Consider the following 57,671-nt stretch of genomic DNA (forward strand, 5'->3'; position numbering starts at 1 on the left):
TGTTGTCGGGATAATGGCAGGTGCGCACGGCGTTCAAGTTGAACTGCTTCATCACCTGGATGTCCTGCAGCATACGTTCGCGAGAGATGACATAACCGCCGTCCGGGTCCATCTCATGACGGTTGGCGCCCTTGAAGAGGATGGGTTGGCCGTTGACAAGTATCTGTTCTCCCTTCAGTTCTATCTTGCGGAAACCTACCTTTACGGGAATCACTTCACTGCTGCCTTGCAGGGTGGCACGCAGGGTATACAAGTAGGGTGTTTCTGCCGTCCATTTATGAGGATTCTCCACATTTATCAGGGCAGTGCCACTGCCTTTGGCAGCAGCTGTAGCCACCTGCTTTCCGGCAGCGTCCAGCAGTTCAAGGCTGACGTTACCGCCACCCTTCACATCGAGCTGCACTCTCAAGGAACCGTTGCGGTAGTCGGCATCCAGGTCGGGAGTGACGCGGATATCCTGGATGCGTTTCTTGTCGCGGGCATAGAGATAGCAATCACGCCCTACACCGCTGTAGCGGAAGAAGTCCTGGTCTTCGAGATAGGTACCGTCGCACCAGCGGAATACCTGGAAGGCAATCAGATTCTTCTGGCCGGGCTTCAAGTAAGGGGTCAAGTCGAATTCGGCTTCGAGCTTGCTGTCTTCACTATAACCTACATAACGGCCGTTCACCCACAGATACATATTGGAGGTGACAGAGCCGAAATGGGCGATGATGTCCTTATTCTTCCAGTCGGCGGGCACGGTAATCTCACGGCGGTAAGAACCTACATGATTGTTCTCGACGGGCACCTGCGGCGGGTTGTTCTGGAACTGGTTGCGCCAGGCGTAGCCAATATTCACATAGATAGGATCGCCAAAGCCGTTCAGTTCCCACACGCCGGGGACGGGGATGTCGTTCCAACCTTTGTCATTGTAGCCCACACGCCAGAAGTCGGTAGGGCGAGCATCGGCATCCTTCACCCAGAAGAACTTCCAGATGCCGTTCAGTGTCATGAAACGGGACGATTGTTCTTTCAAGCCCCGGGTGGCGACATCGGCCGACTCGTAGGCGAAGTAGTTGGTGTGCATGGGGGCACGGTTCACGGCGTTGACCTCAGGGTCGAGCCATTCTTTGAAAGACTGTGCGCTGGCAGACAAGGCCAAGGCTGCAAACAGTCCGGTAATAAGATGTTTCTTCATGATGATTAGTTTAAAAATAGTAATAACAGCATAGGGAATGCTCCGAATGCTGTTACAAAAATAAGGCGAATCGGGCTATTTCAAGAGGAGAATCGGCCCAAAAAGGATGAATATTTGCTCACGGAAGCAATTTTCCACGGCTCATGCCCCGGAAAGGGGAGGGAAAACTAACTGTATGCCATCTCCCTCCACCTTTCGGAAAGGGATGTCAATGCAGGCGGTAGACGCTGAATGAACGGGGCTGCAGCTCCAAGTCGAGGGATTGCGCGCCGACTTGCACCGGGCGGATACGGGGAACGAGAGTTTCTTGTTCCAAGGTATTCACCGTACGCCAGTCACAGTTCTGCAGATACGTGCACGAACCGCCGATGAGTTGGCGTTTCCTCAAACCGTTGAAGTTAACTTGCACTTGGGCCGGGGTACTGCCTGCGTTGACCAGCTTCAGGATAATTTCTCCCGTAGGGGTATCGAGGGAGGCCGTAGCATAGAGGCTGTCTTGCCCAGCCACCGGCTTGCCGTCCATCTGCAGACGGAGAACGTCGGTACCGGCATTCATTCCATACATCTGCTGGACGTAATAGTTCGGGGTGCGCATCATGCGGAGGTTGTCGAACCAGATAAGGTCCGGATTCCACTGCCAGGCATCCACATGGGCAAAGAGCGGGGCGTAGGTGGCAAGGTGCACCACGTCGGCGTTGCGCTCCAGCCCGGTCATGAAGGCTGCTTCGGAGAGGGCGGCAAGGAAATTGTTGGCCTTGCCCGTGGGGTGGTCGTGGGAGGCATACTCGCCGGCAAAGACTTTGGGGCCGCGGCGGTCGTAACTGTCATAGCGGGCGGCATTGGCAAAGAACCAGTCGGGGGCCATGTAGTAGTGCTCGTCCACCAGGTCCACACCGATGCGTTTCATCTCGGACCAGAGGTAGTCGAACTTGTCACCATCGGCGTTGGGGCCGGAGGAGCCAACAATCTTGATGTCGGGATAGTGGGCGCGGATGGCTTTGGTAAAGACTTCCAGACGCTCGGTATAGACCTTATCCCACTGTTCGTTACCGATGCCAATCATTTTGAGGTGGAACGGCTCCGGATGTCCCATCTCGGCACGCAGCTTTCCCCAGGTGGAAGTAGCGGGGCCATTGGCGAATTCGATAAGGTCGAGGGCATCCTGCACGTAGAGGTCGAGCTCGTCGAGGGGCACCACTTCGTTGCTCTCGTACTGGCAGGAGAGGCCGCAACTGAGAACGGGAAGCGGTTCGGCTCCGAGATCCTCACTCAGCAGGAAGTATTCGTAGTAGCCCAGGCCCAGACTTTGGAAATAGTCGGGGAAGGCCTTGTGCTTGAAGGTGTAGTTCCAGCGGTTCTCATTCAGCGGACGGTTCTCCACCGGGCCCACGGAGTTCTTCCACTGGTAGCGGGTGGCAAGGGTGTTGCCCTCGATGATGCAGCCGCCGGGGAAGCGGAAGACGCCGGGGTTGAGGTCATAGAGCGCTTGGGCGAGGTCGGCACGCAGACCGTTCTCTCGGTTCTTCCAGGTCTTGACGGGGAAGAGCGAGATGTGGTCCATGTCCACCGTACCCTCCGTCAGCAACACCACACGCAGACGCGAGTGGGCATCGGTGAAGGGGGAGCGGAGGAGGACGGTCTGCTTCTGCCAGCTGTTGCCGCTGATTTCGATTTCCTTGGTCAACAGATTCTCGCCGCGGGAGTTCAGCAACTCAACGGAGAGCTTCATGGGGCGGGCATCGGGAGTGCGGGCATAGGCAGTGAAACGGTATTCCTCGCCTTGCTTGAGGCCGATGCCACGGAAACCTTCGTTGTCGAGCCCGGCACGCAGCCGACGGCCGTCGTTGACGATGCGCACGTAGTGGGGATTGCGGTCGAAGCAGGGCTCGGCGTCCTGCACCGTGACGTTACCAAAGGGTACCCAGCCAACGAAGGGCTGCGGGAACTCGAAGGAGCAGTTCTTCACCAGTTCAGCGTAGAGTCCGCCGTCGGCACCGAAGTTGATGTCTTCGAAGAAGATGCCGTACATCGTGGGTTGTATCTTGGCTGTCGGCCGGGATACGTCAACGGTCATTACATGTTGTGCCTGCGCACCCAAGGCGCAAGACAATAAAAGGGTGGTAATCAGTTGTTTCATATAAGTAATGTCAAATGTTATAGTAATACGGAAACAGTTTACAAAAATAATAAAATCTTTAGATACAGATACATAGTTTATTCCTGCAGTTCTGCCGAAGCGGCTCCCACTTCTATCGGCAGCCACACTTCCATCCGGCCTTCACCACGATGCGCCCAAGCATAATAAGGAATCAACGTCAACTTCACATCCTTCGCGGCAAGGCGGCCCGTGGCGTCATAGCTCAAGGCTTGCGCACGGGTGGTAATTTCGTTGATACCGCCCAGCAGGTCGGGGTGCTCCACCACTTGGAATTTCGGATGCCGGTTCAGCAGCAGGGTGGAGATATCGAAATCATTGTCCGGCCACTCGGCGCAATACACCAGCGGACCATGCTCTATGGCCACACGGCCACGGTTGGCGGCAACCTTGTCATTGGCCTTCACCACACGCGGCTGCATATCAAAATGAATTTCCACTACATCCCCTTTCTTCCAGTGGCGGTCGATGCTGAGGTAACCCTTCTGCAGTGCTCCCTTCACCTCCTGACCGTTGACAGACACGCGGTAGGCAAGCTCCTCTCCGTCGGCATACGAATACAAGCCACCCGGTAGCACACTGCCGCGTACCCAGCCCGGAATACGGACATTCATGACGAACGGCTGGTTGCCCTTTGCCACTGTCAAGCGGATATCACCGTTCCAGGGATAAGAGGTTTCCTGCTCCAGCACCACATTCTTCCCGTTCACCTTCAGCTTGGCCCGGTTGGAGAGGAACAGATTGACATACACCTTGTCATCCTTCACCGCATAGACATAGCCCGGCAGCGAAGGGATGAAGCGGCTGATGTTGCTGGGGCAGCAGGCGCAACCGAACCACGGCTGGCGCGTAATCGTGTGGTCGGCATTGAAACGGTACTTCCCGTCGCAAGCCAGCGGATTGGGATAGAAGAACCGTCCGCCGTCCAGCGAAACACCGGAAATCAGACCGTTGTAGAGCGTACGTTCCAGCACGTCGAAGTATTTGGCATCACCGTGCAGCAGGAACAGACGGTAGTTGGTATAAACATTGCCGATGGCGGCGCACGTCTCGTTATAGGCCGTCAGGTTGGGCAGTTCATAGTTGTCGCCGAAGGCTTCACCCTCATGGCGCGCACCGATGCCACCGGTAATGTATATCTTCTTGCCCACAATGTTCTCCCAAATGCGATCAATGGCACGGACATAAGAGCTGTCGCCCGTGATGGCGGCCACGTCAGCCATGCCCGAGTACATGTAGCCTGCGCGCACGGCATGTCCCACAGCCTCATCCTGCTCCAGCACGGGCTTGTGCGACTGCAAATAGATATCCTTGCGCGCCGTAGTACCGCGTGCATCGAGGAAGAACTTGGCCTGGTCGAGGTATTTCTTATCGCCCGTCACCATATAGAGGCGCACCAATGCCATTTCAGCAATCTGGTGTCCGGGAATCACACGCTTCTGTCCGGGACCTTCGCCGATATTCTTGCATACACAATCGGCATAACGGATGGCTATATCCAGAAAATTCCGCTTGCCAGTAGCTTGGTAATAGGCCACAGCCCCTTCCACCATGTGTCCCAGATTATAGAACTCGTGGCTCAGATTCTCCACCTCCGACCAGCGCTCCGGCCCCGACCAGTTGTGCGGATGTTTCGGGTTCATCGTGCGGGCCGTATAGAGGTATCCGTCCGGCTCTTGGGCAGCGGCAACGATGACGAGCACGCTGTCGATATATTTTTCCAGTTTCTTGTCCGGGTAAGTCTGCAAGGAATAGCTTGCCCCTTCAATCGTCTTATAGACATCCGTATCATCGAAGGAGAAGCCCTCCACTTTATATTCGTCACTGGGATGAGCCGCTTTCACAAAGTTCTCATAGCGTCCCGTCTCCTCGCATTTGCCGAAAGCCAGCGGAATGGTTACCTCACGGTTTGCCTTCAAGCGTTGTCCCCAGAAACTGTCGGTCACCTTGACCGAAGTGAAAGGCACCGGGTCGATGGGATAACCCGAATGCAAAGACTGCTGCTTTTGTGCCGATGCATTGCCGGCTATGGCTGCAACAAATGCCAATGTCAATAATTGCTTCATATCTTTTAAGGTATTGAGTTATTATGTTTTCAAGCACGGAATTACACGGATTTTTAATTTCAACACAGAGCCACAAAAGCACAGAGTTTCTAATCTCTAATCCTTAATCCCTAATCCTTTATCCTTACTTTCCCTAATAGTCCTGGTTGTGAATCATCCAACCCGAGTCCACGTAATAGTGTTCGTCTACCATGGGCACACCCAGTTCCTCCTCCCCACACGGTGCGGCGCGCATCGCCATTGGCATACTCTATCAGATCCAGCCCCCAGGGACCGAAGTCGGAGTTGACAAAGGAGTTGCCGTCTGCCACACTGAACCATCGGTTGCCATCGGGACTCCAGGCTAGTTTCAAACCGCCACTGCCGTCGGCATGGGAGTAGGAAAAGAGGTAGACTGAATCGGGTTCATTCGCCACTCCGTTCATCACAGCCCACAAAGGAACGGTCAGTGTCAAGAACAGACACAAGGACAATAATTTCAAGAATCTATTCATGGTATTAAGTCGGTATTAATCATTTACATTTAGTTCGATAGTCACAATCAGCCGTATTCTGAATGCCATTCAGTCGTATAGTGAATAGGGTTCAGTCGTATAGTGAATGCCATTCAGTATACGGCTGAATTAGGCCAATTATAGACACTTGATAATCAAATATTTAAAAAATAAGTAATCCGTCGTAATATATCATTACAAAACAAGGGTTGCTCCATGCCTTCTTTATTTCACGATTACCGCCCCTCCCTGCGGCCGAACCGTGAGTTGCAGAGAACCATCAGTCTTTATCTTCTGCAGCTTTAATTGAGGCTGCATCTTCTTGTCATCACTATACAGAGATACCTCTTGTCCTGCCAGCATAAGAAGGTCAAGTTTCAGTTTCAGAGGTTCCGTCGTTGCATTGACAGCGGCTATGTACCACGTGTTGCCATGACAACGGGCAAGAACAATATGTCTCCCTGGATAGCCGTCAATGAAACGGGTCTCGTCCCAAGTAGTGGGCACTTGTTTCATAAAGTCGAGGCAGATTTGCGGAGCATCCGTCAGGTTATTGGGCGCCAAAGCAAAGTTCTGAATGGGGTTTTGTATAGAAAGTCTTGCCATCCTCGCAACGGAAGATATGCGGGTCGCGGACTCCCCCGGTGGAGCTGATGACTTTCGAATCGATTACCGGTTCATTATCATTTAATGCCCAGTAGGTATAACCGTCCATGCTTACAGCATAGCGGACAGCTTCTTCATCGCCACTATTCCCAGTGAAATAAGCTACATAATCTTTTTGGGGAAAGGATTTTTGCCAGGAATATCCCGGAAGTGCAAACAACGACAATAGCATTGCCGCCAAAAGCATCCGGAAAGTGTTTTTCATCCGTACAATCATAATCTTTTTATATTAAACCTTTTAACGGGTGTAAAATTAACACTATATACATTATAATACAAAGAAAGTGTATATGTTGTGTAACATATACACTTATTTACTCTCTCAAATCAGTCGGCATTCAAAAAACGCACCATCTCACAAGCTGCCAGCAGAAATACCCCTACCCCAAAGTTAGCAGTAGAGTGGGCATCAACCACTTGTCCGTGAATGGCTTTCTCGCCAATCGGCTGTACATACCCTATGCGACCATCGGGCTGCAAGGCTACAGTAGTCAGATAATTCCACGCCTTTTTCTAGGTCCATGCCTGCGGAGCATCTGTCCAGAACGGATGGTCAGCGGACAAGCCCAGGGGCAAGGCACCTACATACCACTCTTCCACCTTGCGCAGAGCGGAGACAATACGGTAAGCCTCACTCTTAGCCCCAGCCTTGCGCAGGAAGCATTCTACCGTAGACGAGAACAGCAGCCAGTTGGTATAAGGAGGGTTCACACGGCGCAACCGGGTGAACTCTTCAATGTAACGCCGTTTAGTCAAACTATCCAGAGGCACCCACAAAGCATCGTATCCTCGCAGGAAGCTTTCAGCAATATAAGCGGCATCGACCAGCAGCTGCCCCTCTTTCCACCAAAGCAGGTAATCCTGGCTTTCAGGGTCTACCGCCTGCGCATAACTTTTCAATGCCCACTCGCGAAGTTGCCTGCGCTGTTTGCCTTCGGCAGTGTCATCGTCCGGCAAAGAGAACCAAGGCGCCAACCCCGCCATCAAACGGCCGAAGCATTCCATATAGGTCACCCGTTTGTCGCGTCCATCCCAAGTGGGGCTAAGCTCCACCTGCATATTTTCCTAGAGCTTCCCTTCACTCATATTGCTCAGTCCGGAGCAGCCATTTGATACAACACCCCGACCCAAAGTTCGCGGTCTGTCACTTCCTTCTCTTTTTTCTTCTTGGCAGCCATTTCCTGAACGGGCAGCAATAAAACTGCCACCAGCAGCAGCCATAAGTAGTTACTTTTTCTCATGATATTATTTAAGTTTGTTTTTCAATACTGCAAATTACCCCATCCCCGGTAATTTCGGGGGCACTATTGTTTCAAAAAGGGGTAAATATCGGTCATTAGTGCCCCAGAAACTCAGAAATCACAAGAAAAAAGCCCAAGATTAAATCATTCCACGACGGAAATGACTAAAGTATTTACCGTTATATTTGTTTCTGCATGAACTGCACCAGTACAAAGGCAATACAATAAGCTATAATCTGTTCAAACCAAAAGTCAAGTCCTTCAAACATATTACCCATTATTTTAATAGACACCTATTCCTTTTTCTGATAACAAAGAAAAGGAATTTATTCGGAATAATGAATTTCCATACGACTCAAAAAATGTTCTATTTTTCCGGATTACAGACAAAACTGAGAATACACACCAAGACACTGACTCCTTCCATATTACATTAAATGTCCCGAAAACCGATATATTCTCCTGCCAAAAGACTATTTTTGCAATAAATATCCATAAGCATACCATGGCAGGCATCTATATTCATATACCTTTTTGCAAGACACGCTGTATCTATTGCGATTTCTATTCCACCACTCGCAGCGAATTGAAGCTGCAGTACATCCATGCCTTGTGCACTGAACTGAAAACCCGCAAGGGTTATCTGAAGGAAGAACCGATAGAGACCATCTACTTTGGCGGAGGAACTCCCTCACAGCTCGCCCACGAAGATTTCGAGCAGATATTCCGGACTATCAAAGAGGTGTATGGAACAGAACATGCCGAAGAAATTACCCTCGAGGCCAATCCCGACGACCTGACGGAAGAATATGTGTCCATGCTGCGTACCCTCCCCTTCAACCGCATAAGCATGGGAATACAGACATTCGACGACCCCACCCTGAAACTGTTGAACCGCCGGCATAATGCCACGCAAGCCATCGCAGCCGTACACCGCCTCCGCCAAGCCGGCTTCCGGAATATCAGCATCGACCTTATCTATGGACTGCCGGATGAAACAGACCAACGGTGGGAATGCGACCTGCAACAAGCCGTCGGCCTTGATGTGGAGCATATCTCCGCTTATCATCTGACTTACGAAAAAGGTACCCGCATCTACGAAATGCTGCAAAGCCACCGCATCAGCGAAGTAGATGAAGAGAGTAGCCTGCGCTTCTTCTCGGCGCTCATGGACACCCTGGGAGCCGCGGGGTATGAGCATTATGAAATATCCAACTTCTGCAAGCCCGGCATGTACTCACGCCACAACACCGCTTACTGGAAAGGCATTCCGTATTTGGGCTGCGGCCCTTCCGCCCACTCCTTCAATGCGGAGACAAGGGAATGGAACACAGCTTCTCTGGAAAGATACATAAAGTCCATTGAAGAGGGACAGCGTTCCTCCGAAACAGAAATCCTGGATAAAGTGACCCGTTACAATGAATACATCATGACTTCCCTGCGTACCATGTGGGGAGCCTCCCTGACATATACGGAAGAAGCCTTCGGCACGGAATTATGCCAATATTGCATGAAAATAGCGGCTCCATACCTCCAAAGCCACAAACTGGAGATGCAGGCAGACCGCCTGCGCCTGACCCGGGAAGGCATCTTTGTTTCGGACGGCATAATAAGCGACCTGATGTTCATTGATTAACAGCAAAACCGGGAGACTGCATGACCGAACAAGAAGTCAGACGCTACTTGCGCCAAATGAAGGAAGAAGACTCGGAACGGGCTTTTCACAGTTTCTACAATCTGTGCTACGACCGTTTGTTCCGTATTGCCTGCTATTTCGTGAAGTACGAAGAGTGGGCGCAAGAAATTGTGCTCGACGTCTTCATGAAGCTTTGGGAACAACGCGCCCGGTTGCCGGAAGTGAACAACATAGAGGATTACTGCTTTATCCTTACCAAAAACGCCTCCCTCAATTACCTGGAAAAAGAGAACCGGCACCCTACACTTTCGTCCGAACAGCTTCCCGAACTTTCAGACCAAGCCGATTCCCCCGAAGACACTCTTATCAGCGAAGAACTGTTTGCCCGATATGTCAAGGCGCTCGACCGCCTGCCGGAGCGTTGCCGTGAAGTATTCATCCGCCTGCGCGAAGAGAAACAAAGCTATGCACAAGTGGCGGAGGAGCTGAACATCAGCACTAAGACAGTAGACGCGCAACTGCAAAAAGCACTCACAAGACTCAAGGAAGCATTGCTGACGGAGTGAACTCTGCTTTATCTTCCTCGCAAGAAGCCGCGTATGTATGTATGAGATGCACATCTCATGCAGACTTTCCCTATTGATTGAAACAGAGAAGCAAGGAAGTCACACGTAAGCTGGACGGACTTTCACGGACAAAGAGCTTTAGATTAACATTATTTCAGGATATAGGCATAGGGAATTCCTGAAAAGCAGCTGTCTTTACATGCAGGAAAGGAGTCATAGGCTCTTAATAAATTGCCAAAAATGAAAGTGAATAACGAGAATTTCGACAAGGTACTGAACAAACTGGTTGCTTCTACCCGTTCCCCACGAGGACGCTTTACGGCAGAAAACAGCTGGAAGCTGCTGGAAAGCCGTTTGTTAAAGCGCCGCAGCATGAAGCGGTTCTGGATGCGTACAGCCAGTGCCGCAGCCGTAGTCCTGCTCTGTGTAACGAGCTGGGCAGCCTATCAGTTCTTATACGTAGCACCGCAACGGGAAGCCATTCCCACAGAAGCCGTACATACTACCGAGGAAACCCAAGTAATCCATAGCGTACTGACATTCGATCAGCAACCCTTGCAGGAAATCGTTCGTCAACTTTCCGAAACGTTCCGTACCGATATACGTATCGAAGGAGACAGCCTGAAGAACTATCACATGACAGCTACCTTCCGCGAAGGGGAGAGTCTTACAGAAATCCTCGACCTACTGAAGGAAGCCGGTAACTTTACCTATAAAAAAGAAAACAACACCATTATCCTTACTACTAAACTTAACTGACAATGACCAGCTCTACTATCTGTTCGCACCACCGCATCAGAACCGTACTTCTGATGTGTGTGGTTCTTTTAAGCTCCTCACTCCATGCACCAGCACAAAACAAGGAAACACGTATAAACCTGAATATCCGTAACGCAACTTTAGAGAGTTTCGTGAAGCAACTGGAAAATGCAACCGGATTCTCCTTCATCTATGGGGAAGAAGTAAAGCTCACGCACCGCATCACACTGGAGATGAAACAAAAGAACATCAGTGAGATATTGCAACGTGCCTTTGAAAACGAACCCATCACGTTCGAAATATCCGGAAAGCACATTCTACTCCATAAGCGGCCCGTGCCGCAGAAACCCGTTAGCCGTAAGTTCACCATCAGCGGATACGTGACCGACGGAGCGTCTTCCGAGACGCTGATTGGTGCCAATATCCTTGAGAGTCGTCGTTCCACAGGTACTGCCACCAATCCTTTCGGTTTCTATTCCCTCACCTTGCCGGAAGGGGAAACGGAACTGGTTTTCTCCTACCTGGGCTACGAAAGCCGGCATAGCCGGTTCGAGCTGACGAAAGACACCTTGCTCAACGTCAGATTGGACAGTAATAACCAGCTGGCAGAGGTCGTAGTGCTCTCGGACAAGCGGGAGGCCGGCATAGAAAGCACAGCCATGGGAGCGCATGAGATACCGATGACACAAATCAGGCATACCCCGTCCATATTGGGAGAAGCCGACCTGCTGAAGACCATTCAGCTGATGCCGGGTGTGCAAGCCGGCATGGAAGGTTTTGCTGGCATGTATGTGCGAGGGGGAGGTCCCGACCAAAACCTGGTTATGCTGGACGGAATTCCAGTTTACAACGCAGACCACCTGTTGGGAGTATTCTCCATCTTTACGCCCGAAGCGGTAAAGAACACCACACTCTTCAAAAGTTCTTTTCCTGCCCGCTACGGCGGGCGTCTTTCGTCTATAGTAGATGTACGGACCAACGACGGAGACATGCATAAATACCACGGCGCATTCAGCATAGGCCTGTTGACGGACAAACTGCATATCGAAGGCCCTATCTGGAAAGAACGGACCTCCTTCAGTTTCAGCGCACGAGCCATCCCCACCCTATTCTTCAAAAATCTCATTGTAGACAAAGACGACACCTATTCCGACAAATACAACTACTATTTTTACGACGTCAATGCAAAGGTCAATCATAAGTTCAGCGACCGTAGCCGCATCTTCCTCAGTTTCTACAAGGGGAAAGACCACTATCATTATGACAGTGATTACCACGGTGACAATTACGACAACAGCATTAAGAATTATTCCAAGGACAACAGCCATCTGAATTGGGGAAACACCATCGCCTACGGCCGCTGGAACTATGTATTCAACAGCAAGCTGTTTTGCAACACCACCGTCTCATACAACAAATATGAGATGGGGCTGGACGGAAACATAGAAGATACCTATACTGTCGCCAATAAAGTACAAGACAGATACTATTACTCCTCCAAGTTCAACTCCGGTATCCGTGACTGGAGTGCGCGTATGGACTTTGACTACACCCCCATGCCGCAGCACCACATCAAGTTCGGTGCAGAGTACATCCACCATACGTTCCGTCCGGGAATAGCTACCTCGAAAATACAAGATATAGATAATGGCGCCCTCCAGGAAGATACGGTTTACAATACCAGCAACAGCCATGCCATGCGCGGACAAGAAATCTCCCTTTACGCCGAAGACAATTTCAATGTAAACGCCAGGCTCAGTCTGAATGCAGGTGTACGCACATCGCTGTTCCACACACAAGGGAAAAGCTACTATTCGTTGCAGCCCCGCCTTTCCGCCCGCTATGACCTCGGACAAGGATATTCTGCCAAAGCATCCTATACGTGCATGGCACAGTATGTGCATCTGCTGTCCTCTACTCCGCTGTCTATGCCTACCGACCTCTGGGTACCCATTACCAAAGACATCAGTCCGATGTATGCCAACCAGTTCTCCATAGGAGGCTACTATTCCGGACTGCCGGGTTGGGAGTTCTCCGTCGAGGGATATTATAAACAGATGAAACACATACTTGAATATCAAGACGGTGTATCCTTCTTCGGCACCTCTACCAACTGGGAGGAAAAAGTAGAAACGGGCGAAGGCCGCTCCTTCGGTCTGGAACTGATGGCACAGAAAACATTGGGCAAGACTACCGGCTGGCTGGCATATACCCTATCCAAGACCGATCACCGTTTTAAGAACGGTACCATCAACCAAGGCCGATGGTTCCCCTACAAATATGACCGCCGCCACAGCATCAGCCTCAATCTCAGCCATAAGTTCAGTGACCGCATTGATGCAGGAGCTTCCTGGATATTCAATACCGGTGGATGTATCACTATCCCCGAAAAGGCAACAATCATCATCAAACCCGATGGCTCTATTGAGGAAACCGGCTACATCTCCCGGCGTAACAATTACCGCCTTCCCGCCAGCCATCGTTTGAATCTCGGCGTCAACTTCAACAAGAAGACCAAACATGGTATTCGTACCTGGAATATCAGTATCTACAATGCATACAATGCCATGAATCCGAATATCGTTTACAGCAAATACCAAAATAGATACAACGTATACTACGATGATTTCTACGAAAGTATTTATCATGGAAATACCGGACAGAAGAAAGCTCAAACTGTCATCAAGAAAATAACAATACTGCCTTGTATTCCTTCTGTTACCTATACTTATAGATTTTAAAAACAAATCCGGCATATGAAAACAAAAATGAAATTACACCTTATTATATATATAACTATTGTAAGCTTCCTAACAGCCTGCGAAAACGAAATTCCTTACAATCCCGGACAACAAGATCCGCAAATCATCATGAACGCCTTGCTCGAAACCGGACAAGCTGAGAATGATGTCTATCTCCACTTAGGCGAGGGCTATAGCATTGAACATTTGAACGAAGCAACTCTTTCCCTCTACATCAATGGCAAAATAGCAGAAACTCCGAAAGCGGTTTCCCCGGAAGAAATTTATGGGCATCTGGAAGGAGAACTTGATAAGGACATTTATGAATCATTACTGAAAAGTATACGTTTCAAGAAATATCGTCTGACCAGCACACTACATCCCGGCGACAACATACGTCTGGAAGCCACTGCCGAAAACGGGAAATACCATGCCAGTGCCGAGGTCACCGTGCCACAACCGATAGAGAGCCTGCACGTGGATACTTGCCTGGCCTACCTGCGCGAGTACAGCGGGAAAAACCTTTACCGCCAATACAAAATTACATTGCAAGACCGCCCCAACGAGAAGAACTACTACCGGCTGGACATTTGGAATGACCGTAGTTACTATTGCAAATGGAAAGAATATCTGGAGGATGAAAACGGCAGCCTCATCAAAGTGGAAGACGAGGACGGCTCTTGGCATTGGGCCTCCATACCTAGAGACACTACCATCCTTGCTCCCCGGCAGAACGAAATCATCAACCGGGAAGATGTTATACTGACTGACGGCCACCCCAGCAACTATGATGATGAAGAAAATGAATTGTTTCCCACCATAAATAACAAATACAACATATTCAATGATAACACTTTCCGTAACTCTTATGCCACATTGAAAGTATACACCCCTCTCTACCAAGATTATTATCCGATAGAGGGACACTACTACGACCATATATCCCGCAAACAAACCATCACCGTACGGTTGCTTAGCATCACTGAAGCCGAATACCGCTATCTAAAAGCCTTAAACTGCCTGGATGATGGGGATTACGACGATGCTTTAATGGAACCTATCAGTCTGCCTTGCAACGTCATAGGCGGATTAGGCTTTGTGGGAGTCTGCTCTGAAAGCAGAGTAATCATAGAATTACCCGAAACTATTTGGCAATAACATTTTGACTAATAAAAATCCTTTTATCCATTACTACAAATATAAATTCAGTTAGTCCACATTACATTCGTATTACAAAAAGCATCTAAACAAAGCATTTTCACACTATAAAATTGATTTAAGTCAAGAAATGAAGGTATAAACTACACTTTTTCCCTTATTCATTTTTGTGTTATAAAACATATACCTACATTTGCATAGGTAAAAGAAAAAGCTAAGCGCTTAGAGAGTTTTCAATAGGTATTAGATTGAAATTAGTTTTTAGGAATAACAATTAAAAAGTAGGTATTATGAAACGTTTAGGATTAACATTAGTGGCAGCAGTCTGCCTGACTGCTACAACATTTGCAGCAGAAAACCAGCCTACAACTGCAAAATGGGAAGGTAACATCAACATAACAAAGTTGAGCAAGTATTTGAATCTGGATTCCAACCAGCATGAAGAAGTGGCAAACATCTGCGAATATTTTACAGAACAGATGGAACGCGCTACAAATTCCAAGAAGAATCAGGAGAAGTTACTCCGTAATGCAGTTTATGGTAATCTGAAGTTGATGAAAAAGACTCTGAATGAAAAGCAGTATGCCGATTATGCCAGAGTATTAAATGTCACACTGCAGAACAAAGGTATCGAAGTGAAATAAGCTTCGCTTCTGATGAATACGAAAATTGTATTTGATAAATAAAAAGGCATTGGACTTTAAAGGTTCAATGCCTTTTCTTTACGTCAACGCCACCAAAGTCTGCGGCGTCAACTCCCTAACCAAATAATTCTTATCACTTTACAAGCAGAATCTGTCTTGCAGTTCTTTCTTATACTTTCTGGAAACCAGCAGTTCCGTCACTTTGTCAAATGGTGGATAAAGCATACATTTGCTATCCTTTATAATCATCAGATAATCAATATTGATAATATACGATTGATGTATCTGCACGAAACTGGATGAATATTGAGTAATCTGCTCAGCAGTCATTCCGCGACGCAGCACCAATGGCGGCTGGTTGTTTAGTATCACCTCCCACTGTTTACGCTCGGAGCAATAGCGAAAAAAACCGATTTCAGCCGGACGCAATGCACGCATATCATTGGTTGGCGTAAATACGATAAATGTCTGTCCGGTATGCAACGGCGCACCAATGGGATATGACATTCTCTGCCCAGCTTCTGCCTGCTCTACAAAACGTGCAAGAATATCCCGAAACTCCTGCTCTTCAAAAGGTTTCAACAGATAGTCGAACGCAGCCTCCCGGATAGCCTGAACCATATACTTATCATAAGCCGTATAGAAAACAATCCGCATGTTCCATGAAACACTGCCACGTATTTCCTGCAGTAGTTCCATTCCTGTCATATCCGGCATTTCCACATCCAAGAACAACAAATCCGGCTGTACCTTGGCAATGAGTTTTTTCCCTTGCTTGCCATTACGGGCAGTTCCCTTCAAAGAAAAGCGTACATCCTTTCCCAATTCAAAACTCAGATTCTCAAGAGCCACCTCATCGTCGTCAACTATTGCAACCTTATATTTATCCATGTTTCTTTTATGTTTTTCTTTTCGCGAATATATACATAATCCTGCTCCCATACAAAGCAACAAGAAGCCATTTACGGACTATTTATCCGTAAATATGCCTATCCTTGCAAAAAACGAGATTAAACGGTTCTTTTAAATCCTGTAATCGTAGTTGTCTGGCAACCAGAAAGTCACCTCACATCCCATCTCACCACTCTGTAGAGAGACATTGTGCACTGAAACATCAATGGCCTCCTTATTCTTATTGTTGAGAATCTGAATGGTCTGCATAATGACTTTCATTCCCGTCCCCGTGCCCCGGTTCCGACTGTCTGGACGATAACCGCCACCATTATCCGTTATCTTTATACAGATACCGTTTCCCCGGCGACAGACCGAAACCCAAAGATTACGTTCACCTTCCTTCTCGCGCAACGCATGCTTCACTGCATTTTCAACCGGAATTTGAATCATCATAGACGGAATCCTTATTTGCTCCGGCTGCACATCCTTTTCTATCTTCAGTTCCGAATGAAAATCCGGACCTAAAGAACGGCGTTCCAGATTAATATATGTTTTCACAAAATCCAGCTCCTCTGCCAAGGTTACACACAGTTGTTCCGCCAATTCCAGATTGCGACGCATCAGTCTTACCAGCGACGAAAGCTCTTGCTTTTCTTCTACATTCCGCTCCGCCATCTCCCTGTTCAGCACATTGAAGATGAAATGAGGGGACAAGCGGTTACGGATATTCTCCAGACGAAGTGTAGAGACTGTGCGATGATTCCGTGCAAGCAACAAAGCACGTTTCTTTTTGCTGTACAGATAAAGAAAAACCGCCGTCAATATAGATACAACAGCTACAGCAAACACGACAAACTGTGTCTGCCTCAGCACCAGCACCTCGTTTTTCTGCTCCTGAAGCAAAACCCGATGTGCCATCAAGGTAGAATCCTGCTGATAACGCAAAGTCAAGTCTGCCGTACGCATCCGGACACGCTCATTCCTGATAGAATCATCAAGCAGGTTGTTCCTCTGCAGATAGTGATAAGCCCTCTTGTAGTTGCCGGTTTCCTCGTAAAACTGCTGAAGGTATTTATTACGGATATGTACCATATCAGGGTCGATGCCCGGAGGAACTACACTCTCGGACAATAAACGGCGTGCTTCTTGAAAGTCTTTCTGAAGCAGGGCTAATTCTATTTTCTGCGTATCGATATAATATAGTGCAGTACTCACCCCCATTTCCTCAAAAAAAGGTTGGCATTCATTTATATATTTAACAGCCAAATCAACCATATTCAGTTGAAGATAACAGTCTCCTAAATTCAACCTCCCCAGATTAAGTTCAAAACTCATATCATCATATCCTTCGACTAAATCAATAACCTTTTGGAAATATTTTATCGCTGTCTGGTAATCCTCCCTATAATAGTAAGAAGTCCCTCTATTATTCAAATAAATATATTTTTCATAAGGCAGCATACTGTCATAGCTTTCCCCTGCCAGATTATAATAGTAATCACACTGTTCGAAATCACGCATGGTAACATATACTTGTGCCAAACCATAATAAATGGGAGGTTTCTTGGTAGAAGCTATATGCAAAGAGTCACACATCAACAAAGCTCTCCTATACCAAGCTGCCCCTATATCCAATTTTCCTAAACGGTTATTCGCATCAGCAAGATTCATCAAAATATCTGGCACCACTTCAATCCTAGTCCCTCTCATCCGTAATTCATAAGCCTTCCGGAAGCAAATTTCGGCAGAATCCATATTCCCAATACGTGCAAAGATATTTCCCTTCATATTGAAACATTCGGATTCCAAATCTGCCATTTGAGAGGAACTATGCTGCCTTTCTATAAAGGCATGTATCTGTTGGATTACGATTTGCGCCGAATCAAGTTGCGAAGTAATCAAATATGTTTTCAGTGTCATTGCCAAATAATTATACTTGACCAAGCTGTCCTTTGCCTCTTCCATCTTTTGAAGAGCCTTCAACCTTACCTTGCGGGGCACAATGGCCACAGAATCTCCATTTATACGGGAAAAATCCTCAAAAGCTCTCATCTCTGTGTATACGTCCTCTTTATCTCCGGGCGCACAAGCCCCTAGAAACACAAGCCCTAATATCCAATAAATGTAAAATCGAATTCGCTTATCCACCCTCTCTCCCATGTTTCCCGTAATTAGATTATTTATTCAATACATCTGCAAACTTAAAATATTTTTGCGAAATGCCGTCAAGTATAAGGCGTATTTCTCAGCCATAAAAGAGCATACGTTACCGCTTTATTAAAACGAAACAAAAAATCACATCATAGTACAATATTTAGCTATATAAGCCATCAAAAATAATGAATAGGGCATTCCAACGTTTGAACTGCCCTATTCACTATTCAAATACTTGATTTTATTTAATCGTCACCATCGTCGCCCCAAATCCATACTCCTGGAACGAAGCATCCTGGTGGCGGCAATTGGAATATTTACGTTTCAACTCATCCAATAGCGCTTTACGAAGTACACCATCCCCCTTGCCATGAATAAAGACGATGCGTTGTTCGCGCTTTTTCTTGTATTGTTCCATCACTTCACGAAACTTGTCCAGTTGGTAATTCAATATTTCACTGTTGCTCATGCCGCAGGTGTCATCCAGCAACTCGCCGATATGCAGGTCAATCTCGACAATCCCATTCTTGCCCCCACGCTTGATGACCGTCTGCGGTTTGGATGGAGTATCTGCCGTTTTTTTCTGTATCAAAGCCTCCTTCAGTTCCTCTGCCGAAACATACACCTGCTTGGCAGGCTGGTCATTCCGGACAATATCATACCCCAAGGCCGGTGTTTCAAAGAAAACCGTCTGCTGGAATGTATGCAGTTTATAGAACTTTACCATATCTATGCGGACTTCCACACTGACAGCCGGTTTCATTGTGAACGCACGGTTATCTTTGAATGCCACCAGCTGTACCATCACACGTTCACGGTCGTTCAACTCGGACTTTTCGAACTCCTCCAGCAGAAGTTTCGTATTCGGCTCTATCAAACCATGCGAACGGACTGTCCAGGACTTTCCTTCAGCACTCGAATAGGTATAATACATATAATAATTACTGTCGTTCACCAAATATGCCTCGAAAGGTGTAGTGCTGACAGCCTTGATATCCTCCGGAACAAAAGCCAGAAAAACATTCAGGATATCTCCGCCTTTCATCTCGGGCTGACGATAAACAGATATCTGCGGTTTCTCCAAACGGACCGTTTGAGGCTCTGAAACCTGAGACTCCATAGCAGACGGCCTTGCCGCAGTAGCAGTCGTACGCAATTGTTGCTCTTCTTCCCGCTTCTTCTTGGCAGCCGCTTTGGCTGCCGGAGTGGGGATATTATAATCATCGGTCTCTATCACCACACATTCGTTTATGGGCATCGGTATGTCAAAACCGTCGGCATCTTCCACCAACACGATGTTTTTCCCTTGAAATCCTGTCACAACACCACCCCCAACTTCGCTGAGGAAACGAACTTTATCTCCTATCTTCATAGTAACGTATCTTTTAGTTTGTCTTTTCCTACTTTCTTCCTGCAAAGTTAGGAATTATTTCCCTTATTCTTCAAATCTTCCCAAATATCCGTACCTTTGCAGCCGATATAATAAAGAGAAAGCCATCATGAAAGAAGACCCCAGACATATCAGAATCAGCGAATTCAACTACCCATTGCCGGACGAACGCATTGCAAAGTTCCCATTGTCCGTACGTGACCAGTCCAAACTGTTATTGTATCGCCACGGAGAAGTTTCAGAAGACAGATTCACTTCACTGCCGGAGTATCTGCCATCGGGAAGCCTGATGATATTCAACAATACCAAAGTCATCCAAGCACGCCTGCATTTCCGGAAAGAAACGGGAGCACTGATTGAAGTATTCTGCCTAGAACCTATACAGCCGAACGACTATGCCCTCAACTTCCAGCAAACCGAGCATACCGCTTGGCTCTGCATGGTCGGCAACCTGAAAAAATGGAAAGAAGGCATGCTGAGACGTGAGATGACCGTGAAAGGCAAACCACTCACCCTGACCGCCGAACGGGGCGAATGCCACGGAACCAGCCATTGGGTAAACTTCCGCTGGAATAATCCGGAAGTGACTTTTGCCGACATTCTCGAGGTCTTCGGTGAATTGCCCATCCCTCCCTACTTGAACCGGGAAACCCAGGAAAGTGACAAGGAGACTTACCAGACTGTCTATTCCAAAATCAAAGGTTCGGTGGCTGCCCCTACAGCGGGACTGCATTTCACCCCACGCGTATTGGACGCATTGCGCAATAAAGGAGTAGAATTGGAAGAACTGACACTCCATGTGGGAGCCGGAACCTTCAAACCGGTGAAAAGTGAAGAAATAGAAGGGCATGAAATGCATACGGAATACATCTCCGTCTCGCGCAACACATTGGAAAAACTCATAGCGCACGACGGCAAGGCAGTGGCCGTAGGGACAACTTCGGTGCGCACATTGGAAAGCCTTTATCACATCGGAGCCACCTTACTGAATAATCCCGAAGCCACGGAGGAAGACTTGCACGTCCACCAATGGCAACCTTATGAAATGTCTGCCAAGGCTGCCACCACCCCTGCAGTAGAAGCCCTGCAAGCCATTGTCGCCTATCTTGACAAGCATAGTATGGAGACTCTGCATACCAGCACTCAAATCATCATCGCCCCGGGATATGAATACAAAATCGTGAAGGCTATGGTGACTAATTTCCACCAACCGCAAAGCACCTTGCTGCTGCTCGTATCAGCTTTCGTACACGGCGACTGGCAGAAGATTTATAACTATGCACTGGCACATGATTTCCGCTTTCTGAGCTATGGAGATTCATCATTATTAATACCCTAAACACAATGAACCACGATAACAATCAAGAGATGTTCCCCCTTGTCGACGAACAAGGCAACATCATAGGTGCCGCCACCCGTGGCGAATGCCATAACGGTAGCAAACTGCTGCATCCGGTAATCCATCTTCATGTATTCAATTCCAAAGGTGAGCTGTATCTGCAGAAACGTCCCGAATGGAAAGACATACAACCGGGGAAGTGGGACACCTCCGTAGGCGGACACGTCGATTTAGGTGAAAGTGTAGAGATGGCGCTGAAACGCGAGGTACGCGAAGAACTCGGCATTACCGACTTTGTTCCCGAAACCGTCTTGCATTATGTCTTCGAGTCTGCCCGCGAAAAGGAACTGGTCTTCGTACACAAAACGGTCTACGACGGTGAAATACATCCCAGTGACGAGCTGGACGGAGGACGTTTCTGGAGCATTGATGAAATCAAAAAAAGCATAGGCAAGGAAGTCTTTACTCCAAACTTTGAAGAAGAGATAGAGAAAGTCATCGAATTGTAGCAGCAATAAATACTCCCTAAAAAAAGTCCCACTCTCCAAAAGAAAAGTGGGACATATAACAGTCATTACAATCAGTCTTATTTTGCCAGGTCTTCAATCACCTTCATAATCTGCTGACCGATTTCCTCGGCAGCTTCTGGTGTACCGGCCTCACTATAAACGCGGATAATCGGTTCCGTATTGCTTTTACGCAGATGAACCCATTTGTCGGGGAAGTCAATCTTCACACCGTCTATATCATTGATTTCTTCATTCTTATACAGCTCCTTCACCTTGGCAAGAATAGCATCTACATCTGTTTCAGGAGTCAAGTCTACACGATTCTTTGCCATGAAGTATGCAGGATAGGATGCACGGAGTTCGCTCACCTTCTTGCCTTCGTGTGCCAGATGGCTCAAGAACAAGGCAATACCTACCAAGGCATCACGTCCATAGTGGCTGGCCGGATAAATTACCCCACCGTTTCCTTCGCCACCGATAACGGCACCTACCTCCTTCATTTTGGTAGTTACATTCACTTCACCTACGGCGGAAGCGTAATATCCTTGCCCATACTTGCGAGTTACATCGCGCAAGGCACGGGTCGAACTCAAATTGGATACCGTATTGCCCGGAGTATGTTTCAATACGTAGTCGGCAACAGTAACCAGTGTATATTCTTCACCGTACATCTTGCCGTCTTCGCAAATCATTGCCAGGCGGTCTACATCAGGGTCTACAACAAATGCAACATCTGCCTTCCCTCCTTTCATCAGGTTCATGATGTCACCCAAGTTCTTTTCCAGAGGCTCGGGATTATGCTGGAAGTTACCGGTCGGTTCGCAATAGAGCTTCTCTACGTGCTGAACACCAAGTTGTTCAAGTAGTTGCGGCAGAATAATACCACCTACAGAGTTTACACAATCGATGGCTACACGGAAGTTTGCCTTTCGGATAGCTTCCACGTCTACAAGGTCAAGCGCCAATACGCTGTCGATATGTTTCTGGTTGTAGCTTAAATCCTGACGGTACGAGCCGAGTTGGTCCACTTCGGCATAATCGAATTCTTCGGCAGCTGCAATGCGGAGTACTTCCTGACCTTCGGCAGCGTTCAGAAATTCGCCCTTTTCATTCAACAGTTTCAACGCATTCCACTGCTTGGGATTGTGTGAGGCAGTCAGGATAATACCTCCACTGGCACCTTCCATGGTTACAGCCAGCTCGGTAGTCGGAGTAGAAGCCAAATCAATGTCCACTACATCCCAGCCCATACCCATCAAGGTACCGACTACTACGTTCTTGACCATCTCGCCAGAGATGCGGGCATCACGCCCTACCACGATTTTGTTACTTTTTACAGTACACGTCTTACGAATCAGGGTAGCATAAGCTGAAGTGAACTTCACAATGTCGAGCGGATTCAATCCCTCGCCGGCACCACCGCCAATGGTTCCGCGGATTCCAGAAATAGATTTGATTAGAGTCATAGGTTAATGATTTAAAATTTATAGGTTAGTTCCAAATTTGGAATTTATGTATATCGTAATAATAAGGATACACTTGTTGCATGGCAGTCTGTTGCCCCATCTTAGATGGTACAATCAGTTTCACATGCGCCCCATCACGTACATAATTCAAAGCGACCAACCAACCGGCAGGCACGGACGATCCATAATATGCAAGCATATATCCTTGTGTAAAAAGTCCGGCTATAGATGAAGAAGTAACCGTATATCTGAATTCATCCACAACTGTCGGATTATTCAAATTAGATGAAGTCACCGCCTTTTCTATCAATCCATATTCTTCATAACGCACCAAAACCAAATCATTCGGTTTAACTGTATCTGCAGGATTCGTCGAACCTTTATCCACAATCTGCATATACACCCCGCTTGCCAGCTGCACATACTCATTCCTGCTTACATCCGTTGTCGAATCTTGCGCATAGAATTCACTTTGAGAAATAACGACAATACTACTGTCTTTGATAAACGCTTTGATGGCATCTTTTTCTTCCTCAAGCATTTCGGCATAAGTTTTAGAATTATCGCATGCCTGGAAGGCTAAACAAACTGCAAGTAAGGCAAAAAAGAATAAAGTAAGTTTCTTCATTTCTGTTATTTAGTAATTTCGTACAAAAGTATCTGATTTCCTTGAAAGTTGAAAGCTGCAGATAGAAAGTTCGTAACTTTTAACCTTTACAACTGAACTTTTTTTATCCTTTGGCATTCAGCAGCGGTTTGTATTTCTCCAAAGCCTGCTCAAAGACCTTGCGGGCCTCATCCATCGTTCCATAAAATTCACCGCCGGAAGCATTCAAATGACCACCGCCGCCAAAGAACTCGGCAGCCAGCTGATTGCAAGGGAACGTACCGACCGAACGTAAAGAAATCTTTATCATCGGCTTCTCCGTATCTTCACGCAGGAAACAAGAAAAAATCACCCCTTTGATGCTCAAAGGAATGTTCACAAACCCTTCACTATCTCCACGCACATAGTCAAATTGGCTTTGTTCGGCTTTAGTCAAGGAAATTAAGGCTGCATGATAGTCCGGATAGACCTTCATTTGTGACAAGACATATCCCATCAGGCGCAGACGGCTTTCTGAATAAGTATTGAACACTCTGCGGTAAATCTCGTCCTTATCAATACCTTTCGACAACAGTTCGCTGATGATGAAATAGATTTCCCGATTATTGGAATTATAGGTGAACCCGCCGGTATCGGTCATCATGCCCGTATAGATACATTCCGCACCTTCCCTTGAAATGTCACTGAAATAGCCCATACGGCAAATCAGGCGGAAAACCAGTTCCGAAGTGGAAGATATCTCCGGATGGGAGATGATAATCTTGCAGAAATCCTCCGGATGGAGATGATGGTCTATCAGTATTTTTCTTGCCGGGGATGCAAGAACAGCGTCACCCATGGCATCTATACGATGGATAGCATTAAAATCCAGACAACAAATGACATCCGCCTCGGCAATCAGCTTGTCGGCAAACTCCTTGTAGCGGTCGTACAGAAGGATGTCCTTGCTCCCGGGCATCCATTTCAAGAAGTCGGGGAAAGCGTTCGGCACAATAACATTCGCCGTCTTTCCCTGCGAGCTGAAGAAGTGCCACAAGCCCAGAGAAGAGCCGATGGCGTCCCCGTCGGGGCCCACATGCGAAACGATTACTATCTTGTCTGCACGGTCAAACCATTTGGTGAAATGGTCTATCTTGGATTGTTCTATTACTTTGGTCAACATATATTTATTTACTATTTGACGATTGACTATTTACTATTTGGCATTTATAACAAATTGAAGGGGCAAAAGTACAAAAAGTTTGTGATTTATAACAATATGCGGTAAGAACCTTTTTGAGAAAGAAGAAGATAAGGAATACCTAAGCGAACGCAATCATTGGCAATCTTATTCTGATAATAGTCTGAAAGAGAAGCGTCAAGTACCACCATCCCTATGGAAAAGAGCGAAGTAAGTTCCTCTATCCCACCTTGATACCCCTTGGAAACATACAGATAATCAACTGAAAGGGGACGGGAAGAGTTCTTGTTTCTCCAACGGTTGTCGGAAAGAAGACAGATGCGCTTACCGGCGTAAGAGACAATCTGGTCGCGCATGGATAAGCCGGGAGTTGTATAATCTCCGGCAACCAGTCGGGGAGTCTCCAGACGCAGGCGATTCCAATGCGGAGAAAGGGCACGGCACAAACGCGGCATATCCGGCAAGCTATCGGCACATGCCAACCAAGAATGACAGTTGTCTGCCATACAATGGACAACGGGACAACCTCTCACACTATAAAAAGCAATCCCCTGCCGGGGAGCATTGGACATGATGGAAAGGGAATGCCAGGAAACCACTGCCAACAATGCCAGCAACGCAAAGCAGACTCTACGTACCGTAAGGCGTAGAAAGCCATAATATGCCATCCCCAAGAACAGATAGACGAGCAAAACGCCCCATATATCCAACCAAATATTATCGACAGCAGCGCCGGGAAGATGCTCTATCCAGCGAAGCACTTCATTCTGGACATGTACCAATGCCTCTACTACCCTTGCAAACAGATGTTGTACAAAAGGCAGCGGCGTAAGCATCAACAGAAAGACCGCCGAATACAGAACGAGTGACACCATGGGAATTACCCAAAGATTAGTCAACAGAAAATGAGTGGATAAACGGGAGAAATAGACAATGACCAAAGGGGCCGTACCCAGCTGAGCTGCCACAGACACTGTCATAAGTCCCCACAAATATCGCAGGAAACAATTGTCAACCTTCCAAAGGGCATACAACTTAGGCTGTACAAGTACAATAGCTGTAACCGCCGAGAATGACAACTGAAAACCGACATCAAACAACCAGGCCGGCTTGCACAGCAGCATCAGGAAAGCAGTTGCCGCCAGCGTATTCAGAGTCAGCGGCTTTTCCGGCTGCAAACCGGCAAACGCCAACAAAGAGAACATGACAACCGACCGCACCACCGAGGAGGACAATCCCGTGAAAAAAGCAAAACTCACCAAGAAAAGGACCAGAAGCAAAAGCAACAAAGGTTTCAACCGCCGCCATCGCCTCCACAAAGGACGAAGTACAAACAAGAGCAAAGCATACAGAAAACCTATGTGCAACCCCGAAAGTGCCAGTACATGGCTGGCTCCCGAAACGGAGTAGGTCTCCACAATATCATCACTCAGTTCCTCTTTATCCCCCACTGTCAACGCAGAAAGCACTACCAATTCATCAGCTTCAAAGCCCAAACTCCGGTATAAGCCAACCACTTTCGCCCTATAATCCAGTGCCACCTGGCTGACAGTGCGAGAGGCATCATGCCCCGTCTTCCGCCAATGTCCGTCAGCCACGTAGGCCGTGCCGCTATAACCTTTCCGCCTCAGGTAGCGGGCATAGTCAAACTCGTCGGGATTACCATTGTTTGCCGGAGGAACAAGCCGGGTAGATACCAGCAACTCATCACCACTGCGCAAAGTGGCCGTAGCAGAATCTTTCGGAAAATAAGCTAGAAAAAGATGATTCCGGGGGCAACCCGTAACTGCATCCTGCTCTACCTCTCCCAGCAGGACAACCCTGCACAATATGCTGCGCTCCCTCTCTTCGGGATGCTCGCGGATACAAACCCTATAAACAGCAGGTTTGCCCGAAAAGGGAAATGCCGTCTTTCCCTGCTGCCAACTCATCAAGCAGAACCCCGTACCACCCAAGAAAAGGTATACCGCCGCTCCATACACCCATCCGGTATGCTTGTATCTACCTATAATAAAAAGAAAAAGCAGAAAACCTGCCACATACTCCCATGCAGAAAGCACGTGTGGAAACGCATCTCCACACAAAATACCAACTACCAACGGCATCAACAGTCGAAGGAAAGGATGCCGTTGCCAGCTGTCGATTATCAATCCAGAAGACGGATTACAGATTCCTTAATGCACGGATGGCCTCCTTCGGATCGGGAGCCGAGAAAACGGCATTGCCTGCCACCAGTACATCTGCTCCAGCTTCTACCAGACGCGAACCGGTTTCCAAGTTTACGCCACCGTCCACTTCTATCAAGGCCTGCGAACCGGTAACCGTAATCAATTCACGCAACTCGCGCACTTTATCAAGAGAATGCTCTATGAACTTTTGTCCGCCGAAGCCAGGATTTACGCTCATGATCAGCACCATGTATACATCATTAATAATATCCTTCAACAAGGACACGGGAGTTGCCGGATTAATCGTTACTGCCGGCTGCATCCCTGCTTCGCGAATTTGCTGCACCACGCGGTGCAGATGCGGACAAGCCTCATAATGCACATTCATGACATGGGCTCCCAGAGCCTTCACCTCCGGAATAAACTTCTCCGGCTGTACAATCATCAGATGCACATCCAAAGGTTTCTGCGACAGTTTTGCCACATACTTCAGTACCGGGAATCCGAAAGAAATATTGGGGACAAACACACCGTCCATGATGTCGATATGTACCCACTCCGCCTCACTTTCGTTAATCATTTCAATGTCCCGTGCCAGATAACCGAAATCGGCAGAGAGAATAGAAGGGGATATGATTGGTTTCATAATGCTGTATTCTAAAGTTTACGAACTTTGTGATGTACAAATATAGATAAAAGATTTAAGTCGGCCTAACATTGGAAGTCAAAACTCTCACTGCAAACTTACTGCATACCTTTTGCAGCGTCACTGCAAACGTGTTACAGTGCTACTGCAAAGCAGTTGCAGTCACACTGCATATTAGTTGCAGCAACACTGCATATTAGTTGCAGTGACGCTGCAAAACAAATGCAGTAGTTTTGCAGTAGGAAGTTGATGAATGACAATCAGTTATTTCATCACACATTCTTCCGTCAACCGGAAGCCGCGCAGCAGTTCATCCGTCTTCAGTCTCTTCTTGCCTGGAAGCTGGAGGGAGCGGATGCCGACAAAGCCATCTTCGGCAGCAACGCGGATATAGTTTTTCCCGTCTGTCTGCAAGGTTCCGGGAGCCAGTTGATGGGATTCCCCTATCTTCTCCGTCTCGAAGATTTTTACTACAATAGATTCTCCACTGGGCTGGACCAACTCCGTCCAAGCGGCAGGATAGGGAGAAAGGCCGCGTACAAAATCGTAAATACGCTTCACCGGACGGTTCCAGTCAATACGACAAGTATCTTTGAAGATTTTCGGTGCCGGACGCAGTTCACCCACTACGGCCATTTCTTCTTGAGGAATACTTTTCACCGTACCGGCAAGAATGGCATCAACAGTCTCTACCACCAGGCGACCGCCCAACAGCATCAGTTTGTCATGAACGATACCCACGTCGTCCGTATCGGCAATGGGTACCCGTACCTGCTGAATAACCTCACCGGTATCAATCTCATGTTTCAGGAAGAAAGTGGTGATGCCCGTTTCCGTATCACCATTAATCACCGCCCAGTTGATGGGAGCTGCGCCGCGATACTGCGGAAGCAGGGAAGCATGCAGGTTGAAGGTGCCCAATCGCGGCATGTTCCATACCACCTCCGGCAACATGCGGAAAGCAACGACTATCTGCAAATCGGCCTTCCATGCACGCAACGCCTCCACAAAAACCTCATCCTTCAACTTCTCCGGCTGAAGAAGCGGAAGATTATGTTCCAGTGCATACTGTTTCACCGGAGAGAATTGGAGCTTATGCCCCCGTCCGGCAGGCTTGTCCGGCATCGTAATGACACCCACCACATTGTAACCTCCTTCTACCAGACAACGAAGAGCCTCCACCGCAAAATCGGGAGTACCCATATATACAATCCTCAAATTCTTCTTTTCCACCATTTCATTTACAATTTACTCCATTTACTATTTACCATGTACAATTTGCGAGGCTACTCATGTACTATTTACCATGTACAATGTACACAGCACTCCGAATGGCAAATTGTACATTGTAAATGGTAAATTGTACATGTCCTCAGTCCTCTGAAAAATGTACCAACACTTCACGATACGAGTTGAATATCTTCGACTTGGACACGAATCCCAAGTATTTGTTTTCCGCATCCACCACCGGCAGATTCCACGCCTTCGTATCATCAAAGGTACGCATCACCTGCTCCATACTGTCCGTATCATACAGACGTGCCGGAGCCGAAGTCATCAGTTTTCCCACTGTAAAGCGATGATATAACTCCTGACGGAACATAATGTTCCGGATATCGTCCAACAAAACAATGCCAATCAGTACTCCTTCCTTATCGGCCACGGGAAAGACATTACGATGCGAAGCAGAAATGGCCTTTACCAGTTCACCCAAATCCATTTCGGGATGCACGGTCACAAAATCCTTTTCCACCACATTCTCCATCTTCATCAGGGTAAGGATGGCCTTGTCCTTATGGTGCGTCAGCAACTCTCCTTTCTTTGCCAAACGCATGGAGTAAATACTGTGAGGTTCGAACATGATAATGGTAAGATAAGAGCTGACGGAAACAATCATCAGCGGCAGGAACAAGTCGTATCCTCCCGTAAGTTCGGCAATGAGAAACACGCCGGTCAGCGGAGCATGCATGACCCCACTCATAACCCCCGCCATTCCCAGTAAGGCAAAATTCTTTTCGGGCAGATAAGCCGTCATCTCTATTTCATTGCTGAAATGTGAAAAGACAAAACCGGCAATACACCCCAAATACAATGAAGGTGCGAAGATACCGCCGCAACCGCCACCGCCATTCGTGGCACTCGAGGCAAAAACCTTGAACAGAATAATCAGTATGAGGTATATCAGCAACAGATTGCCGTGCCCGTAGAAGAAGGAATTATTCATCACCGTGTCCCATTCGGCATTACTCACTCCATTCAGCAATAATTCTATCGTATCGTAACCTTCGCCATACAACGGTGGGAAAAGGAATATCAGGATACTCAGCATGGCACCGCCCATTATCAGCTTCTTATAGGGAGTTCTCAACCTTCCGAACACGCCTTCCACAGAGTTCATGGCGCGGGTGAAATAAAGGGAAACCAATCCACAGAAGACGCCCAACATAATGACATACGGAATACGCTCCAATTCGAAAGCTTGGTCCAAATGGAATTTGAACATGGCGTCCGTACCCGTCACGATATAGGAAACAGTTGCAGCCGTCACCGCGGATATCAGCAACGGCAACAAGGAAGACATTGTCAAATCTATCATCAGTACCTCCAGCGTAAATACCAAACCGGCAATTGGTGCCTTGAAAATGCCTGCAACCGCACCAGCAGCACCACATCCCACCAACAGCATCAGCGTACGATGCTCCATCTTGAATATATTTCCCAGATTAGAACCGATAGCCGAACCCGTCAACACAATAGGCGCCTCCGCCCCGACCGAACCACCGAAACCGATGGTAATGGAACTGGCTATGATGGACGACCAAGTGTTATGTCGTTTGATACGTCCCTGTCGCCGCGAGATGGCATACAAGATTTTCGTAACACCATGACTGATGTCGTCCTTCACCACGTAACGGACAAACAGTCCGGTCAGGAAGATACCCACTACCGGATAAACCAGATAAAGATAGTTGGCCTCCGTCGCATTGAAATTGTCCGTCAGGAAGTTCTGTATCCAGTGTATGATGCCTTTCAGTATCAGTGCGGCGAACGCCGTAAAAATACCCACAAGAAAACTGAGAATCAGTATGAATTGCTTCTCCTTGATATTCTTTTCGCGCCAAATGATGAAGCGCTGCAACAAACTCCTCTTATCCTCTGCCATTTTTTCCTTTTATTCGCGAATAATCTTGATGACTCCGCCCTTGCCCAACTTAATGATGCTGGACGGTTTCGGGCGTCCCGTTTCCTCTTGGCGGTATCCTACTATATAATCTACCGCAGACTTGATGTCTTCACTTATTTCACTGAAGTTGCCGGGAGACGGTTGCCCGCTGACATTGGCAGAAGTAGAGACTATCGCCTTACGGAACTGCTGGCAAAGCCGCTTTGAAAATGCCTCACTGGTGACGCGGATACCCACACTACCATCTTCGGCAAGCAAATTAGGAGCCAGATTACGCGCTCCGGAATAAATTATGGTAAGAGGCTTGTCAGCCAGTTCTATCAAATCCCAGGCAACCTCTGGAACATCCTGCACATAGAAATCCACCTTTACCGGGGAATCTACCAATACCAGCATCGCCTTACTGTCAGAGCGTCGCTTGATTTCATATACACGGCGCACCGCTTCTTCATTGGTAGCGTCACAACCTATGCCCCAAATCGTATCTGTCGGATACAAAATTACCCCGCCTTCGCTCATCACCTGGCAGGCTTTTTTAATGTCTTCTATCATTTCTTGATATATAAGTTCACGGATTAACATGCAAAAATAGTATTTTTGCAGCGATTATAAATAAAGTTTAAGAGAAAACAATGGAAGAAATTCAATTTAACCACACCCTGCCCATACAACTACGCTTCAATGACGTCGACAAATTCGGCCATGTAAACAACACTGTTTACTTTTCTTTTTATGATTTAGGAAAAACGGAATATTTCGCTTCCGTATGCCCGGATGTAGATTGGGAAAAGGATGGCATCGTTGTCGTCCATATTGAAGCAAATTTCCTTGCGCAGATTTATGGTTCGGACCATATTGCCGTGCAAACTGCCGTTACTGAAATAGGAACCAAGAGTTTCCATCTGGCACAGCGTGTCATCGATACGGAAACCCAAGAAGTAAAATGCGTTTGTACTTCCGTCATGGTAGCCTTCGACCTCGCCAAACACGAATCCAAACCACTGGAAGAAGAGTGGATTGAAGCAATCTGCAAATATGAGGGAAAAGATTTGAAGAAAAAGAAATAAAATCCTATATTTGTCAATTAAGCTAACATTTGTATAAGTAACAATCTGTTACATTTAGTCAACTGCTATGATTCGATTGATATTATTGACCGATTTTACAGAGTCCTTTTCGTACAATCTGCTAAAGGGGGTATTGGCCTATTCCAAAAGCCATGAACCATGGGTAGTATGCCGTATGCCACCCTCCTACAAAAACAGTCATGGTATAGAAGGAGTCTTAAAATGGGCAAAGACATGGCATGCAGATGCAATCATCGGCAGATTTGACAATGATGACAATGTGGAGCTATTCCGTGAAAACGGAATTATCGCGTTGGCCCAGGATTATAAATCAAGGTTCAGCAATATTCCAAACATCACCGGCGATTACCGCAAGACCGGCAGAATGGCAGCAGAGTTTTTTCTGAGTAAAGGCTTTCAGAACTTCGCATTCTACGGTTATCGCGATACGGTATGGTCACAAGAACGTTGCGAGGGTTTCTATGAATGTATAGCAGCCCAAGGGTTTGGAAACAATTTCTATTCTTATCAAGATCAATCACTTGATGACTTATGGTTTTATGAGGCACCACCTCTGCTCAATTGGTTAAAGTCATTGCCGCAACCTACGGCACTCATGGCTTGCGATGACAATCAAGGTAACCGCATTACGGAAATCTGTAAAGTCAACAACATCAGAGTGCCCGACAAGATAGCAATATTAGGAGTCGACAATGATGAGATTATATGCAATCTTTCAGACCCTCCCCTATCCAGTATCAGCCAAAACATTGTAAGAGGCGGATTTGAGGCAGCCGCCCTCATAGAACATCTATTGAATGATGAGGAGGCCACTTATCGGGACGTAGTGCTCCAACCAGTTAATATCATCAACCGGCTTTCGACCGACTTCTATTCTACCACCGATGCCCATATCCAAACCGCTCTGAAATATATCCATCAGAATATAACGGCTGATATCACTGTATCGGATATAGTGAAACAAGTACCATTATCACGCCGTTTATTGGAGATTCGTTTCAAGCAAGTCACCCAGCAGTCCATCCACAAATATATCTTCAACCTTAGGATGGAACGCTTTGCCCAATTGCTGTTGGCCAGTGATGCTCCGATTGCAGATGTGGCGGAACAAGTCGGAATAAATAACCTGAAGAACTTGTCCCGCCAATTCAAAGCTTTGAAGAAAGTTTCCCCCAATGAATATCGGAAAGAGTACCAGACAAAGAGTTACCAGCGCTGATTTAATCCGGTACAAACAACATGGTATCAGGTAACACGGTTTCCAGAACATTCCGTCCCGAATACCCGACTTCCAATTCCTGGCCCATGTAATCTTCGAAATACAGCAGGTGCAACTCGTGGTACCCTGCTTCGAGAGCGACTTTCCCTTCGGCACGGCGTCCGCTGTGTCCGCCGTCGTTATCAACAATCAATTTACCGTCTATGTATAGTTTAGAACCATCATCGGAAAAAGTATAGAAACGGTATACTCCCCTTTCTGGAATTTTCACCAACGTACGGAAATCATAAGCAAAATGATCAGGGACGGCTGCTTCTTCAATCGAGAAGTTCTTCATCACCCCTTCCTTCACTTTATTGCAGGCGGCAATATCGGCAACACGCTTACATTTGCCTTCATAATAGGTATATGCCACGCCCTGCTTCTTGGGAGAAGTTCCCGTAGCCGGCAAATAAGCCATACTCTGCTCTTCATCCGAATTCAGACCTGAAGGGTAATAGTAGGCAGCCTCCCTTCCCGAAGGAGTAGAAATCCATGTATCAAATTTGAATTGGTCTTCGTACAGTTCAATGATACGGGCTCCTCTCGTCAACTCTCCATACGCATCCGCACCGGTCACCCGTCCGTATCCCAATGCAATACCTTTATCTATTCCTATAAAATCGTTATCATGGTCATGTCCTACAAATACTCCCATTACATCCCTCATGTCAAGGAAGGAAGCAAACATACCGGAATTGATATTAGCAGAGGCAACTCCACCTTCTTTGTCATTGCCATAAGTTTTCCCGTCACCTCTGATTTCGTTGTATTCAATCAGCGGAATATGGAAGAAGGCCAAAGCAGGAACGGGATTACCACCGTTCTTCTCTGCAAAGTGTTTACTTTGCTTTCTGTACCATTCTATTTGGTCGAAATGAATCCAGTCGTAAGCACCATAGATTTTATTAGGCTGATAGTCGTTGGAATCCATGCAATAGAGCAATGCCTCTACCTGGTCCTTCTTCTCCGGACTATAAACAGGAATCACACAATTACCACATCCCATAATATCTTCAGGGCCTTTTGCCCCCACATAGTAGGGAGACTTCAAGAGGAAATCATAGATTTCATTGCGCGTCAAGTATTCTGCATCATGGTTTCCCATCATCACCACAAAAGGCATCTTGGCCTCATTGAAAATATCCACTACACTTTTCCATCCATCCATAGCAGGGTCATCGGTCACCACATCCCCACTCAGTATAGCAATGTCCGGATGTTCGGCTGCCAGGACAGCACGGATAGCAGCTGCCGTTTCGGCACACTTTGCAGAACCTGGCATCCAGTGCAAATCTGTAAACTGTGCTACTACAAACTTGCCATCCTTAAAAAAGAATTGCTTCTGCGCAAAAGCCGTTACCGGCATACAGCCCAACAGTACAACTAAAAGAACAACTATTTTCTTCATAATTTCTTGAGATTAATATATTTCTATTTCATCTATTGCCAACTCACTCTGCAACCCTTCATGAAAATATCCTTTCGGGCACAAGCCACCACTCAATAATTCCAAGCGGACAAATGCAGCTTCCGTTTCGGCAAATGAAAGAGATACCGGAAAACGGGTGCCTTCCGTCAAGGTAAAATCATAAGTCAGCCGTTTAGTGCCCACCGGAATAAAAGTCTGACCATCCATTGACACAGAGACCCCCATCGCTCTTGCCGGCCATATCCCATTTACCGGCCTCCATAAAGAAGAAAAGGCAACTTCCTTGACTTTTTGAGGTTTCTTCAGTTCCACTACAATCTGTACAGTATCCTGGTAGAAGCTAATCCAGCGACGCATGTCGCGGGCATAGCCACGTCGTCCATCAGTCAGTCCGAAGCCTTTATTCAAGTGCTCCCATCCTGCTTCAGGATTACAAGTATAGTCACATCCGGTTGCCTTGTTTACAGCAAAACTCTTGCAGGTCACTTTTCCTAGCGGCTTACCGTCTCTGTAAACTGCCGAATAAACAGTTGCATCCTCGTCCAACGGTATCGGAGTCTCATAAAGGGAAGATGAAGTGTTGACCGTTGAATCATTTACCGCATAGTAAATATCGGCATCCGGACAGAAGGTGTTCAAAGTCACCTCATAAGTCTGCTGCGACTTGTTCCACGCACCAGTCTGATTGACTTCATAGAAGTTGCGGCAAGCATTCACTCCGCAATAATCCAATCGTTCAAACTCCTTATCCAGCCTACGGGCAAACGACTCGAAGTCCTTATGTTCCGGCTGTGTCCATTGCACCTCTGACATAGCCAGCAAACGAGGGAAAGCCATATATTCAAAATACTCGGGAGTCTGTATGTACTCTCCCCAGATATTGGCTTGTACACCTATTATATAAGCTTGTTCTTCCGGAGTCAGTTCAGCAGGAAGCGGGTTATAATTGTACACCGTATCCAGCGGAAGAAAACCGCCGATAGCCAACGGGGCAAATTCCGGACTTTCCTGGTAGTAATCCAAATAACACTTTTTGCCGGGTGTCATAATGACTTTATGCCGTTGGTGAGCCGCTTCGATACCTCCTTTTTCGCCACGCCATGACATGACGGTAGCATTAGGAGCAAGCCCTCCTTCCAGAATCTCATCCCACCCGATGATGTCACGCCCTTTACTGTTCACAAATTGCTCAATCCGATGGATAAACCAACTTTGCAGAGCTTCTTCGTTGGGCAGACCTTCCCGCTTCATCAAATGCTGGCAATGGGCACACTTCTTCCATGCTTTCTTGGGGCACTCATCTCCACCAATGTGGATATAATGGCTGGGGAAGAGTTCCATAACTTCGGTCAGCACATTTTGTAAGAATTCAAATGTATGCTCTTTGGGGCAATAGACCTCATCAAAAACATCAAAATAATCACGCACCACATAAGTCTTTCTCAGTCCGCAAGAAAGTTCCGGATAGGAAGCCAGTGCTGCGGATGCATGTCCCGGCATTTCAATTTCGGGAATGACCGTAATGAAACGGTCGGATGCATACTTCACAATTTCCTTTATTTCTTCCTGCGTATAATAACCTCTCTTTTCTTTTCCATCGTAACGCCGTGGAAAATAATAATCAGAGTGTCCTATCTGAGTCTGTTTACGATAAGAACCTATTTCAGTCAGTTTCGGGTATTTCTTTATTTCTATTCTCCATCCTTGGTCATCTGTCAGATGAAAATGGAATTTATTCAATTTATAGAATGCCATCAAATCAAGAAACTTCAGCACTTCCTCTTTTGGCAGAAAATTACGTCCTACATCCATCATAGCCCCACGATGAGGAAAACGGGGAGCATCCGTAATGCTGACAGCAGGAATCCTAATCTTTCCTTCGTATTTCCGGTCACCATCATAAATGGCTGCCGGCATGAGTTGCAGCAAAGACTGGACACCATAAAAAAATCCTGCGGCAGTTTCATTGGAAGATATATTTATCCTATCGGAAGAAACCTCCAATGTATAGGCCTCATCGGGCAAGGAATTATCTATGGATAAGCAAATATCGGCCTTTCCCGTTTCCGAAATACCCTTCAGCGTTACAGAAGTGTTTTTCAACGCATCCTCCAAATAATGAAAAACTTTCATCGCGGCTTCCCCGGAAGGGACAGCCACTGTTTTTTCCCCTTGCAGGACATACACTCCCTGCATTGGAGCAAGTTCATTCGGCATGGGTATAATACCATAGTTTGTCGCTACATCATCAGCCACTCTCCCACAAGAGAGAAAAATGAATAACATAGCCAGTAACCAATATCTTATCTTCATAGTATTTGGGATAATAAGTTGGGATATTCCTTGATTGTCTTCAATATCAGTTCACCGAACAAAGTATTTGTCCAGGCAAACCAGGAACGAGTAAAGTCCGCGGCATCCTCCGAATGGAAAGACTCATGCATAAAGCCCGTCCCTCCGTCCGTATCACGAAGTTGCTTCAGACAAGCACGTATTTCTTCGGAATCATCCGTTGTAAAAGCCTTCATAATGATGCTCATCGGCCAGATATAATTCAATCCCACATGAGGACCTCCTACCCCTTCGCCGGCTTTTCCTTTAAAGAAATAAGGATTATTGTCACTCCATATCATTTTGCGGGTACTCTGGTAAATCGCATCTTTAAAAGAGCAATAACCCAGATAAGGCGCAGCCAGCAAACTGGGTACATTGGCATCGTCCATACAAAGCGCGTTACCAAAACCGTCGACCTCAAAAGCATAAATACGTCCACAAACCGGATGATTGAAAGTACCATACCTGCGGATAGCTGCATCCACTTCATCTGCCAGTGCTATACATTTGCCAGAGAAGTCCTTGTTTCCATAAACTTTATCCTCTATCTCGGCCAATTGGCGCAATGACACAACTGCAAACATATTAGAAGGAATCAGAAAACCGTATTGTGTAGCATCATCTGACGGACGGAAAGAAGAAACGATTAAGCCGACCGGCTTTACCGGTGCTCCCCATCCGTTGTTAATCTGCGAATCTGTAGGGCGGTCGCAATCGCGCGTAAAGCTATAAGGTCCTAAGCCTTGTTTCCTCTGTTGCTCTTTAAAGGTCTTGACCACCAGCAGCATCGCTTTATGCCAATTTTCATCGAACACAGACGTGTCTTCCGTGTATTGCCAATAATGATAGGCCAAACGAATGGGATAGCACAAAGAATCTATCTCCCATTTGCGTTCATGCAGTTCCTTAACCATATGTTGTGTATGGTCGGTTTCCCAATAGCTGCCCAACGGCCCGTCGTTGAAGGCATTGGCATACGGGTCTATCAAGATACATTCAGTCTGTCTGTTGACAAGTCCTGCCACCATCAGCTGCAAGTCCCTATCTTTCTTCATCAACGGCAGATAGGGCCATACTTGCGCTGAAGAGTCGCGCAGCCACATGGCATCTATATCACCTGTAATGACGAAAGTATCCGGTCTGCCATTCTTCACTCTATATCTGACAGTAGTGTCAAGCGTATTGGGAAAACAGTTCTCGAACATCCAGCGCAACTTCTCGTCCTTTATTTTAGGCTTTGCTTCTTCAATGGCAGCATCTACTGCCTTCGAAATGAAGCTCCTTTTGCTTGCAGAAGGACGCAACGAAACATATCTCTGGCTCAAAGTCCCGGATGAAGATAATACGGAAGCGGGCTGAAAGGTCATTGCAGCCAAGGCAAGCCCGCCAGTCTTCAGAAATTGGCGTCTTGACATATTGTTTTTCATGATTGATGTCTTCTTTAATAGGTATGCTTACCGGATGTCACATTTATCTTTTTCTCTTTTTCACCATAGAGTAGACACAGTTCAAAATCGATATTGGAATCTACTGTAATACGAGGTTCATCACTTGCCGAACGGCGTGCCTCAGCTTTTAAGGAAATAAGCCCTTCGGGACCAAAAGGATAACGTTCTATGCCGTTAGTCTCCGTCAAATTCATATCCCAGATAATCTGCTTTTTGGCATAATCTCCCCGAATACCGATAATAAATTCTATCAATTCGGCAATAGGAGGAAGTCCTGCCCAACCTACAAAATTATCCCTTGCCATAAATCCCGGCTCAGCACTTTCCGGAGCATAATATTCCCAAAAAGTTCCAGTCTTCTTATAGACCTCAAACACCTGGGCATAATGATTCAAACAAATCTCCCGTGCCAGTTTACCATAACCTTTCTGCACAAGGCCCTGCATCACCATGTAATTAGTTCCCGGCCATACGCCACCCTGCCAATAACGGCCATTCTCCTTGTACTTGGGATTATCGGCAGACAAAGAAGGAATACGGTGTTTCCGGTTGAATGTGGCAGGATTATCCAATTCCTTCACCATACGATCCAACTGTACAGAATCCAATACATCAGTAAACAGAGCCCAATAGGCACCTATTCCCTTGGTTGTACAGAGAGTACCGTCAGCATACTGGTCATAAAGGAAACCGGTCTTTTCATCCCAAAGATTGTCATGGATATATTTTCCCAGCATTTTGGCTTCGTCTTCAAACTCTTCTATCTCTTGCCAACGTTCCAGATAAAAGCCCATCTCAAGTAGTAAATTGGCAGTAAATAATTGCTGTAGGTTTGTATCCAACCAAATCATATGCCCGTGACTGTAGATAGGGCTGTATTCTGACGGAACACGGGGCATATTATCCATGCCGGTTCCCCATCCGCTTGACCAGTAGGTTCCATTTCTCCAAGTATGGTTCAATTTCAACCACTTATAATAAGCACAAAGTACCGGAAATATCTTGTGCAGGCGTTCCGTATCACCAAACTGATGGAAATAGACCATCTCACACCAAGGCATCAAATTCGGTCCGGTACTGACTGGATCATAGCGTTCAAAGCAATCGGCACCATCCGCCTTTATTTCACGGCAAATGAAACCGTCGGGATGCTGCTTGGCGTAAAAGTTGTTCAGCGTATTTTGGAAAGGAAAGAAACGGGTACCATAGCGGGCAAACATCAGAATGAAAGAGGAATCCCACATAAAGATATTACCATTATAAGCTGTATCCAAATAGCTTGAGACAAAACCCGAACCTGCTTGAGGAGCACGAATATTGCCGATAGCTATTTCCCATGCCTTCCAATACATTTCAAGTTCCTTGTCATGTCCACCCCAAATGGGATTGGGAAGAATCTGCCGGGCTTCTTCGAAGCTTTTCGGCACAATCGTCTCAGGTTTTGCCACACGATATTCGTTTTCAGTGACCAACGGTTCCTTTACATACGTATTTTTATAAGGCAAATGATACTTTTCATCATTGCCACAGCTCTGAGCTTTCAGCAAAGGGAGAGTGGAAAAAGAAAGTAATCCTAGCAATAAAATGTGTTTCAACATAGGGAATAGTTATTTTTTAATTACAAATTGAGCAGTTTTTTTATCTTGTCAAAGATAGCAGTATTTTCAAAAATCCCTGTAAACTCCTCTGCACCGGGACCAAAAGCATACACTGGTACCATTACACCACTATGACCGCCAGTAGAGAACTTACATACGATTCTGCCTTCTGCCAAATCTCCATCAACCAACGTAAGTCCACCGGTCTCATGGTCTGCAGTAACTACTACCAATGTTTCTCCATCCTTGGCAGCCCATTCATAAATGGCACCGATAGTACGGTCAAAGTCATGTGTTTCCTGCATCAGCAAATCAATGTCGTTGAAGTGTCCGTAGTCGTCCAGCTGCGACCCTTCTATCATCATAAAGAAGCCGTTTTTATTTTGGTCCAGCAATTCGATGCCTTTCAATGAAGCACGTGCCAAAAGGTCGCCACGTTCAGCAGGAAGAGGAGTATCGACGGGATAAGGTACGGCAAATACCTTACTACTCTTTATGCCAGCCAATTCATCCCAACTACGAGGAGTCTGAAATCCTTTGTCACGTAGTTCCTTAAACAAATTGCGTCCATCTTCACGATTTTCGAAAAGCTTGGCACCTCCACCGAATACATAATCGGCACTGCAATTAACGTAATCTGCTACGATTTCAGCTTCCGCATCCCTATCCTTGTTGTGGCAACAGAAGTCAGCAGGAGTGGCATCCCACAGACGGCAGGTCACCGCTATACCGGTAGATTTACCTTTAGCAGCAGCCAGGTCTACCAATGATTTCAAAGGACGTCCTTCGGTATCTACACCCACAGAATGATAGTTGGTCTTCTGCCCCGTAGCTATGGCTGTTCCACCCGCTCCCGAGTCTGTAATCAACTTGTTGGCACAATAGGTTTTAGACAAGCCTACTACCTGGCAATTATCCAAAAACAACTTGCCTCGATTGGCTGTCCAAGCAGAATATACGTGCATAAGGCTCATGCCATCACCAATCATCAAGATGACATTCTTTACCTTCTTGCCTTGGGGAGGGGTAATCTTTGTCACCTCATAGGGTTGTTCTAAGACATAGGTCTGTTCTTTATCACGGCGGCTTTGTGCCGATAACTCTACCGGCAGTAGCAGGACTGCCAAGAGTGTTATGATACATATTCTTGTTATCTTATTCATAATAATCATTTTATTATTCAACCGTTACTAAGATAGGAGCATGGTCGGAGAGGAAAACATTATTCTCTGTTTCAGCCAACACACCATACCTCAAAACTTTCAGTCCATTACGTACAAATACGTAATCAATCAGCGGACGTTTATCGTAAGGAATCCTTCCGAAATCATGGAAACTCCATGCCGGACCATAAACAATTGCCGATGCCTGACGCGCGTCTGTCAAGTGTTCCGGGTTGGAAGGGTCAGTCACGTGTTTGATGACATCCGATTCCGGACTAGCATTAAAGTCGCCCGTTACTACTACGGGTAAGTTACCACTCAACTCATTTACTTTATCCAGCATAAGGCTTATGCCTTCACGACGTGCAGCAACACCTACATGATCCAAGTGGGTATTCAACGCGAAGAGCTCCTTACCACTTACTTTATCTTGCAGTTTTGCCCATGAAGCGATACGTTCACAAGCTCCATCCCAGCCCTTGGAACCGGCAACTTCAGGAGTCTCGCTCAACCAGAAATAACCGGAATCCAGCAAGTTGAAACGTTCTTTCTTATACCAGAGTGCACTATATTCACCCTTTTCCTTTCCGTCTTCACGGCCTACACCGATGACTCCATATTCCGGCAAACGTTGTTTAAGGTCTTCCAACTGATTATGAAGTACTTCTTGCGTACCCAATATGTCGACATCATAAAAGCGAATGGCGTTGGCCGCACGCTCCTTGCGATACTCCCAATTATCCAGACTGTCTTCCGGATTGTCATAACGAATATTGAAACTCATGACATTAACGGGCTCTGGTGCAGATGCCTGCTGCTTCACCTGTCCGCATGATGCAGCGAACAAAGGTAAAAATAACAAAAATAACTTTCTCATAGCATATATATTAAACTATTATTTCACAAATAAAGCCAATGCAGGAATGGGTACCAACTTCTCGGCAGAAGGCAGTTTCCAAGCCCAGCTTAAATGCTCACCTTCATAATCTTCAAAGTAATAGAGCTTGTAAGGATGAAAACCTTTCTTCAGTGCAACCATTCCGGTAGCAGGAATTGCAGCATGGGAACCATCATTGTTGACTACCTGCTCACCGTGAATGTATAAAACACTGCCATCATCCGAACGGGTCTGGAAAGTATAGACTCCATCTTCGGGAACATTTATCAATCCAGAAAAGATATAACCGAAATGATCCTCCTGCTTAGCACCCTTAATAGAAGGTTCGGGCATGACACCAGACTCCAGCAACGGTGACTTCTCTACATCAGCCACTTTCTGGTAAGTGCCTTCAAAGTACTTATAAGATGTACCATTCTGAGTAGGATTTACAGAAAGAGCAGCCTTCAATTCAGCTTTCGTTGCCAATATGGATAATGTTCTGCTTGAGCGGAGACCTTCCTTGAATCCTTTGGCTTTTATTAAAGTGGTCTTGTCCAGTTCAAAAGGCTGCTCGTACAATGCCGACTGCTCTGTGGGCTCGCTGCCATCCAATGTATATCTGATTTCGGCATCCTTGGTTGTTGTGGCCAATGCAACCGTTACCTTATCCATAAACAAGTTCAAATCCTTATCCACATAGGGAATGGAAACGACTTCATCTTTAGTATAGGAATAAGGGGATGCTTCAGAGGAAACACCTCTCTCCATATTCGGCTTGTCAGACAAAGTAAAACGAAGTTCTCCACCTTCCATCAACTGTGCATAAGTAATGAAATTTACATCTATCGGTTGACCGTTCAATTCTACTTTTGTGATATAGACATTCTTCTTTGGATTGTTGGCAAGGATGGTCAAAGTCTTTCCATTTGCCAGATTGACAACCGCTTTCTCAAATAGAGGAGTAGTCAGTGCAAACTCATTGCTTCCTGGACAAACTGAATAAATACCCAAGCTGGATAATATATACCAACCAGACATCTGTCCACAATCTTCATTACCAATGATTCCTTCAGGCGTAGGAGCGTACATTTCATGGAGCAGACGACGTGTTATTTCTTGCGTCTTCCAAGGCTGTCCTACGTAATCGTACAGATAGGCGATATGATGGCTCGGCTCATTGCCATGAACATACTGACCTATCAGTCCGGTAATATCCACTAAATCGCCATGTATATCCGACTCTACAGTAAAGATAGAATCGAGTGCAGTAAAAAACTCTTCCTTACCACCAAACAGTTGTGCCATACCGCTTACATCGTGAGGTACAAAGAAGCGATACTGCCAGGCTGTGGCTTCCGTATAGGCACGACCTACCTCAATAGGATTGAAGGGAGTTTCCCAGTTCCCATCCATCCGCTTGGGGCGGAAGAATTTTGTATTACCATCAAAAACATTGATATAGTTCTGGGAACGTTGAATATACTTTTGATAAATATCATCCTTACCCATTTCCTGAGCCATACGTGCAATACACCAGTCATCATAGGCAAACTCCAGCAAACAAGAGATGGACTCTTTCTTTATATTAGAAGGAATAAAGCCATTCTGAATATAGTAATCGGCTCCCTTTTTGTTCTTTTCAGAAGAAACTACCATAGCTTCCAACGCCTTTTCCGCGTCAAATCCTCTAATACCCTTCATATAAGCATCTGCTATAACGGACACTGCATGATAACCAATCATAGTTCCCGTCTCTCCGGCAGAAAGCGGCCAGATAGGAAGTTCACCCGAAGATTCGTAAATGTCCAAAAAGGAATTTATCATATTATTGACCAAAGTTGTATCAATCAAAGTCATCAACGGATTCCATGCACGGAAAGTATCCCAAAGCGAAAATGTAGAATATTGCACTTTACCTTTTGGCAGTTGCCCAACCTCCATATTATGACGGCGGTACTCACCATTGACATCACTCACGACATTGGGTACAACCATAGAATGATACATGGCTGTATAGAAATTCTTCAAGTCGTCCGTATTGCCGCCTTCTACCGTAATAGCAGAGAGAGCTTGTTCCCAAGCGGAACGGGCAGCACTACGCACGGCATCAAAATCGAAACCTATCACCTCGGTTTCCAAATTCTCACGTGCATTCTTTTCACTGACAATGGATAATCCAACTTTGGCTATAACCGGCTCTCCATTACTATTATCGAAGGACAAGCAAGCCTGCAAATCGGTACCGATCAACTTAACTCCTGCAGAAACCATCTTTTTATTCTGTATAAAGTCTATGGCCTGAAAAGGTTTCGAGAACTGGGCTACAAAATAAACGTACTGATTGTCCGTCCATCCCCTGGTTCTGCGCATACCTGTTATTTCGTTGGCGGCAGTCTGTTCAAGTTCAGCCTCATAAATATATTCGTTATCAAGCAAATGAGTCAAATCTATAATAATAGATGCTTCTTTGCCGGAAGGAAACGTATAGCGGTGCATACCGGCGTGTGCCGTTACCGTCAATTCAGCTTTTATTCCTTCTTCTTTCAGAACAACCGAATAATATCCGGCAGAAGCATCTTCGTCTTTATGGGAAAAAGCCGCCGGCTGGTAAATGTTTTCCGTAGTCAAATCCGGTTTCAGCGTAGTAGGACGAAACAGTATATCCCCAAGATCAATGCATCCGGTCCCACTTAAATGTGTGTGTGAAAAACCTTTTAGAGTCGTATCATCATAATGATACCCTGAACAAGCATCCCAGTTTCCGGCACGCGTGTCAGGACTTAACTGTACCGCCCCGAACGGAACGGTTGCCCCCGGATAAGTATGCCCATGAAAGCCGGTACCGATAAAAGGGTCTACATAGTCTACGGGAGATAGTTCACCGGACGTACAAGAACAGCAAGCCCCAAAAGCAGCAGCTGCACATATAAGAGTTTTTAATTTCATCAGACTGTATATTTGAAGAGCGCTGCAGACTGTCGGGAATGCCGTCTCTCCGTATATTAAAATGATTTTATGAATAGCCTTTGCAAATGAAAGAAAAAGAAGAAATATCTGCAAGGATCAATACCCGAAAATACCAACCCCTGCAGATTAGACCAATGGCAATGAGGTCTATCTATATTTCCAACTTCCTATAAAGGAGATTAATTATAACCCGGATTCTGTTTCAACTGACCATTAGAATTCACAATCTGTTGGTACGGATAAGGGAAAACCATACGGTAGTCCTCATAAACTTTAGATGCTTTACGGAATGCTTCATAAGTATCAATCCTGAAATTCGACTCCGGATTAGAACGTTCTTCATAAATACGTACACGAGGAAGTGCATTCAGCTCTTTCTTTGCTAACGCCTTGATTTCAGCATTGGAAGAACGATGCCAACGTTTCAAATCAAACAAGTGATCAGTAAATTCAAAAGCCAACTCACAACGACGTTCATGATACAATTGTGTCATGGTAGCTGGCGCCGGGGTATCCAAATCCCGTCCACAAGCACGTTTGTGAATACGGTTCAAATCAGTCCATGCCTTATCAGCCTGATTAGTCATCAAGTAAGCTTCCGCACGGAACAACAACATCTCGGCAAAACGGATGACCGGGAAATTAATCCGTGCCGTTGGCCAATCACCGTTGCTATTAATGTAACCGGTAGTGGGGTCCTTGTGTTTGAATGGATCCATATATTTGTTGATCATGAATCCTGCTTCTATATCAGAAGAGGAATAGAAACGGCGAGTCTCTCCAAAGAATTGGAATTCCTGATTGTATTCCAAAATAGAACGAATCAGGCGAGCATTTCCTTCACCGTCCTTGCGCATCTCCTCATAAATATCATAAGAAGGCTTGTTCTGTCCCCAGCCATTATACATTCCCCATCCCTTGTTCTCTAAGACAACGCCGGGAAATTCGGAACCGCCTCCATTGGAACCTCCATTACCGGGAATGGCCCAAATGTATTCTTCATTATAGAAATCGGCAAACTCCGAAGAGAACACTTCATCCAAAGAGCCTGCCAAGTTGCGGCGGTAGGTAGATTCCAAATCATTGACCATGGCAATCACATCTTTCCACTTTTCAGGTTCCCAAGTAGCCCAATAGGCATAAACCTTGGCTTTAAAAGCCACAGCAGCGGCATCATGTGCACGCCCGATATTATCCGCATCATAGTCTTCCAAACGAGGCAAGCGTTCTATAGCCCAGTCCATGTCTTCAATAATCATCCTATAGTTGTCTTCCACTGACTTCTGCTGAGGTGGAATAGAATAATCATAGTCACCTTCAAAATCTTCATAGCGAACAAAAGGCACTCCTTGCTCGGGCAATCCATAACGATAGGCCATCAAAAAGTGTGCCCATCCACGAGTAAAGTAAGCCTCACCCAAGCTTCGTGTTTCTACGGGTGTAAGAGCTGTTTTTTTCTCCTTATCCAATAAACTTTTTATTACCCAATTGGAACGCGCCATCACTTTATAGAGCGTTTCAAAAATACCATTTAACGGAGTAGAGCTGGAAGCATCATTTTTAAAAAGAGCCAAGTCGGTATAGTCACGAGTACGCCCCCATACCACATCGCAAGCAGCTCCCTGCTCCCAAAAAAGTTCACGTCCATAAAGAGCCTCCTGATGGAAGCGTTCGTACAATCCGTCAACGGCATCAATGGCTTGTTGATCGTTCAGGAAATAGGCATTTATAGTAGCATTTCCTTCAGGCTGCACATCTAGAAAATCACTACAAGAGCTTGTCAATAGTGCAGCCGATATAGCTAAAAACAATATATTTTTTTTCATAATCATTTCTATCTTTACGTTATTAATAAGTCAGTTTCACACCTACCGACAATACACGCGATACCGGGTATTTCAAAGCATCCCATCCACCGCATTCAGGATCCATGCCTGAATATCCAGTAAACGTAACCAGATTCTCACCGCTAAAGTAAACAGAAAGACGGCTATTACGTTCGTTCAAATGAGACCATTTGCGGAATACATCGCTCAAATCATAAGATACGGTCAAGTTTTTGAACCGCAAATAGGATGAGTTTTCCAAGAAATAGTCAGATGGACGGGTGAAGTTTTTATTATCATCCAGCTTAGAAAGACGGGGAATGTCCGATCCTTTATTTGTAGGACTCCAAGCATTCAATATTTCAGCAGAACGATTGAAACTACCTTCCACATCGCTCAACAACATGGATTTACCTACATAAAGCGCTTGTGCACCGCCTACACCTTGGAACATGGCACTGATAGAAAGTTTCTTCCATGTAACGCCCAAAGTGAAGGCGAAAGTTGTTTTAGGCATGGCATTACCCATATACTGACGGTCCTCATCACTAATTTCTCCATCACCATTATAATCCACGAATTTCAAATCACCAGCTTGAGCTCCCGGTTGTATCGGTTTCCCATCCTTATTCTTATAATTGGCTGCCTCTTCATCGCTTTGGAAAATACCGTCAGTTTTAATCAGATAGAAAGAGTTCAACGGTTTTCCTTCTGCAGATTGAATCATGTAAGGTAAATTACGGAAAGTCTTGTCACTTGTCCACACCCCCGAAGTACCGTCAGCATTTTTCACACCTATGTCCGAAACCCAGTTCTTCAAATAAGAGAAATTGCCCGATACAAAATATGAAAGGTTTTTATTGATTTTATCACTCCAATTGGCAGAAACTTCAAAACCACGATTACGTACCTCACCCAAGTTTATAAGCTGACGTTTCACACCGATAGTCTGTGGCCATCCCGTAGTACGTGTCTGGATAAGATTGAATGTCCGCTTATCAAAATAATCCATTGACAATGACAGACGGTTATTAAACATCTCCACATCAAGTCCCAAGTCTGTCTGTTCTGAAGTTTCCCAAGTCAAATCAACATTCAAGGCATCCGTCGGAATAAAAACAATATTGCCCCACACCGTATTCGAAGCAACACCATACTGAGCTTGTTCATTCCAACTAGTCTTATCAAGTACCGGTGATTTATAAGCTATAGGTACAGAACTGATGTTACCGATACGTCCCCAAGAGGCACGCACCTTCAGTAAACTGATTAAGTCACTTTTCTTGAAGAACGATTCATTCGAAATCTTCCATCCCAAAGTAAAAGCAGGAAAATCACCATAGTTATTCTCCTTGGGCAGACGACCGGCATAATCACGACGGAAAGAAGCCGTGAGGAAATAACGGTCAGCATATGAATAAGCCAAACGACCAATCAAGGATACATTGGCATCGGGACCGGTCAAATAGTCAGTACCTTTCAAAGATTTGGCATAAGCCAAGTATTGTAGATAAGCAGATTCATCTGCAAGGTCAGTGCCAGTCACCTCCAGCCCACGCGTTTCACTATGATCAGCGGTAGTAGCTAAAAGCACACCTATTGTATGGTCACCGAAAGTATTATCATAGGTCAACGTATTCTCTGTCTTCCAAGCATCAGCACGATAAGTCGTTTCTTGCAAATTATTGCTGAGAACCGGCTTACCTACTTCATCACGAATAGGATTAAATTTCTTAAAGTGATTTGTACGCAGATTATAAGTAAAACGGCTGACAAACTTCAGACCCGGAATCACATTATCAATGTTCAAGCTGGTAGTACTCCACACATCACTCGTCTTGTCATAAACGTTTTCAGCTTCAAGCAAACGAACCGGATTCACCGCATCACCGTGAGCATCAGCAAAGTTACTTCCATACTTTTTGATATATTCAGGATCCTCAGTTGTGGTTCCGCCATAACTCCCATCCAGCGGATTGTAGACAGTAGCACTGGCAGGCATGTAAATTGCCGAGATAATAGGCCCCGTAAAGGCGTCATTATCCGTACTTTTGGTACGTGATGAAGTGTTTTGCCAAGTAAAGTCTTCACTGATACTCACCCATTTGTTCAGTTTCAATTTACTGTTGTAACGTAATGACAAATTCTTTTTGAAAGTATTAATCAGCACACCTTCATCATTATCATAAGCTAAAGACAAACGATGTGTAAAATTCTCGGTACCCACATTTAAAGCTACATTGTGACGCTGATAAAAAGCCGTGCGGAAAATCTCGTCCATCCAATCAGTGCGGGTAGTACCTATCCAAGGATTCTTGTTTATATCCCAACCATCAGGCAATGTAAGCCCTGCATTTGCATAAGACATTTTGCGCATTTCCAATTGCTGTTCAGCATTCAGTGGTTCTATCAGATTGGTGGCCTGACGAATGCCAAAAGTACCATCATAAGTCAGTGACGGTGCACCTTCTTTAGCCTTTTTAGTGGTAACCAACACGACACCACCTGCACCCGATTGTGCACCATAAATGGCAGCCGAAGCAGCATCCTTTAACACTACAATGCTCTCAATATCATTCATAGAAGCGATAGGAGCCCCCGGCACGCCGTCTACAACCCAAAGCACATTATCACCATCTTGTGAGCCTTGACCACGGATTACAATGGAAGGAGAGGAAGTGGGATCACCACCATCTGCCTGAATGGTAACACCCGGTAGCTGACCTTGCAACATACTCTCTGTAGAAGTTACCGGACGCGCAGCCAATTCCTCAGTATTACTTACTACTCCCACCGAAGCGGATAAGTCTTGTTTACGAGCACTAGCCCCGTAACCCAGAACCACAACTTCATCCAAGAGTTCAGTATCCTCTTTTAAAATCACAGTCAATTCTTTCCCAGTCACCGGTACTTCTTGAGAGGTATAGCCCACAAAACTAATTACTAGCACACCATCCTTCGCAGCCGACAGAAGGAATTTTCCGTCAATGTCCGTAATCACTCCATTGGTCGTTCCTTTCACTAATACATTGGCACCAATCACAGGTTCGCCAGTCTGATCTTTTACTGTTCCTTTCACAGAAATCTGCTGTGCATAAGCACCTGCCGACAAGAACAGCCCCAACAATAGGGTCAGAATCGTTCGATAGATTCTAAGATTTACTTGTTTCATGCATTTAAAATTTAAAGTTTATAATATAGAAAATTATAATTCTGCCACAAAGGTCAGAAAGCAGAATTACATAGTTATTACAAAAGGAGTATTTCTCTAACAGCCCTTATTTATCTGTAAAACAATATAACAATAAAACGTTTATTATTTTTTCAGTCAAATCGTATAGGGATTATTACTCAAGAAGAGCGGCAGCGCCCAATAAACTGGAATCCTTTTGATGCGAAGCCACTACCCTCACATTATCCGATATGATTTTGTAGGGGAAACTTTGCATTGTTTGTTCCATAGCATCTTTAAAGAAAGGAAAAGCCGATACGATACCGCCTCCTAAAACAATAGCTTGGGGAGCATAGGCAAAAAGAATTGCCTTTATAAGATTGCCCAAATGCCTCCCAAACTCTTTCCAAATCTCCAATGCAGTTTGTTCTCCTTGCTGGGCTTTTTCAGCTACTACCGCACCGGTAGTTCCATAACGTTTAAACAAGAAACTACTGCAATAGTGTTCAAAATCAGAGTCCAAATAAGGAAATGAGCCTATCTCACCGGCTCCCATATATTGCCCACCATACAAATGGCGGTCAATGACAACACCAGCTCCAATTCCGGTCCCAATAGTAACGCCTACCATATTGGTGTAAGATTTTCCTTCGCCGTATAGGCTCTCCCCTAAAGTGAAACAGTTGGAATCATTATTAATGGCAACTGCCACCTTGAATTCGTTCTCCAAAATCTCCTTCAAGTGTATTTCTTTCCAAGAAGATATATTTGCTACATTATATACAATTCCTTTCTCCGGATCAACAATTGAAGGGACACCGATACCGATACCATCTACCTGCTCATTCATCATATTCCGAATAAGCTGGGAAAGCTGGTTTAACACAGTAGAAGCATCTTGCTGAGCTAAACATGGAACCGACACTTTATTCAAGCAGTTCCCTTTTTCCACTTGGGCTATTCGAATATTGGTTCCTCCTAAATCTATTGACAGTTTCATAGTATACAACATTAAGGTGTTCAACATGTGCAAAATTAAAAAAATGCTTTTTTTTCAGTATTCCCAATTGCGCATATAAATCTTCATTTTGCGCAAACATTACTGTCAATCAAATATTCCACCAAATCTTTTCCTCCAGGTTCACAGACAAAATCGATAAAAACAATACCACAATTCCGGCTATTCTTTTGTTTTAAATAGTCAGCAATAGACTTGTTCACCTTATCAGCAAAGACTTTAGGGGTTCCCAAGGGCAGCCCCGTCGCACTTACAAAAGTAATCCCCCACCGACGTGAAGAAACCGGCTCAACAGATATCCCTTCAATATTATGAATACAAACCCCGACCTTCTTCCCGACCTCCTCACCCGATTCATATTGATACTCATCTTCGAGCAGAGCTATCCCTTCCTTACCATCTTTATTGCGAAGAGTGAGCAGGCAAGTGCTGTCATCCTCCCAACCTACACATGCTGCTCCAGGATAATTATCCATAGCATAATCCCTATGCAGGAAAAGAATCTTTCCACGGCAATCTTTCAGCGTCAGTTCAGGGCGAAAGTCCATCACGAAATAACTTTGATACTTAGGGTTGTTTAAAGAAGCAGACAGCAGAGAAGCATAATCCCGCGATTCTCCCCCTTCCTTTTTCAAAGAAACAATCAAAGTCTCAGAAGGATATGTTTGCAAAAAGTGTATAAAAGCAGGTAAAACATCATCTTCCCAATATATATCCTGAAAGGCATGGCTGTGAAATACCCCCAGTTTATCATCCTTCTTTTCCAAACGGATATCAAAAGCGCGGATGCCTTGTTGCAATTGGGCAGGAATATCTGTTGCTTGCGTTTTCAACATATGCCCTCCTTTGATACTACCACTATCGTGTGAACCGGGAATAGAAATCTTACATATAGGAAGTGTATCATGGAGAATCCTCATCCACTCAGGCCGCAATGCAGCCTCATCCCCCGCCTCCGCACAAGTATCCTGCAATCTGGGAGCTGTAGCACAAACCGGAGCATTCAATAGAAATATGGTCAAAGCTAATACAACAACTGTTCTAAATCCGTTTCTCTTCATAGTATATTGCTTTTAAGTTTACTGCATGCAAATGTAGAGGGTTCATTCTTTTCCCTCATCCTAAATTGCGTATTTAGTTCTTCATTTTGCGCAAACATCAAAAGCAACATATAGTAACATCCGAGCCAAACGTAATGTACCTTTTCATTACATAGATGTACCTAACAAAAAATGCCATACATTCTCCGTACTGCGTATCTCATCCCAGACGAAGCCCTCCCAAGAAAAGGATTTCAACTCCTCAGGACACTCCAGACGGTTCTTAACAATAAAACGCGTCATCTCTCCGCGACACATCTTGGCATAGATAACGACAGTCTTCGGCTGTCCGGCCTTCCAAACTTGAAACTCGGGCGTAATAACACGCACCTCTTGCTCCACCCGCTTCCAGTCGAACAAATCTTTCATTTCAGCACTTGCCAAATTAATGAGAACACCGCCACAGTTTTTAATTTCCTCTATGAAGTAATCCGTCAACAAAGGCTTCCAATAATCAAACATGGATATTCCACCTTTTTCGGGCAAACGGACATCTCCTTCCAAGCGATAGGGTTTGATACCGTCCAGCGGGCGAAGCAACCCATAAAGAAAAGAAGTGATACGCAGATGTTCTTGCGCATAACGAAAATCCTCCGCCGAAAAATCCTTCGGAAGAATACGTTTAAAAACAGCTCCGGTATAGGCGCAGATGGCCGGCATCGGACAATTCTCTTCCGAACAGAAATCATGAAAACGCAAGCGGTTCTCGGCAGCAATTTTGGTATTCACCCGAAGAAGCCTTTCCAATTCGGATACCGAATACTGAGACATTTCCAACGCATTCCGCACAGCCTCCACCTCGAATTTCGGGACTGTGACTTCGGGCACGACAACAGAGCAGTGCGCTGCCATGGTCTTTGCACAAGAAATAAAAACAAGCATAGCAATATTTTTTTATAGATACAAAAATAAAGATTTTTAGTGGAGAATACATATAGTTATAAAGATTTTCCACAGAATCCACCTCCGTTTCAAGAGTTTTTCATACCTTTACACCTTGTTAGAGAAAAGTGCACGTATTAGCCCCCACTCCCCAACATCTCGAGATAGAAAAAGAAAAAATAATATATAAAATGACTCACAAATGGAATTATCAACCCATTACACCCGAACAGGCAGAAGCAAGCCAACAACTGGCCCAAGAATTGGGAATTAGCTCAATATTGGGAAAATTGCTGGTGGAGCGGGGAATAACAACGGCAGCGGATGCCCGAAAGTTTTTCCGCCCCCAATTACCGGACTTATACGACCCATTCCTGATGAAGGATATGGATATAGCCGTAGAGCGCCTGAACAAGGCAATGGGAAAGAAAGAGCGCATTCTTGTTTATGGAGATTATGACGTAGACGGTACCACGGCTGTGGCATTGGTCTACAAGTTTATTCAACAGTTCTATTCGAACATCGACTACTATATCCCCGACCGTTACAATGAGGGGTATGGAGTTTCAATCCAAGGAGTAGACTATGCCGCAGAGAGTGGTGTAGGTTTGATTATTGTATTGGACTGCGGTATCAAAGCCGTCGAAGAAATCACATACGCCAAGGAGAAAGGCATTGATTTCATCATCTGCGACCATCATGTCCCCGATGATGTACTGCCCCCTGCTGTAGCCATTCTGAATGCCAAACGGGAAGACAACACCTATCCTTATGAACATCTGTCCGGATGCGGTGTAGGCTTTAAGTTCATGCAGGCATTTGCCCTCAACAACGGTATCGAGTTCCATCACCTTATCCCTTTACTGGACCTCTGCGCCGTCAGTATCGCATCGGATATTGTCCCCATTATGGGTGAAAACCGCATTCTCGCCTACCACGGTTTGAAGCAGTTGAACAGTAATCCCAGCGTAGGCCTGAAAGCAATCATTGATGTCTGCGGACTGACGGACAAGGACATCACCGTCAGTGACATTGTATTCAAAATAGGTCCCCGCATCAACGCCTCCGGACGTATCCAGAACGGGAAAGAAGCTGTTGACTTGCTTACTGAAAAAGATTTCTCTCTTGCCCTGGAGAAAGCCGGACAAATCAACCAATACAACGAGACACGCAAGGACTTGGACAAGACCATGACCGAGGAGGCCAACAAGATTGTAGCTGACCTGGACGGACTTGCCGACCGACGTTCCATCGTATTGTACAATGAAGACTGGCATAAAGGCGTCATCGGCATCGTAGCCTCCCGGCTGACGGAAATCTATTACCGGCCGGCAGTAGTACTGACACGTACGGATGACATGGCAACCGGATCTGCCCGTTCCGTCTCCGGATTCGATGTCTACAAAGCCATTGAATACTGCCGCGACCTTCTGGAAAACTTCGGAGGTCATACCTACGCCGCCGGTCTTTCCATGAAGGTGGAAAATGTACCGGCCTTTATCGAACGCTTCGAAGAGTTCGTATCACAAAATATCCTGCCGGAACAGACATGCGCCGTCATCGACATCAATGCCGAGATTGATTTCAGAGACATCACTCCGAAATTCTTCAGCGACTTGAAGAAATTCAATCCATTCGGACCGGACAATGCCAAACCCATTTTCTGTACGCACAATGTCTATGATTATGGTACCAGCAAAGTCGTAGGCCGCGACCAGGAACATATCAAGCTAGAACTGGTGGATAATAAATCGAACAATGTAATGAACGGCATCGCTTTCGGGCAAAGTTCCCACGTACGCTTCATCAAGACCAAACGTTCCTTCGACATCTGCTATTCCATTGAAGAGAATACCCATAAGAGGGGTGAAGTGCAGTTGCAGATTGAAGACATAAAGCCGAACTGAAAGCCTCTCCCCTAACCCCTCCCCCACAGGGAGGGGAATAAGAATAGTCTCCTTATATTAAGGAAATGATGAAAATTGGTTGATGCTATAAGATTAGTAATCACTACTATTAGCATAGAGAAGGAAAGAATATCAATTCAACGATAAGAAGTAGCAAGAAAGTTCAATAAGACCATGAGCAGCAGTAGTAACTTCAAAACTCCCCTCCCTATGGGGGAGGGATTGGAGGTGAGGCTTCTGAAGCAATACTGGGGATACGATACCTTCCGGGGAATCCAGGAAGATATCATCAACAGCATTACCGAGGGACGGGACACTTTGGGACTAATGCCCACGGGAGGAGGAAAATCCATCACTTTCCAAGTTCCGGCACTTGCTAAAGAAGGACTTTGCCTGGTCATCACTCCGTTGATTGCCCTCATGAAAGACCAGGTACAAAACCTGAAAAAGCGGGGAATCAAGGCGCTTGCCATCTACTCAGGCATGAGCAGGCAGGAAATCATCGTCACACTGGAGAACTGTATATTCGGCAATTTCAAGTTCCTCTATATCTCCCCCGAAAGGCTCGATACTGAAATCTTCCGCACCAAACTGCAGAAGATGAAAATCAGTATGATTACGGTAGACGAAAGCCACTGCATATCGCAATGGGGCTACGATTTCCGTCCCGCCTATCTGAAGATAGCCGAAATACGCGAACTTCTGCCCGGCGTACCCATCCTGGCATTGACAGCCACCGCCACTCCGGAAGTAGTGAAAGATATCCAGGCCCGTCTGCATTTCCGTGAGGAAAATGTGTTCCGCATGAGTTTCGAACGCAAAAACCTTGCCTATATCGTCCGCAAGACGGAAAACAAGACGGGAGAGCTGTTGCACATCCTGCGCCGTATGCCCGGAAGCGCCATCATCTATGTGCGCAACCGCCGCCGCACCAAGGAAATTACCGAACTGCTGCACAACGAAGGCATCACCGCAGATTTCTACCATGCCGGACTGGACGATGCCACCAAAGACATCCGCCAACAACGCTGGCAGACGGGAGAAAGCCGCGTCATGGTCGCCACCAATGCATTCGGTATGGGTATCGACAAACCGGATGTACGGATTGTCATCCACATGGACCTGCCCGATTCCATAGAAGCCTACTTCCAGGAAGCAGGACGTGCCGGAAGGGACGGACAAAAAGCCTACGCGGTCATCCTTTACGCCAAGTCGGATAAGGCAACACTGCACAAACGCATTCCCGACACCTTTCCTGAAAAAGAGTATATAAAGGAAGTATATGAGCATCTTCAATACTATTACCAGATGGCAATGGGAGACGGACAAGGCTGTGTACGCGAGTTCAATATAGAAGACTTTTGCCGAAAGTTCAAGTACTTCCCCGTTCCCGTGGACAGTGCCTTGAAGATTCTGACACAAGCGGGATACCTGGAATATACAGACGAACAAGACAATGCATCCCGGCTACTGTTCACTATCCGTCGAGACGAACTTTATAAACTGAGAGAGCTCGGCGAAGATATGGACAAACTCATCCAAACCATTCTCCGCTCCTATACCGGGGTCTTCACAGACCATGCTTTCATCAATGAAGATTCACTGGCCATACGCACTGGACTCACACGCCGGCAAGTGTATGAACAGCTCATCCACCTAGCCAAGCTACGTATCGTCAGTTACATCCCCCGCAAAAAGACACCATATATAATATACACGCGAGAGAGGGTTGAAATGCGCCACCTGCAAATCTCTCCCGCCGTGTACGAGGAACGCAAAGAGCGGTATGAGAAACGCATAAGTGCCATGCTGGATTACGTGAGCAGCGATACCGTGTGCCGTAGTCGAATGCTGCTACACTACTTCGGAGAGAAGAACGAGCATAACTGCGGGCAGTGCGACACTTGCATCAATTTGAAGAACAAGAAACCTTCCGGCCACCTTTCGGAAAAGGAACTTTCTGAAAAGATTCTTCAAGCCCTATCTGATAAACCACAAACTCCAGCCACTTTGGCAGAACAGATACCGGACGATAAAAACATGCTCATCGATGTGTTACATGAATTGTTGGACGAAGGTAAGGTAATTGCTGTCAACGGAATGCTTCAAATCAAAAAATAATTCATTACTTTTGCCGTTGGAAAAGAATGTCCTGCCGCTGAGAGGAACATCTCTTATCAGCCATGCCCCTCCTTTTCCTTTTTAATTTTTAATTCTTTAATTTTTAATCACCTATGGGATTCTTTAAATCTTTTTTCTCCGGCAAGTCAGACAGTCCGGCAAATGAGAAACAAAAAAACGAGCAGAAGAATTTTGAGATATTCAAGTATGACGGTATGCGTGCACAACGCATGGGCCGTACAGACTACGCCATCAAATGCTTCACTGAAGCCCTTGCCATTCAAGAAGACTTTGAGACCATGGGCTACCTTGCCCAAGTCTACACCCAGACCAACGAACTGGACGAGGCACACAAACTGCTGGAACGTATGACCGAAATAGAGCCGGAACATACCTCCACCTACCTCAGTCTAGCCAACGTATGCTACATGCTGGAAGACTATCCCGCCATGGCAGGAGCGGCAAAGAAAGCTATCGAAATAGAAGAAGGCAACGCCATGGCACACTACCTGCTAGGCAAAGCAGACAATGGGCAAGGGGACGGCATCATGTGCATCGCTCATCTTACGAAAGCCATCGTACTGAAAGATGATTTCATCGAAGCACGTCTGCTCCGTGCCGAAGCACTGGTCCA

Annotated in this window: 39 protein-coding genes and 5 pseudogenes (2 of these 44 cut by a window edge); 13 read left to right on the top strand and 31 right to left on the bottom strand. The window is 46.1% G+C overall.

Annotated elements, in window-relative coordinates:
- The 8 genes and pseudogenes from ITJ87_RS00255 to ITJ87_RS00290 all read right to left on the bottom strand — a co-directional run.
- Positions 1-1,180, bottom strand: the 5' portion of a protein-coding gene (locus ITJ87_RS00255) for a glycoside hydrolase family 2 TIM barrel-domain containing protein (RefSeq protein WP_117966734.1). It extends 1,916 nt beyond the left edge of the window; 1,180 of the gene's 3,096 nt are visible here — the first part of the coding sequence; it begins with the start codon at positions 1,178-1,180; its stop codon lies beyond the left edge, outside the window.
- Positions 1,181-1,388: 208 nt separating this feature from the next.
- Positions 1,389-3,317, bottom strand: coding sequence for an alpha-L-arabinofuranosidase C-terminal domain-containing protein (locus ITJ87_RS00260; RefSeq protein ID WP_196096328.1), 1,929 nt, complete (start codon positions 3,315-3,317; stop codon positions 1,389-1,391).
- Between the two features lie 77 nt (positions 3,318-3,394).
- On the bottom strand, positions 3,395-5,401 hold the full coding sequence (locus ITJ87_RS00265; protein WP_117966729.1) for a glycoside hydrolase family 127 protein: 2,007 nt from the start codon (positions 5,399-5,401) through the stop codon (positions 3,395-3,397).
- Positions 5,402-5,664: 263 nt separating this feature from the next.
- Positions 5,665-5,895 (bottom strand): annotated as a pseudogene (locus ITJ87_RS00270) (hypothetical protein); the annotation flags it as partial.
- A 225-nt stretch (positions 5,896-6,120) separates the two neighbouring features.
- Positions 6,121-6,486: pseudogene (locus ITJ87_RS00275) on the bottom strand (glycoside hydrolase family 97 C-terminal domain-containing protein); the annotation flags it as partial.
- Positions 6,485-6,778: pseudogene (locus tag ITJ87_RS00280) on the bottom strand (glycoside hydrolase); the annotation flags it as partial. The pseudogenes ITJ87_RS00275 and ITJ87_RS00280, both read right to left, overlap by 2 nt.
- 110 nt (positions 6,779-6,888) lie before the next feature.
- Positions 6,889-7,074 (bottom strand): annotated as a pseudogene (locus tag ITJ87_RS00285) (glycoside hydrolase family 88 protein); the annotation flags it as partial.
- A gap of 66 nt (positions 7,075-7,140) precedes the next feature.
- Positions 7,141-7,802: pseudogene (locus ITJ87_RS00290) on the bottom strand (DUF2264 domain-containing protein); the annotation flags it as partial.
- A 505-nt stretch (positions 7,803-8,307) separates the two neighbouring features.
- On the opposite strand from ITJ87_RS00290, the gene hemW reads away from it, so the two are divergent.
- The 6 genes from hemW to ITJ87_RS00320 all read left to right on the top strand — a co-directional run bounded on the left by hemW (position 8,308) and on the right by ITJ87_RS00320 (position 15,306).
- Positions 8,308-9,438, top strand: a complete 1,131-nt coding sequence (hemW, locus tag ITJ87_RS00295; RefSeq protein ID WP_117966726.1) for a radical SAM family heme chaperone HemW — start codon at positions 8,308-8,310, stop codon at positions 9,436-9,438.
- A gap of 20 nt (positions 9,439-9,458) precedes the next feature.
- Entirely contained in the window at positions 9,459-10,004 is a 546-nt protein-coding gene (locus tag ITJ87_RS00300; RefSeq protein WP_009037909.1) for an RNA polymerase sigma-70 factor, read from the top strand.
- 240 nt (positions 10,005-10,244) lie between these two features.
- The gene (locus ITJ87_RS00305; RefSeq protein ID WP_117600857.1) at positions 10,245-10,763 is read left to right on the top strand and encodes a DUF4974 domain-containing protein; all 519 of its coding nucleotides are present in this window, start codon (positions 10,245-10,247) and stop codon (positions 10,761-10,763) included.
- 2 nt (positions 10,764-10,765) lie between these two features.
- A complete protein-coding gene (locus tag ITJ87_RS00310; RefSeq protein ID WP_227203967.1) occupies positions 10,766-13,504 on the top strand; it encodes a TonB-dependent receptor domain-containing protein in 2,739 nt (912 codons plus the stop codon).
- A 15-nt stretch (positions 13,505-13,519) separates the two neighbouring features.
- Positions 13,520-14,662 carry a DUF4249 domain-containing protein gene (locus tag ITJ87_RS00315; protein WP_117966723.1) on the top strand — a complete coding sequence of 381 codons (1,143 nt, stop codon included), beginning with the start codon at positions 13,520-13,522 and terminating at the stop codon, positions 14,660-14,662.
- A gap of 290 nt (positions 14,663-14,952) precedes the next feature.
- Positions 14,953-15,306: a hypothetical protein gene (locus ITJ87_RS00320; RefSeq protein ID WP_057097580.1), complete on the top strand. Its 354-nt coding sequence runs from the start codon at positions 14,953-14,955 to the stop codon at positions 15,304-15,306.
- A 138-nt stretch (positions 15,307-15,444) separates the two neighbouring features.
- Here the strand turns inward: ITJ87_RS00320 and ITJ87_RS00325 are convergent, their stop codons facing one another.
- From ITJ87_RS00325 to ITJ87_RS00335, 3 genes are all read right to left on the bottom strand, one after another.
- The gene (locus ITJ87_RS00325) at positions 15,445-16,197 is read right to left on the bottom strand and encodes a LytTR family DNA-binding domain-containing protein (protein WP_117966721.1); all 753 of its coding nucleotides are present in this window, start codon (positions 16,195-16,197) and stop codon (positions 15,445-15,447) included.
- Between the two features lie 132 nt (positions 16,198-16,329).
- Complete coding sequence (locus ITJ87_RS00330; RefSeq protein ID WP_117966717.1) at positions 16,330-18,360, bottom strand: histidine kinase; 2,031 nt, start codon at positions 18,358-18,360, stop codon at positions 16,330-16,332.
- 235 nt (positions 18,361-18,595) lie between these two features.
- Complete coding sequence (locus ITJ87_RS00335; protein WP_117974270.1) at positions 18,596-19,726, bottom strand: DUF2027 domain-containing protein; 1,131 nt, start codon at positions 19,724-19,726, stop codon at positions 18,596-18,598.
- Between the two features lie 127 nt (positions 19,727-19,853).
- On the opposite strand from ITJ87_RS00335, the gene ITJ87_RS00340 reads away from it, so the two are divergent.
- Together ITJ87_RS00340 and ITJ87_RS00345 are read left to right on the top strand one after the other, a co-directional pair.
- A complete protein-coding gene (locus ITJ87_RS00340; RefSeq protein WP_117966711.1) occupies positions 19,854-21,083 on the top strand; it encodes an S-adenosylmethionine:tRNA ribosyltransferase-isomerase in 1,230 nt (409 codons plus the stop codon).
- Positions 21,084-21,088: 5 nt separating this feature from the next.
- Entirely contained in the window at positions 21,089-21,592 is a 504-nt protein-coding gene (locus tag ITJ87_RS00345; protein ID WP_098032152.1) for an NUDIX domain-containing protein, read from the top strand.
- 77 nt (positions 21,593-21,669) lie between these two features.
- Here ITJ87_RS00345 and glmM read toward each other — a convergent pair whose 3' ends face one another.
- The 8 genes from glmM to ITJ87_RS00385 all read right to left on the bottom strand — a co-directional run bounded on the left by glmM (position 21,670) and on the right by ITJ87_RS00385 (position 31,395).
- A complete protein-coding gene (glmM, locus tag ITJ87_RS00350; protein WP_117600852.1) occupies positions 21,670-23,058 on the bottom strand; it encodes a phosphoglucosamine mutase in 1,389 nt (462 codons plus the stop codon).
- A 25-nt stretch (positions 23,059-23,083) separates the two neighbouring features.
- On the bottom strand, positions 23,084-23,686 hold the full coding sequence (locus ITJ87_RS00355) for a DUF4827 domain-containing protein (RefSeq protein ID WP_117600851.1): 603 nt from the start codon (positions 23,684-23,686) through the stop codon (positions 23,084-23,086).
- 103 nt (positions 23,687-23,789) lie between these two features.
- Positions 23,790-24,827: a bifunctional oligoribonuclease/PAP phosphatase NrnA gene (locus ITJ87_RS00360; protein WP_117600850.1), complete on the bottom strand. Its 1,038-nt coding sequence runs from the start codon at positions 24,825-24,827 to the stop codon at positions 23,790-23,792.
- Positions 24,828-24,913: 86 nt separating this feature from the next.
- Complete coding sequence (locus ITJ87_RS00365; RefSeq protein ID WP_117966708.1) at positions 24,914-26,950, bottom strand: ComEC/Rec2 family competence protein; 2,037 nt, start codon at positions 26,948-26,950, stop codon at positions 24,914-24,916.
- Positions 26,951-27,008: 58 nt separating this feature from the next.
- Positions 27,009-27,659, bottom strand: a complete 651-nt coding sequence (gene rpe / locus ITJ87_RS00370; protein ID WP_005830060.1) for a ribulose-phosphate 3-epimerase — start codon at positions 27,657-27,659, stop codon at positions 27,009-27,011.
- 264 nt (positions 27,660-27,923) lie between these two features.
- Positions 27,924-28,895, bottom strand: coding sequence for a methionyl-tRNA formyltransferase (gene fmt / locus ITJ87_RS00375; RefSeq protein WP_117965240.1), 972 nt, complete (start codon positions 28,893-28,895; stop codon positions 27,924-27,926).
- A 136-nt stretch (positions 28,896-29,031) separates the two neighbouring features.
- On the bottom strand, positions 29,032-30,822 hold the full coding sequence (locus ITJ87_RS00380; RefSeq protein WP_117965238.1) for a chloride channel protein: 1,791 nt from the start codon (positions 30,820-30,822) through the stop codon (positions 29,032-29,034).
- Between the two features lie 9 nt (positions 30,823-30,831).
- Positions 30,832-31,395: an L-threonylcarbamoyladenylate synthase gene (locus ITJ87_RS00385; protein WP_117965256.1), complete on the bottom strand. Its 564-nt coding sequence runs from the start codon at positions 31,393-31,395 to the stop codon at positions 30,832-30,834.
- Between the two features lie 80 nt (positions 31,396-31,475).
- On the opposite strand from ITJ87_RS00385, the gene ITJ87_RS00390 reads away from it, so the two are divergent.
- Entirely contained in the window at positions 31,476-31,910 is a 435-nt protein-coding gene (locus ITJ87_RS00390) for a thioesterase family protein (protein WP_117600845.1), read from the top strand.
- A gap of 67 nt (positions 31,911-31,977) precedes the next feature.
- A complete protein-coding gene (locus ITJ87_RS00395) occupies positions 31,978-33,150 on the top strand; it encodes a DNA-binding transcriptional regulator (protein ID WP_117965236.1) in 1,173 nt (390 codons plus the stop codon).
- Between the two features lies 1 nt (position 33,151).
- Here ITJ87_RS00395 and ITJ87_RS00400 read toward each other — a convergent pair whose 3' ends face one another.
- The 12 genes from ITJ87_RS00400 to yaaA form a co-directional block, all read right to left on the bottom strand.
- Positions 33,152-34,600, bottom strand: a complete 1,449-nt coding sequence (locus tag ITJ87_RS00400; RefSeq protein WP_117965234.1) for a PA14 domain-containing protein — start codon at positions 34,598-34,600, stop codon at positions 33,152-33,154.
- Positions 34,601-34,612: 12 nt separating this feature from the next.
- On the bottom strand, positions 34,613-36,934 hold the full coding sequence (locus ITJ87_RS00405) for a glycoside hydrolase family 20 protein (protein ID WP_117974260.1): 2,322 nt from the start codon (positions 36,932-36,934) through the stop codon (positions 34,613-34,615).
- Positions 36,931-38,382, bottom strand: coding sequence for a glycoside hydrolase family 125 protein (locus ITJ87_RS00410; RefSeq protein WP_117600841.1), 1,452 nt, complete (start codon positions 38,380-38,382; stop codon positions 36,931-36,933). Before ITJ87_RS00410 ends, ITJ87_RS00405 begins: the two co-directional genes overlap by 4 nt.
- Positions 38,383-38,396: 14 nt before the next feature.
- Positions 38,397-40,001: a trehalase family glycosidase gene (locus tag ITJ87_RS00415; RefSeq protein ID WP_117965230.1), complete on the bottom strand. Its 1,605-nt coding sequence runs from the start codon at positions 39,999-40,001 to the stop codon at positions 38,397-38,399.
- Between the two features lie 20 nt (positions 40,002-40,021).
- Complete coding sequence (locus ITJ87_RS00420) at positions 40,022-41,164, bottom strand: alkaline phosphatase (RefSeq protein ID WP_117965254.1); 1,143 nt, start codon at positions 41,162-41,164, stop codon at positions 40,022-40,024.
- A gap of 13 nt (positions 41,165-41,177) precedes the next feature.
- Positions 41,178-42,041 (bottom strand): endonuclease/exonuclease/phosphatase family protein, encoded by an 864-nt coding sequence (locus tag ITJ87_RS00425; protein WP_117965228.1) that lies wholly within the window; start codon positions 42,039-42,041, stop codon positions 41,178-41,180.
- A gap of 18 nt (positions 42,042-42,059) precedes the next feature.
- On the bottom strand, positions 42,060-44,990 hold the full coding sequence (locus ITJ87_RS00430; protein ID WP_117965226.1) for a GH92 family glycosyl hydrolase: 2,931 nt from the start codon (positions 44,988-44,990) through the stop codon (positions 42,060-42,062).
- Between the two features lie 200 nt (positions 44,991-45,190).
- Positions 45,191-46,837, bottom strand: coding sequence for a RagB/SusD family nutrient uptake outer membrane protein (locus ITJ87_RS00435; protein WP_117965252.1), 1,647 nt, complete (start codon positions 46,835-46,837; stop codon positions 45,191-45,193).
- Between the two features lie 22 nt (positions 46,838-46,859).
- Positions 46,860-50,009, bottom strand: coding sequence for a TonB-dependent receptor (locus ITJ87_RS00440; protein ID WP_117965224.1), 3,150 nt, complete (start codon positions 50,007-50,009; stop codon positions 46,860-46,862).
- 175 nt (positions 50,010-50,184) lie between these two features.
- Complete coding sequence (locus tag ITJ87_RS00445) at positions 50,185-51,009, bottom strand: ROK family protein (protein WP_117965250.1); 825 nt, start codon at positions 51,007-51,009, stop codon at positions 50,185-50,187.
- Between the two features lie 83 nt (positions 51,010-51,092).
- A complete protein-coding gene (locus tag ITJ87_RS00450; protein WP_117965222.1) occupies positions 51,093-52,088 on the bottom strand; it encodes a phosphatidylinositol-specific phospholipase C in 996 nt (331 codons plus the stop codon).
- Between the two features lie 147 nt (positions 52,089-52,235).
- Positions 52,236-53,009 (bottom strand): peroxide stress protein YaaA, encoded by a 774-nt coding sequence (gene yaaA, locus ITJ87_RS00455; RefSeq protein WP_117965219.1) that lies wholly within the window; start codon positions 53,007-53,009, stop codon positions 52,236-52,238.
- 191 nt (positions 53,010-53,200) lie between these two features.
- Between yaaA and recJ the strand changes: the two genes are divergently transcribed.
- The 3 genes from recJ to ITJ87_RS00470 all read left to right on the top strand — a co-directional run.
- The gene (gene recJ, locus ITJ87_RS00460) at positions 53,201-54,916 is read left to right on the top strand and encodes a single-stranded-DNA-specific exonuclease RecJ (RefSeq protein ID WP_117965217.1); all 1,716 of its coding nucleotides are present in this window, start codon (positions 53,201-53,203) and stop codon (positions 54,914-54,916) included.
- A 210-nt stretch (positions 54,917-55,126) separates the two neighbouring features.
- A complete protein-coding gene (locus tag ITJ87_RS00465; RefSeq protein WP_117965215.1) occupies positions 55,127-57,037 on the top strand; it encodes an ATP-dependent DNA helicase RecQ in 1,911 nt (636 codons plus the stop codon).
- 113 nt (positions 57,038-57,150) lie between these two features.
- Positions 57,151-57,671, top strand: partial view of a tetratricopeptide repeat protein gene (locus ITJ87_RS00470; RefSeq protein ID WP_117965213.1) — the 5' portion only. Its footprint extends 439 nt past the window's final position; 521 of the gene's 960 nt are visible here — the first part of the coding sequence; the start codon lies at positions 57,151-57,153; the stop codon falls past the right edge of the window.

Origin of the sequence: Bacteroides sp. HF-162, assembly GCF_015679285.1 — a bacterium.
Lineage (GTDB): Bacteria > Bacteroidota > Bacteroidia > Bacteroidales > Bacteroidaceae > Bacteroides > Bacteroides uniformis.

What these genes read in the sequence shown, in the direction of transcription:
- ITJ87_RS00260 (WP_196096328.1), bottom strand. Translation starts at nt 3,317, where the DNA reads ATGAAACAACTGATTACCACCCTTTTATTGTCTTGCGCCTTGGGTGCG.
- ITJ87_RS00265 (WP_117966729.1), bottom strand. Translation starts at nt 5,401, where the DNA reads ATGAAGCAATTATTGACATTGGCATTTGTTGCAGCCATAGCCGGCAAT.
- hemW (WP_117966726.1), top strand. Translation starts at nt 8,308, where the DNA reads ATGGCAGGCATCTATATTCATATACCTTTTTGCAAGACACGCTGTATC.
- ITJ87_RS00300 (WP_009037909.1), top strand. Translation starts at nt 9,459, where the DNA reads ATGACCGAACAAGAAGTCAGACGCTACTTGCGCCAAATGAAGGAAGAA.
- ITJ87_RS00305 (WP_117600857.1), top strand. Translation starts at nt 10,245, where the DNA reads ATGAAAGTGAATAACGAGAATTTCGACAAGGTACTGAACAAACTGGTT.
- ITJ87_RS00310 (WP_227203967.1), top strand. Translation starts at nt 10,766, where the DNA reads ATGACCAGCTCTACTATCTGTTCGCACCACCGCATCAGAACCGTACTT.
- ITJ87_RS00315 (WP_117966723.1), top strand. Translation starts at nt 13,520, where the DNA reads ATGAAAACAAAAATGAAATTACACCTTATTATATATATAACTATTGTA.
- ITJ87_RS00320 (WP_057097580.1), top strand. Translation starts at nt 14,953, where the DNA reads ATGAAACGTTTAGGATTAACATTAGTGGCAGCAGTCTGCCTGACTGCT.
- ITJ87_RS00325 (WP_117966721.1), bottom strand. Translation starts at nt 16,197, where the DNA reads ATGGATAAATATAAGGTTGCAATAGTTGACGACGATGAGGTGGCTCTT.
- ITJ87_RS00330 (WP_117966717.1), bottom strand. Translation starts at nt 18,360, where the DNA reads ATGGGAGAGAGGGTGGATAAGCGAATTCGATTTTACATTTATTGGATA.
- ITJ87_RS00335 (WP_117974270.1), bottom strand. Translation starts at nt 19,726, where the DNA reads ATGAAGATAGGAGATAAAGTTCGTTTCCTCAGCGAAGTTGGGGGTGGT.
- ITJ87_RS00340 (WP_117966711.1), top strand. Translation starts at nt 19,854, where the DNA reads ATGAAAGAAGACCCCAGACATATCAGAATCAGCGAATTCAACTACCCA.
- ITJ87_RS00345 (WP_098032152.1), top strand. Translation starts at nt 21,089, where the DNA reads ATGAACCACGATAACAATCAAGAGATGTTCCCCCTTGTCGACGAACAA.
- glmM (WP_117600852.1), bottom strand. Translation starts at nt 23,058, where the DNA reads ATGACTCTAATCAAATCTATTTCTGGAATCCGCGGAACCATTGGCGGT.
- ITJ87_RS00355 (WP_117600851.1), bottom strand. Translation starts at nt 23,686, where the DNA reads ATGAAGAAACTTACTTTATTCTTTTTTGCCTTACTTGCAGTTTGTTTA.
- ITJ87_RS00360 (WP_117600850.1), bottom strand. Translation starts at nt 24,827, where the DNA reads ATGTTGACCAAAGTAATAGAACAATCCAAGATAGACCATTTCACCAAA.
- ITJ87_RS00365 (WP_117966708.1), bottom strand. Translation starts at nt 26,950, where the DNA reads ATGCCGTTGGTAGTTGGTATTTTGTGTGGAGATGCGTTTCCACACGTG.
- rpe (WP_005830060.1), bottom strand. Translation starts at nt 27,659, where the DNA reads ATGAAACCAATCATATCCCCTTCTATTCTCTCTGCCGATTTCGGTTAT.
- fmt (WP_117965240.1), bottom strand. Translation starts at nt 28,895, where the DNA reads ATGGTGGAAAAGAAGAATTTGAGGATTGTATATATGGGTACTCCCGAT.
- ITJ87_RS00380 (WP_117965238.1), bottom strand. Translation starts at nt 30,822, where the DNA reads ATGGCAGAGGATAAGAGGAGTTTGTTGCAGCGCTTCATCATTTGGCGC.
- ITJ87_RS00385 (WP_117965256.1), bottom strand. Translation starts at nt 31,395, where the DNA reads ATGATAGAAGACATTAAAAAAGCCTGCCAGGTGATGAGCGAAGGCGGG.
- ITJ87_RS00390 (WP_117600845.1), top strand. Translation starts at nt 31,476, where the DNA reads ATGGAAGAAATTCAATTTAACCACACCCTGCCCATACAACTACGCTTC.
- ITJ87_RS00395 (WP_117965236.1), top strand. Translation starts at nt 31,978, where the DNA reads ATGATTCGATTGATATTATTGACCGATTTTACAGAGTCCTTTTCGTAC.
- ITJ87_RS00400 (WP_117965234.1), bottom strand. Translation starts at nt 34,600, where the DNA reads ATGAAGAAAATAGTTGTTCTTTTAGTTGTACTGTTGGGCTGTATGCCG.
- ITJ87_RS00405 (WP_117974260.1), bottom strand. Translation starts at nt 36,934, where the DNA reads ATGAAGATAAGATATTGGTTACTGGCTATGTTATTCATTTTTCTCTCT.
- ITJ87_RS00410 (WP_117600841.1), bottom strand. Translation starts at nt 38,382, where the DNA reads ATGAAAAACAATATGTCAAGACGCCAATTTCTGAAGACTGGCGGGCTT.
- ITJ87_RS00415 (WP_117965230.1), bottom strand. Translation starts at nt 40,001, where the DNA reads ATGTTGAAACACATTTTATTGCTAGGATTACTTTCTTTTTCCACTCTC.
- ITJ87_RS00420 (WP_117965254.1), bottom strand. Translation starts at nt 41,164, where the DNA reads ATGAATAAGATAACAAGAATATGTATCATAACACTCTTGGCAGTCCTG.
- ITJ87_RS00425 (WP_117965228.1), bottom strand. Translation starts at nt 42,041, where the DNA reads ATGAGAAAGTTATTTTTGTTATTTTTACCTTTGTTCGCTGCATCATGC.
- ITJ87_RS00430 (WP_117965226.1), bottom strand. Translation starts at nt 44,990, where the DNA reads ATGAAATTAAAAACTCTTATATGTGCAGCTGCTGCTTTTGGGGCTTGC.
- ITJ87_RS00435 (WP_117965252.1), bottom strand. Translation starts at nt 46,837, where the DNA reads ATGAAAAAAAATATATTGTTTTTAGCTATATCGGCTGCACTATTGACA.
- ITJ87_RS00440 (WP_117965224.1), bottom strand. Translation starts at nt 50,009, where the DNA reads ATGAAACAAGTAAATCTTAGAATCTATCGAACGATTCTGACCCTATTG.
- ITJ87_RS00445 (WP_117965250.1), bottom strand. Translation starts at nt 51,009, where the DNA reads ATGAAACTGTCAATAGATTTAGGAGGAACCAATATTCGAATAGCCCAA.
- ITJ87_RS00450 (WP_117965222.1), bottom strand. Translation starts at nt 52,088, where the DNA reads ATGAAGAGAAACGGATTTAGAACAGTTGTTGTATTAGCTTTGACCATA.
- yaaA (WP_117965219.1), bottom strand. Translation starts at nt 53,009, where the DNA reads ATGCTTGTTTTTATTTCTTGTGCAAAGACCATGGCAGCGCACTGCTCT.
- recJ (WP_117965217.1), top strand. Translation starts at nt 53,201, where the DNA reads ATGACTCACAAATGGAATTATCAACCCATTACACCCGAACAGGCAGAA.
- ITJ87_RS00465 (WP_117965215.1), top strand. Translation starts at nt 55,127, where the DNA reads ATGGGGGAGGGATTGGAGGTGAGGCTTCTGAAGCAATACTGGGGATAC.